A 56422-nucleotide genomic window follows, 5' to 3' on the forward strand; every position below is an offset into this window, starting at 1 on the left:
AGGTAAGTACTGCTCGTCTTTGTAGGTGCGCGGCAGAATGTAGAAATCAACCACCGCAGCCCCCACAAACAACAGTACGCCAACAGCGGAAATGGCAATTTCTAAAAACTGAGGCGTTTGGCCACCGAATACCGCGAAGATGAGCTGCCCCACTAGCACCACGATCAGGGCAATCATCCCTAAGCCAATCGTTTTGGTGAGGGCTATACCATCTTCATCAGACAGGTTTGAGCCAATTTGGCGAGCCGCAATAAAGGTGACACCGCAGCCTAAAGCAGCCATGCCAATACCCGACATGCCAACCCCAGAGGTACTCAGAGCCACATAAACCAAACCACTCAGGGTATAGCCAGAAAGCAGGCTATAGGTCGCCAGTAACGGCAAAGCTGTGGTGTTGTTTCCTTTCTCGGCTACGTTACGCGCCACAAAAAACAAAACCAGTTCTGCCACCAGCGCGACCCAAAACGTAGGCATAAAAAGCCCAGGATTGGTTGCTAGCACCTGAATGCCCCCGAAAGTACCTAGGGCAGTCAAGATGAGTCCACCCCCTACATAGGGCAATGCTTTGGCAATAACGTTAGGCCCAACGAGCGACCGACCGTTGGCTTGCCGAAAGGCTTCGCGTAAATTGCTGGTATTACTCATAAGCTTTCCTCAAGTTGACGCAGTGACTTTGTAAAGCAGTTTATTAGTCTTGTCTTTTGATTCTATCCAAAACCAACCGCTTCAATCAGACGCCAATACCGAATTGACGGTAATGGAACGCTCTGCTACTGCTTTTAACGCGTCCCTAAACCGCAACTCTGTAGAAATCAGTAAACCCAAAACAGGAAAACGCACTACACAGCCTTTAGCAAGTTTCCGGAAAAACTGGGTTCAGTATTTCCACGGATTCATCAGCAATAGGGGGTTGACAGTCCCGTAAAACAACGATGGTTCTGACAGCGCTGTCTATCGACAATAGAACCAACAAACGATGAACCCGCTCGATATAAGGTACTTCGCAGACATGGCTAGTCAGACCTCATCTCTTCGCTCCCGTGGTATGGAACTGCTGGTGGCTTACAAGCAAAATCCTTCTGTGCGCGTGCGCAACAAGCTTGTGCAGCTCAATGCAGGTTTAGTTCGTAAGATTGCCCATCGGGTGAGTCATCAGTGTTCAGAGCCTTACGAAGACCTAGAGCAAATTGGTTATCTGGGTTTGATTCGGGCTATCGAGCGTTTTGACCCTACCCAAGGTTGTGCTTTTAGCTCTTTTGCGGTTCCTTATATTCGCGGTGAGATGCTGCACTTTTTACGCGATCGCGGTACTGCTGTTAAGATTCCCCGCCGCTGGCAAGATCTACAAAAAGAGAGCCAAAAAAAGCAGGCTGAACTCATTCGTTTGCTAGGGCGTCAACCCAACGACCAGGAAATGGCAGAAGCCCTTTCTATTGCAGTGGAAGAATGGCGCGAGGTCAAATTGGCTAACAAAAACCGTTTGCCCCTGAGCCTAGATGCTACAGTTTGCCAGCAAATGGACTCTGCCATCACGCTGGGCGACACCTTACCCGACGCTCACTATCAGCTTCTGCAGACGTTAGAAGAGGACCGCCAACAGCTTCAACGAGCTTTGAATCAGTTAGAAGATAAAACCCGCTCTGCCATCGAATTTGTTTTCTTCAAAGGACTATCGCGCAAAGAAGTCGCAGAGCAAATTGGCGTTAGCCCCATGACAGTCACGCGTCGCATCCAGCGCGGCATTGAGCAAATGGTGGCCTACTTGCAACCTCAATTAGCGCAAAGCGATTCTTGAACTCATCCGTAGCAAATTTTTGCTAGCAAGTCTCCTCCCAACCGATGAATCCAGTAGACAGAGAGCCTAAAATCAGGCTCTCTTTTTTGTTTTTTTGCTAACTTCATTGGCTGATGAAGCCAGACGAGAATACGGTCTGCCCAGATCTGATAGGCTGGTTGATTAGGGTTCTCACTGACCAGGGCAAACGCGGGAGCGGAAATGAGCCAGAATAATTTTCCATCTGAGCCAGCCAGTTCAACTGACTTTCAAAAGCTACAGCAAAAATTGCGCGATCGCTGGCTGTCTACAGACTACTTTGATCCACAGCCTCGAGAAATTCTTGTTATTCCTTCTCTAAGCCTAGACCAACAAGAGTTACAAAAAATTGAAGGGGTTCATCACTACGAAGAACGACTTCTCTTTGCGCTCATTCGCTTGCGTAATCCGCGTACGCGTCTGATTTATGTTACCTCACAGCCCCTGCACCCCAGCGTTATCGATTACTATCTCGAACTGCTTCCTGGTATCCCTAGCTCTCATGCCCGCAATCGTCTCAAGCTGTTTGCCACCTACGATGCTTCCCAAAAGCCCCTGACGCAAAAAATTTTAGAGCGCCCCCGCTTAGTAGAGCGCATTCGCCAGACCTTAAACATCGAAAACGCCTACATGACTTGCTATAACTCCACCGAACTGGAGAAAAAGCTGTCATTAGAGTTGGAAATTCCTTTACTAGCCGTTGATCCGGATTTGCTGTACTGGGGTACTAAAAGCGGTAGCCGCCAAATCTTTGCCGGCTGCGGTTTACCTCATCCGGACGGTAGCCAACTTGTCCACAATCGCCACGATTTGGCAGAAGTCAGCGCTGAATTATGGGAGCGACAGCCTGATCTCAAGCGGATGGTCATTAAGCTCAATGAAGGATTTTCCGGAGAGGGCAATGCTTTATTGACGCTTGCCCCGTTAGCGGCGGTGGCACCTGGAAAAGCCAGCCACCAAGAGCGAACAGAGCGCTTCTACGAACATCTGTCAAAGTTGCGGTTTCAGTGTATGACGGAGCGTTGGGAAAATTTTGAACAAAAAATTCACGCTTTAGGGGCGATCGCAGAAGCTTTTGTCGAAGGGGACGAAAAGCGATCGCCAAGCGTTCAAGGCCGAGTAACCCCATTCGGTGACGTAGAAATGCTTTCAACTCACGACCAGGTTTTAGGCGGGCCGGATGGGCAAGTATTTTTAGGCTGCTCTTTTCCCGCTGATGCTGCCTATCGGCTAAAAATGCAGGAAATGGGACGTCGCGTCGGAGAGCAACTAGCAGCCAAGGGTGCCATAGAACGCTTCGGAGTAGACTTCATTGCGGTACGACAGGGAGCCTCTGACAACTGGGATTTACAGGCCATAGAAATTAATTTGCGTAAAGGGGGAACGACCCATCCCTTTATGGCTCTCAAGTTACTAACCGATGGCAAGTACGACCCAGGTGATGGCCTTTTCTACACACCTCAAGGACAAGTCAAATACTATCAAGCGTCTGACAACCTGCAAAAAGAAGCCTACCGGGGTCTTCTACCCAGCGACTTGATGGATATTATTGTGGCTAAGCGCTTGCACTTTAATTCCATTGCCGGAACAGGAGCCGCTTTCCATCTAATGGGTTGTTTGTCGGAGTATGGCAAGCTGGGCATGACTGCAATTGGCAATTCACTCAGCCAAGCTGAAGAAATTTACCAAAAAGTGACTCAAGCCCTCGATGAAGCCTGTGGAGAACGCGATCCGGTAGAAAGCTTCGACCCAGAGCCTGGGTAATGGAGCGCAGGCAGTCAAACATATAGCAAGGCAAAAGCATTTAAGAACGTTTGAGCGCTCGCTCAATCTCTCGCTTCTCCTGCTTTCGCTTGAGGCTCTCGCGTTTGTCATGCAACTTCTTACCCCGAGCAAGCCCAATCAGCACTTTTACCCGCCCTTCTTTCAAATACATTTTTAGCGGCACTAAGGTCAGTCCCTTTTGCTCTGTTTGGCCAATTAGCTTACGAATTTCTTGCTTATGCAACAGAAGCTTGCGATTGCGTCTAGGGTCATGATTATAGGTTTGGTTGGTCATTGAATGAGGCGAGATGTGAACATTGAGCAACCAAGCCTCTTCATTACGAATCAAGCCGTAACCATCGCGTAAGTTGACCTTGCCTTCTCGAATCGACTTAACTTCAGTTCCTACAAGCTCAATACCAGCCTCGTAGGTTTCCAAAATTTCGTAAAGATAGCGAGCTTGTCGGTTGTCACTAACGACTTTGTAGCCGCCACTAGTATCTTTTGCCATGCCTGCTCCTTATGCTTACTCGACAACAACGCACCATTGATGCAGCTCATACTCCACACAACCATTGGTAATCAGCGGATCTTGCTGCACTATCTGGTTCGCTTGCTCTAAGGAGTCAGCCTGAAATAAAAGCATGCCACCCCCTCGCTCTAACCAGTACCCTGTTCGAGCTTCGTGGCCTTGATTAATCAGCTTACGGACATACTCAATATGGGCAGGCACATGTCGATCGAAAGTGGCTTTATCAACGATGCCTTTTTCTATTTTGACAAACCAAGCCATGAGCAGACTGACCTTATCTGACTAAGGAAGTAGACTAAATGTGGAGCTGGTGACTCAGTCTACCAAGCCCATTGTATGACGTATGAAAAACAACCCAAAGTCAGCACGCTTTTTTGTTGCCTTGCTGCCTACCCAGGAAATCTGCGATTATGCCAATGAGGTTAAACAGTACTTCAGCGATCGCTATGATAGTCGGGCAGCTCAAAAATCACCGCCCCATGTGACGTTACAGCCTCCCTTTGACTGGCAGCTGTCAGAAATCAGCCACTTGCAGAGCGTTTTGACCCAGTTTGCTCGTCAGCAATCCTCATTTAATGTTGAGCTAACTGGTTTTGGGGCTTTTCCACCCCGTGTTATCTACATCAATGTGCAGCGAACCCCTGCTCTTATGGCTTTGCAAGCTAACCTGTCAGACTACTTAGAGCAGCGGCTAGCGCTCGTCAATGAGCGGCTCAAAAGCCGTCCTTTCAATCCCCATCTAACCATTGCTTTTCGGGATTTGAAGCCTACAGCTTTTCAGCAGGCGTGGTCAGAATTTGAACACAAATCTGTGAGTTTTGCGTTTGAGGCTCAACAGGTGACGCTGCTAATTCATGACAACCAAGGCTGGAAAGTCCATAGCCAATTTCAGCTTAGCCAAACATAAAACAACGGTAGAGAAGGCATAACCCTCTCTACCGCCCAACACTCTAGCCAATTAGCTTGTTAGAGATGGTGGCTCAGCTTAGCTCATGGTTGCATGGCTACGCTCATAAGTCGCCCAAAAACTGGGGTGGACTTTGCCTTGAATGTGGTTCCAGTAGCGAGAAGCCGTCTCAGGTAGACCAACTTCTGCCGCTAAACGACCTAACATTGCCTGTTGCCGACGCTTAACAACGCCATGACGATTCATCATTGCTAACCGAGCTTTGTCTGCGATCGCAGGAGTAGCCACTGCTACAGGCTGAGTTGCTGCCGCTGCGGCTGCAGGTTGCTCAGACGCTTTACCAGTTTGATAAGCTACGCCCCGGTAGATCAAGTCCAAAGTAGGTTGATGAACTGCGTTCTTGGCTGGGTTGCGGAACCGAATATCAACCCCCCGATATTTGCCTGACTCAGGCGTATCTTGAGCCTTAACAACAGGTGGATTGTAGTCGTAAGTTGCGCCGCGATAAGTTAATTTCATGGTGTCGCCTCCATATCAGCGTATGTTCTCACTGTGTCAATGAGAGGCGCGTTCCTTCAGGGCTTTTCCCTTACTTCCGTCTCTCGATCGCTGGTTTAAAGCCCTTAGCGAACAAGAGATGAACGATTTCTCTTTTCTTTCTGTATCATATGTTACGGTTTTGGGTTTTGTCAAGCTAAATTTGTTCGGTTTTCCTACCTTGAACCCATTGATTAGCCTCCAATGCCAAAAAGTGGATGGAGGCCAGATCAACCAGCAGATTCAATCAGTTGCTTCTGTAGAAAGCCGTCGAAAAGAACTATGAATTAACCGTTGCCGTTTGACCAACGTGGGTAGGATAGCGTAGGACAGCCGCTAGTGCCCCATCAACAGGCATTTTGTCGGCGTCAATTAGGTAAACTTCTCCGCCTTGCAAAAAGGTGCAGACAGCGGCTAAATCCAACAGATCGGTGGCTTCAGGGATTTGATCGTCTACTAAAGTAACCGTATTGGTATTAGCTTCAAAAGCCCCCCATTGTTGATGTCCAATTTGCACGAAGAGGGCACCGACCTGACCATAATAAGCGGCGGGAATCACTTCTTGAAGCTGGGTGACAGCTTGCCCAGTTCCAGCAAGTTCGCCAAAGGCAGCCAGTGCTTTTGCTTCAGCTTGGTGGAAATGGGGCTGGACTATCTGCCATGCCTGATGATGGAGAGCTTGCGCGGCAATAGAGTCAGGGTTGCCTTCAAGGCCAGTCTCTAAAATGTGGGGATAGTCGCTAATCTCCCGATACATAGACTGTATGCGTTCAACGCCAGCCAAAACTACGGGTGCTTGAGCTTCATAGAAAAAATCTTGTAGGCCATTGTTTACCTGCTGCAAATAGCGGCGAACATTTTTCTTGTCATCTGTTGTACCCACACCCTGGCCGTGATAAACAGGGGCGCTGCCGCTAGCACGGGTGCTATGAAACTGCAGTTGCTTTTCAGGATCGTCGTATTGTAGGGCTTCTGCCAAGCTGTCAGGGACTTCGTTTAACATGACCTCAGCCATTTCATGCTGAGTCGCTTGAAATAGCCGCAACTGGTTTTCACTGAGCGACAGAATAAAAAAGGTACCGTCATTCACAAATAAGGGCATGAGCGGTTTGAGATAGAAGCGATCGCCAATGACGGTTTGCTCCTCAAACGCAATCGGCAAACGATAATAGCGGAAAAAATTAGGAGCCACAAACAGCGCTAGTCCCTGGCTTTGGTTTTGCCAAAAACGGCTGGTTTCATTCATTTCAAAAGCATAAGACTGCACTGGTTCAAGCAGGGCTTGAACATCAGCATCTCGCATGCCCAACTGCTCAAGCTTTTCTGCCGCTTGCCGGAGTTGGTTTTTGAGCCTGATAGGATCTTGACGAATTTCCTGACTAGCTACGTGGGTAGGTATGTAAATAGACACTGAGGGTGACTCAGCCCTTTCGAGCATCGATTTCAGGTCAAATTTGGTAAGTAAACTCATAACGTTTAGCGTTTTGACAACAAAGCTATTTCCGGGCGAACCAACAGAGCGATCGCCAGAGAAGGCTCAGCCCTTGAGCTGAGATTTGAAATGATCAGCAACCCGCAATGCGTTCGCCACAAGGGTTAGGGTCGGGTTCATCGCTCCCATTGACGGGAAAAAACTGGCATCGACCACATAAAGATTATCGAGATCGTGAGCGCGGCAATTCAGATCCAAAACACTGTTAGAAGGGTCTTCGCCTAAGACACAAGTGCCAATCTGGTGCCAGACGACTGCTGACTTCATGGTTTTTCGCCAGAACAGAAAAAAGCCAAGGTCGCGAAGGTGGTCTTCAAGCAGGTGAATTAGATCAGCATGAGGCTGAGTATTGTTGGGCTGGTGATGAACCGTGATTTTTCCTTGGCGATCGACGGTTACCTGATTTTCAAGCCGTGGCAAATCTTCAGTAGTGACCCACCAGTCTACAGAATGAGCGGACAAATACCGTAGCGTAGCTTCGGGCATTTCCACCGGAGCCATGTGCTGTAGTCTTTGCCACTTAGCCTTACCCGTCAACTGAATTTGGCCCAGTGGATAGTCTTGCGTTGGGCCTTTGAAGTAATAATCGTGAATGCCCAAGGTTTTTTGAAAAACAGTGGGATTGGGTTCATCGGCAACGGCAATGAGCGCCGAATGGTTGTGAAACATCAGATTGCGACCGACCAACCCAGAGGAGTTGGCAAGTCCATTGGGATGTTTGTCATTGCCAGATTGCAACAACAATTTGGCAGAATTGATTGCGCCACAAGAGACCACCACAATTTCTGCACTAAAAGTTTGCAGTTGTCCGTTTAACTGGACTTCCACTTGTTCAATGCGTTTACCAGAAGCATCGGTGTCGAGGCGAGTGACCAAAGCATGGGTGAGGAGTTGCACATTTTCGTATTGCCGCGCCGGATCAACGCAGGCGATTTGAGCGTCACACTTAGCATCAACCAGACAGGGATAGGGGTCGCATGTATCACAGCGGATACAAGGGCGTTTTTCAGGATGGGCTTCGTCTCGATTGAGGGCTAAAGTCAAGTGCACCGGATGCAAGCCGCGATCGCTGAGCTGATCGGCTATTTGCTGAATTCGCGGTTCGTGGGCCAAGGGGCCGTAGGGATAATCAGCCGACATAGGCGGTTCGGTTGGATCTTCGCCGCGCTGACCATGAATTTTGAATAGACTTTCAGCCTGCGTGTAGTAGGGTTCAAAGTCTGCGTAGCTTAATGGCCATGCTGGAGAAATCCCGTCGTAGTGTTGCAAAGCGCCAAAGTCTTCTTGCCGCATTCGCTGTAAGGCAGCTCCGTAGACTTTGGTGTTTCCCCCGACAAAGTAGTGAACTTCAGGACTAAAAGGCGTGCCATCAGGCTGGTACCACTGCTCATCGGTTCGGTAACGCTGTTCTAGAAAAACAGCATCTGGATCCCAATTACTCTTTTCGCGCGGTAAGTACCCCCCTCGCTCTAAAAGCAGGATGCGTTTGCCTGTCGGTGCCAATGCATAGGCGAGCGTACCACCACCTGCCCCCGCCCCAATAATTAAAATGTCGTAATGATTATGCATGATATGCATGAAAAAGTTTTGATCGCGCAAACGACACAGGTTACAAGCTCTCAAAGACCAACGTTTTACGGGGAAAATTGCCCCACCCAGTCATACTCACCTTGGCGCAGCGTCTCCACAGACGGCATCTTTTGCAATCTCATTAGCTCACTAATAGCGGCAATTTCGCGATCGCGGTTGATGCCTGCTACAGCGCGGACTTTTTCGTCCTCGACATAAAACGCTAAGAACTCAGGTTTGTCTAAGTCGCCGTGATAAAGAACTTCATCCCAACCTTCGGCGTGACCTACATAGCGTAGCTTGAGGTCAAATTGTCCAGTCCAGAAGAAGGGGACGCTAGCAAAAGGAACTTGTTTGCCTAGCATGTTTTTGGCAGCGATACGACCTTGCTGCTGGGCTAAACGCCAGTGTTCAATACGGGTCAACTGCCCCGTGTTGCTACTGGGAAACCGGGCGATATCACCAGCTGCGTAAAGTCCGTCTGTCGCTTGCAGATGAGCGTCAACTGGCACACTGCGATCGCTCTGATGCAAGTCGACGCCCGTTAGCATGTCCGTCGCTAACTCAATGCCGACACCAATAATGACCAAGTCAGCAGATAAACGTTCGCCATTATCCAAAATTACCGCTTCAACTGCGCGATCGCCCTCAATCCGCTCAATTTTGTGGCCCAACTTAAACGTGACGCCTTTTTCAGCATGAACGTGCTGAAACAACTGTCCCACAGGTTTACCCAGCACTGCCTCAAAGGGGGTTTCACTACGGGAGACAACGGTCACTTTCAGTCCTTGCTGAGTCAGACTTGCGGCTACTTCCATGCCAATAAAGCTAGAACCCAACACAACTGCTGTTTGCGCCTGCTGGGCGGCTGCTAGCAAAGCACTGGCCTCACCCGCCTGATGCAGGGTAAAAACATTTTTTAGTTCGGCTCCCGGTAAGTTCAGCTTTCTCGCCTTTCCGCCCGTAGCAACCAAAAGGGCATCGTAGCTAAGACTTTGGCCGTCGCTAAAGGTCAGCGTTTTAGCTTGAGCATCCACCTGGGTAACTGAGCGATCGCTCCACAACTCAATATTATGTTGTTTGTAAAACGCTTCAGTTCTCAATGGTGGCGGTGCCGAAGATGAGTCGCTCTGCAAATACTTTTTGCTTAATGTTGTGCGATCGTAAGGCAGCTTTGCTTCAGCCGTAATCAGCACCACGCGGCCTTTAAACCCTTCTTGCCGAAGGGTTTCAGCCGCAATATTACCCGCAGCGCCTGCCCCTAAAATCACAAAAACACGCTGATCGGCTTCAGGTTTGTAAGCAGCCATAGCGGGCGTTTGCTGTTGCGCAACAGATTCAGGCAAATCGACCCACACCATGCCAGCTTCTATAGAAGTTTCAAAACAGGGCAGATCGTCCAAAGCAGGAGGTTCTAAATATTCGCCTGTCGTCGCCTTGAAGCAAGCATTATGCCAAGGACAGACTACGCGATCGCCGCTTAAAACCCCTTGATCTAAGGGAGCGCCCAAGTGAGTACAATGAGCAGCGATCGCGTAGACAGCATCTCCTTTTCGCGTCAGCAAAAGAGGCGTATCTTGTACCTCAATCCGCTGCATTGTCTCTGCAGATAGCTGATCCAGTTCACAAACTTTGTACTTTGGCATGCTGACAGTTAAGGGCGTGAGTGCAAGTAAAAGCGTTAAAAAGGCAGATTAATATTTGCCCTAAAAAATTTACGAACCACTTTTAGCAAGTTGCTCAGGTGTAGAACACAAGAACCGTCAAAAGCTAAAATAGGGGCTACGCTTGATAAAAAAGAATGCGAATGAGCGCTGAGCTATGACCTGATCAACTCTCTGTTGCCAAAAAACAGTAGGCACAACGAGTTGGTCAGATGACATATCCGCCCAATCGAACATCAATAAAAACTAGTTAGTCAAAAGTATTTCAACAGCGTGAAATACGTATCTTAAAGATTAAATAATTTTAGAGAAGCCTGATTCCCTCTTAAGTTATAGTTGTCGGTTTGACTTTTGCCCTCACCCACAGAGACAACTCCGACCTGACGGCAACCAAACTATCCAAAACTCAAATAGCGCAATCAGAACAAACTGCCCAAAACATTAGTTTTTGCTGGCTAATGCAATTGCTGCTGTTTTCTTAGCCCTTAGCCAATCAGCTTCTTAACCCATTCAAGTTTGCCCGCATAAGGTGGGTAGCGGATGGGTAAGTCTAGCCAAAACGGTTTCCGGAAAACGCTCTTGTAGTGGCTAAAAGTATCGAAACTGGCCTTGCCATGATAAGCGCCCAGTCCACTTTGGCCAACACCGCCAAACGGCAACCCCGAAACCGCGAAGTGAGTAATGGTTTCGTTGAAGCAAAGACCACCCGAAGACGTTTCTTGCTGTAGTCGTTGGCGATCGCGGCTGTTCTTGCTAAAAAAATAAAGCGCTAGGGGTTTGGGTCGGCTATTGACAAAGGCGATCGCTTCATCCAGCGTTTCATAGGCCAGCACTGGCAAAATGGGGCCAAAAATTTCTGCCTGCATAGCCGGATGATCAGAGCTAACCTGAGCAATCACCGTCGGTGCAATATAGCGAGTAGCTGCCTCGTACTGGCCACCAATAGCCACATGTCCAGTAATCAGTCGTTGCAATCGCTGAAACTGTTTGTCATCTACAATGCGGCCAAAGTCCTGACTGGTTTTAGGATCTTCACCGTAAAACGCCTTTAGAGCCACCTCAAAAGCTGCTATCAAATCAGCTTCGATCGTTCGATTGACTAAAACATAATCTGGCGCAACACACGTTTGGCCAGCATTCATGAACTTACCCCAAATAATTCGCTTTGCCGTGACTTCAAGGTCAATGTCAGCGTCTACTATGCAAGGGCTTTTGCCGCCTAGCTCTAGAGTAACAGGGGTTAAATGCTGAGCTGCCGCCGCCATAACGACTTTGCCGACGCGAGCACTACCTGTAAAAAAGATATGGTCAAAAGGCTGAGTCAAAAGTGACTGGCTAGTTTCGATGCCACCCTCAACAGCAGCAATGTACTTAGCATCGAACGTTTGATCAACTAACTCAGCGATCGCAGCAGAAGTCTTCGGCGCAATTTCAGAAGGCTTGATGATGGCACAGTTGCCAGCCGCGATCGCTCCAATCAGAGGTATCAAAGCGAGCTGAAACGGATAGTTCCAAGCACTTATGATCAGAACAACACCGAGTGGTTCAGGATAGATCGCCGCTGATGCTGGCCAAAAAGGCACAGGAACCCCCACCGATCGAGGCTTCATCCAGCGTTTGAGTCGCCGCAACATGTAGGCAATTTCTCCGGTTGCACTTAACTCACTGGTGTAGGCTTCAAAAGCGGGTTTGCTTAAATCATCTGCTAGCGCCTTGAAGACAGTCGTCTGAGCAGCCCGAATCGCTTGCTCAAGACGCTGCAGTTGCTCAAACCGAAATTCCTGTGACCTGGTTTGACCTGAGGCAAAAAACTGTTGCTGTTTTGAAAGCAAATCAGCAATAGCAGTCGCTGTTAGCTGAGTCATAGGCCGAAAAAATGAAAGCAGAACACAACCCGCTCATAATAACCAGCGCTAACCCGCTATTTCCTCCAAGGACTGCTAACAAGACAGCCTAGATTTTCCCTAGACGCCACACTGACAAAGTCTGTTCGTATCATCTATGGGGTCTTGGTTTTTCCGGTCGCTTTTGCTTGGCTCAGCAGCTAGACACCTGAGCCAGCCAAGCTTTCAGAAAGCGCTTGCTTGAGTAAAGCCGCTTTATCTGTTTTTTCCCAAGGCAAATCTAGGTCGGTACGACCTAGATGACCGTAAACCGCTACCTCTTGATAAAAGCGTCCCCCTCGTTGAGCAGGTAAATTTTGCAAATCAAAAGCTTGAATAATGCCTGCAGGCCGTAATTCAAAGTGAGATTGAATCAGTTCCAACAACTTTTCTTCAGAAACTTTTCCGGTGCCAAAAGTTTCTACAAAAATGCTCACAGGGCGAGCCACACCAATGGCATAGCTTAGCTGAACTTCACACTTTTCTGCTAACCCAGCGGCGACGATGTTTTTAGCTACATAGCGGCAGGCATAAGCAGCGCTGCGATCAACTTTTGTGGGGTCTTTACCTGAAAAAGCTCCGCCACCATGACGCGAATAGCCACCGTAGGTATCTACAATAATTTTTCGCCCTGTTAATCCAGAATCCCCCTGCGGCCCACCGATTACAAACTTACCCGTTGGGTTCACCAAAAAGCGGGTCGAGTTATCCGGCTTAACGTCAATATCTTCAAAAACAGGCATCACGACATAAGACCACAGATCCTTTTTGATCCGCTGTTGAATAGCCGCTTCGTCGGTAATGTCGTCAATAGTAGCGGTATGCTGAGTTGAAATTAAAACGGTATCAATGCCGACTGGCTTGCCATCTTCATACACAACCGTTACCTGAGTCTTCCCATCCGGACGTAGATAAGGCAAATCGCCCATTTTACGGACAGCAGCCAACCGTCGCGAAATACGATGGGCTAGGCTAATGGGCAGCGGCATTAGCTCAGGCGTTTCGTCACAGGCAAAGCCAAACATAATCCCCTGATCTCCCGCCCCAATCGCGTCTAAAGCTTCGTCGCTGGATTGTTCGCGAGTTTCATGAGCTTGATCAACCCCTTGGGCAATATCTTTAGATTGCTCATCTAATGCCACCATGACCGAGCAGCTATCTGCCGAAAATCCATTGTTGGTCGGGTCGGTATAGCCAATTTCGACAATTTTTTGGCGAACTAGATTTGCATAGTTGACCTGAGCATTGGATGAAATTTCACCCGTAATTAGTACTAGGCCCGTGTTGACAACCACCTCTGCAGCCACACGACTGTTGGAGTCTTGGGTTAATAACGCATCCAAAATCGCGTCAGAGATCTGATCACAAATCTTGTCAGGGTGTCCTTCAGTGACTGACTCGGAGGTGAATAAGTAACGACGAGACAAGGGCGTATCCTCTCTTTACAGGGGTTGATTAGTCGATAATCGACCTACTTATCAGGTTAGATGGGTTTTCTAGCTTAACATCAGACATCAGTCAGTATATTCGCAAACTGTTTCAACGCATAGTTTATTGGTCGTAGACTTGCTGTTAAGCGCTGACTTGAAGTTGCTCTGGCTGATCAATCAGGCTGTCAGCTCCGGTTAAGCGCACAGGCTGACTCCATCCCCACCGGACGCCCACAAACCCTGCCGCTTTTGCCTGACGAGCCATTTGCAGATCGCTGGTGGCATCGCCAATAGACAGCGCGTGTTGCGGACGTACCCCAAGCTGATGACAAGCAACTTGAAAAAAGCGGGGGTCAGGCTTTTTACAGTCAGGGCGATCGCTGCCTAACGTTAACTGGAAAACCTCACTAAACTGGTAGCGAGCGACAAAAGCTTGAATGTTAGCAGTTGTATCCGCAGAAAGAATACCCAACTTTAAGCCCGCACTTGCTAATCGTTCGAGACAATTACTGATTCCTGCAAAAGGTGGGGTGTAGTCAGCCTTTGAAAGCAGATAACTGTCTGCTTCTACAAAGGCCGACCGGGCTACTTCTAGCGACTCAATCCAGTCTTTTCCGGTTTCAGCGATGTATGCCGCTGCCGCAGTTTCGTTTTCCTGTCGATTGCCCACAGCCATCAATCCAGCCGGATTCAGGCGATCGCCGTCCACACCAAAAGCCAGCAGCAACGGTTCTTGCACACCCGGAACTTGAGCATCAATCAAGCGCGATCGCTTTTGAGCTAAACTTCGCAAAAATTCTTCCGAATTTGCTAAGGTACCGTCTTTGTCAAATAGAACGGCCTCAATGTTATGAAACTGGTGACCTGAACACTCAACTGTAACCACAATAATTTTTTGGTTTCTTAAAATCGGTGATGACTGGTCGTTCCCTTTTGTCGCTAAAGGTAGAAGGCTGAGAGCAGACGGCAAGCTTCTCTGTCGAGGGCTTGCAGCTATTTAAGGTCTCAATATTTATAGCTCTTGTAGCTACAGCTATAGCAACGCTGAGATCAGCGATCGCCACTTACAAAACCACTTACAAAAATCTAGGAGGAAAAACTAACTTCCCTCCCAGATTCAGCTCAAAATCTAATTCAATTGCACAAACTAGTCAGTTGCTAAGACAGCTTCCTCTTCGTAGGCGACTTCGTCGCTAGACTCTACCCCAGCTTCTTGCTGAGCTTGCTGCTGCCTCATCTGCTCCCGATACTTTTCAGCCATTTCTTCAGCGCGATCGTAAACCACGTCTGGGTTCTTAACCATATCGCCCGGTTCTGGCTCTAGCTGCTTCGTCGAAAGTGAAATTCGACCCCGCTCAGCATCTAGATCAATAATCATGACCTTGATTTCATCATTGACATTGAACACACTGTGGGGCGTGTCAATGTGGTCATGGGAAATTTCAGAAATGTGGAGCAAGCCGCTGACACCGCCAATATCGATAAAGGCTCCATAAGGCTTTAAGCCTCGAACGGTTCCAATGACAACCTCACCAACCTCAAGGCGGTTCATCTTACGCTCTACCAAAGCCCGACGATGACTAAGCACCAGTCGATTGCGCTCTTCGTCTACTTCCAAAAATTTCAAAGGCAGTTCTTCACCGACTAAGTCTTCTTTGGGCTTACGGGTGCTAATGTGCGAACCCGGAATAAAGCCTCGCAGCCCTTCAATTCGAACTAGAGCACCTCCTCGGTTGGTCGCAAAGACATCGGAGCGAACAGTGGCATCTTCAGTCTGAAGCTGGCGCACCCGATCCCACGCTCGCATGTATTCGATGCGACGGATGGAAAGAGTTAGCTGACCATCTTCATTTTCGTCGGTGAGAATGAAAAATTCCCGCGTTTCATTCGCCTTTAAAACTTCTTCAGCATCATCTACCCGGTTGATAGACATTTCCTGAATGGGAATAAATGCTGCCGTTTTCGCACCAATGTCAATCAGAGCACCTCTCGGCTCGATGCTGAAGACGGTTCCCGGCACAATATCGCCAGGGCTGAAGTGGTAATCGTACTGGTCTAACAGTGCCGCAAAGTCTTCGTGTGTAAAGCCGATCTCAATATCTTTCGTTTCCTGATTGACCATGCTAATTTTTTCCTACTGTTCTCTCCGTGACTGAGGTCTCCTTCCGATGCATTTACCTTTCGATAAATGCGCAGCCTATACCTAACACAAATCCTAGCCTAGGAATTAAGAGTTGTGCTGAGGCGTTTACGTTCCCACAAGATTTTTCATTATAGCTGAATTCTTGGATGAGTCTTCGCAGGTTTGAAGAATTTACTGTTTTTTGGAAAAATCTGTCAGACGATAGCTTCAAAATGGGTTAAAGCTAAGCAAAATCAAAGGGTTGCTTAGCTTTGGGTTACCTTATCACTCCCATGAATATCCAAACTGCTTATACTCGCCTCTTGGTTCGGGATCTTGAAGCTTGCTTTCAATTCTATCGAGACGTTATGGGGTTTGAGGTTGTGATGGATGATGTGCGCGATGGCTATGCTGAATTTCAAGTCGCTAATATGCGTTTAGCGCTATTTCGGCGCGAAGAGATGGCAGAAATCATTCACACTTCTGAAAAGCCGCCTGAAGTCGAAAGCCAAGACCGGGTTGTTTTAGTTTTCACGGTACCTGATTTGGATGAGGTCTGCGATAAGCTCAAGCACAACGGTATTGTCTTTGCTTCACAGCCGATGAAAAATGCCAATTTCAACTTAAAGATTGCTTATATCCGCGACCCTGGTGGCAACTTAATTGGTCTATTTCAAAGCTTGGCCTAGCTTTTGTGCTGCCTTGCCTGGGGTTTACGCTTGGGTATGATAGCTCAGCAATAACAATGAAGCTAGCTTAACTTTAAGAACTTCTCAAGAGCCATAACCATAGCGGGGGGCCAGCGTCGCGTTTGAGCTACCCAAGCTAAGTCACTGTAGCGTTTATCTAAGCCGACAGCGGCTACCCAATGACTTTCCGCTTCTCCTCGCTGACCTGTGACCCACAAAATAGCTGTCAACGCGGCTCTAGCATCAGCCAACTGCGGATATTTGCGAACCAGACTCCGAAGTTGATGTAGGGCTTCTGAGGAGTTGCCTGTTTGGTAGAGAGCAAGAGCATAGTTAGCTCGCGCAAATGCAAACTGCGGCGCTAGTTCAGTAGCGGTTTGATAATCAGCGATCGCTTTATCCCATTGACCCAAACCCGCTTCAGCATTAGCCCGGTTGTTGTAAGCAGCCGCATCATTGGCATCAAGGCTCAAGAGGGTGTTGTAATCGGCGATCGCTTTGCTCCATTCGCCCAAGCCTTCATAAGCGGCTCCTCTATTGAGATAAGGATCAGACGAATGAGGAGCCAGTTCAATGGCTCGATCAAAGTCAGCGATCGCGGCTTCTAATTGGTTTTGGCTAACCTTGATATTGCCTCGGTTACTCCAAATTGCCGCATTTTCAGGCAAGAACGCTAATAGCTGAGTCCAGTACAGTTCGGCGGCGACAAAATCACCCGACTCGGTTGCTTCAAAGGCTTGCTGCCGCAGTTGGGTAATTGTGTCTATCTGCTCAGCCGAAAGTTGATCCAGGTGAGGTGAGGGGTAAGCTTCAGCTAAAGCTGGCGTTGATTGAACTGACGTTAGTTGCACCAGCAGCAACATTAAACCCAGCGTAATTGCAACCCAAAAGCGCATAACAGCGATCGCCCAACGTTTATCTTCAGCTTAGCGTTAATTATTTAGCCAGTAGAGGGTAAAACAGCCAAACACAAATCGCTTAATCTTGTTCAGCCGGAGGCAGTTCAACCGCCTCAACATTGACTTCGACCGCCTCAATATCAATCGTGCCTTCTGAAGTCGCTCGCTTGAATGTATCATTTTCTGCTTTAAGCTGCGTACCACAATTGAGGCAGGTCGCTTGCATGCCATTGATACCTGAAACTTCAGCCTGACAAACTGGGCACTGGGCTGAAACAAGATTACGACGTAGCCACCAGCGAAATCCCAAAAAGGCAACGACAGGAGCCAGGATGAGCAAAACCATCAAGACAAGAAACGACTTGATCAACCATCCCAGCCCCAGCGCCCCTAGTAGCCAAACGAAGGCAAAAAGCGTTAGCCAACAGCCCAACCCGGAGAAATTTAGCTGTCTGAAGTCATTCTGATTCACGACGAGATCCTGACGAAAGGTAAGCTAGCGAACAAATTTGTTCAGTTTCTTCAGGATAAAACAGTCTACCAACTTCAAGACAGTCGTGAATTACCTACCTTCACACAGTCGCTTTTAGGCTAATGACCTACGATGGCTAAACTGCCAACAGCGTTTGCAATCGCTCAACTAGGGCTGTTTGGCTAAACTTAGCTAAGGTTTCTTGCCGCAACCAAGTACCATCACAGCGGCGATCGTTGCCTTTAAGGATTTCGATACAAGCCGTAGCTACTGCAGCTTCGTCCCGATGAGGTACTCGCCAGCCTAAACGACCATCCTGTAGTGGATCAGCCGATCCATCGCTGTCTCCGGACAAGGTAGGCACACCACAAGCCATAGCCTCTAGGTAAACAATGCCAAAGCCCTCCTGGGACGGCATAACATAAACGTCGGCTAGGCGATAGTGATCTACAAGCGCTTCGGTAGGCACAAATCCAGCAAATACAACCCGATCGGCAACCCCTAGCTCTGTCGCTAAACGGGCTAGACGGGGCTGATCGTCTCCACGACCAATAACCAAGTATTTTACAGTTGGAAACGCTTGGGCAATTTTGGGCAGTGCCCGTATCGTAATGTCCACCCCTTTATAAATATCACCAGACCACAAACGGGCAACCGTCATCAAGACACGATGGCCTGTAAGCTGATACTTTTCTAGCAGCTCAGATGATTTAGAGCCTGGCGTAAAAGTCTGACCATTAACTACGCAAGGCAGCATATCTACCCGCGTCGGATCTAGCTGATTGGCCTGACAAGCCATATCTCGGCTATAACGGCTAATCGTCCAAATACGATCTGCGGCTTGCAGGGCTTGCTGATCAGGGGGAGGGAGTGAAGACCAAACCTCTTTGCCATAGGTAAGCACTGTGTAGGGAATGTTGAGTCGCTGGCAGAGCCAACCCACCAAGGGAGCCAAACGGATATGGCCGCAAAACACACGTTGAGGCCGCTGCCACAACAGATAAAGCGCCAATGCTATCGCCAGTCGCACCCTACCAAGGACAGCAGGAAAAGTTTTCAGGTAGCGAAAGTCTAGCTTACTATGGCTAAAAGGGTTGGGGCAGTTTGGCCCATCTCGCAACAAAAAGACAGTTGCTGCAGGCATCTGGGGCAATGCCAGATAGGCGCTAAGAATATCTTGAATATAAGATTGAATGCCTCCCTCGCATTCAAAGATCTCTAGGAAGGCAAAGACATAGTGAGGACTCGATGGCGAAACTGAAGAGTTTGGCACTTGAATTATTAATCGTCGTAAATTGACAAGCAACTAAGCAAGTTTTTCAAACGGCTGTAAACTCAATGAACCAGTTTGCAAGCGATCTAAGTCAGCTTGAACCATTTTCTCTAATAAAGCTTCAAAACTCACTTGGGGTTGCCACCCTAACACTTGCTTCGCCTTGGTCGGGTTAGCCACTAACTGAAAGTGTTCATCTGCTCTCAGCAAAGCTGGATCGATCTCAACGTACTTTTGCCAATCCAGATCGACACTGGCAAAGGCCGTGGCAATCAAATCACGAACGGTATGCAGGTTTCCTGTACCAATGACATAGTCTTCGGGATGTTCTGACTGCAGCATTCGCCACATCGCTTCTACATAGTCGCCTGCGTAACCCCAATCGCGCTTGGCGTCTAGATTGCCCATTTTGAGGCGATCGCTCAAACCCAGCTTAATTGAAGCAGCCGCTAGCGCCACTTTGCGCGTGACAAATTGAGGCGGGCGACGCGGAGATTCATGGTTGTATAGAATGCCACTACAGGCAAAAAGACCATAGCGATCGCGATGATGTACCATCGTCCAGTGGGCATGAAGTTTCGCGGCACCGTAAGGATTTTTGGGTCGAAATGGCGTATTTTCTGACTGGGGCGCTTCCTGAACTTGGCCTAAAATTTCAGAACTGCTAGCCTGATAAAACCGGGTTTCTAGTCCTACCTCACGAATAGCCGTCAATAAACGGGTAGCTGTTCCTGTAATTAGATCCAGCGTTCCTAGGGGATCTCGCCAAGAGTCAGGCACAAAGCTAGGCGCGGCTAAGTTGTAAATTTCGTGAGGTTGTAGCTGTTGTACCGCTGTTTTTAGAGCTTCGCTGTTAGTTAACGCTACTGAATAGATTTCTACCTGATTAGCTAACTCATCTAGCTTAGCTACACTACCTTGACGCTCAGGTGGCACCAAGCCAACTACCCGATACCCTTTGCTGAGCAACAATTTGCTCAAATAGTAACCATCTTGGCCAGTAATTCCCGTGATGAGTGCAGTTCGAGTCATATTTTTGTAGTTAGGCAAGTGGAGTCGCGAAAGCAAGTTACGGCAATTGGGGGGGCAAGCAGGCAAGCGTCAGACAAGGGAGTGAGGGCAACCTTAGGCATTGCCTCAACCATCTTCAAGCAGTCTAGGGCGAGAAAATAACCAGAAAAAGAAAATTATTCACAAAAAACAACTGCCTGCTTAGAATTCCCAAGGGCTAAGCCCATTCATCAGGTGTCTAAGCAGACAGCAAATCCTCTTCAATTGTTCTCAGGCAAAACCTTACTTCAAAAAAGCCCTAAGGTTAAAGACTCATCAATGGGAAAGGTAGCGCCAATGCCTAGCCACAAGGTAACTGCAGTGCCAAAAAGGAAAACAGCCGTAGCAACCGGACGACGGAAAGGGTTCTGAAACTTATTGATATTTTCGATGAAAGGTACCAATATCAAACCCAACGGGATAGCGGTCATAGCAGCAATCCCCAGCAGCTTGTTAGGGAGAATCCGCAGAATTTGGAAGGTGGGATAGAGATACCACTCTGGCAAAATTTCAAGCGGAGTTGCAAAAGGATTTGCGGGTTCACCCACCATCGCAGGATCTAGTACAGCTAGCGCTACACAGCAGGCGATCGTCCCTAGAATCACGACAGGGAAAATATAGAGAAGATCGTTAGGCCAAGCAGGTTCACCATAATAGTTGTGACCCATACCCTTCTTCAGCTTCTCTCTAAGCTGAGGATCGCTAAGATCAGGCTTCTTAATCGTTGCCATATTCTTAAAGTCTTGTCTCCTTCACAGTTGAACAGATGAGAGCGGCTAAAGGCCAGTCCACTGCTCTTATCTAAACTATAGACTGGCCAAAATCCAACAGCTCTTGCACTTATAAAGGCCCTGAGATTCCTTGCTTACGAATCATCAAGAAGTGCAGCAGCATGAAGACTGCAATTAACCAAGGCAAAACAAACGTATGCAAGCTATAAAAACGAGTTAAGGTAGCCTGACCAACGCTGGCTCCTCCCCGCATTAGCTCAACGATTGAAGCGCCTACAACTGGAATTGCTCCAGGAACGCCCGAAACAATCTTTACAGCCCAGTATCCCACCTGATCCCAAGGCAGAGAGTATCCGGTCACACCAAATGTAACCGTGATAACCGCTAAGATCACGCCTGTAATCCAAGTTAGTTCACGCGGTTTTTTAAAACCACCCGTTAAGTAAACTCGGAAGACATGAAGAATCATCATCAGCACCATCATGCTGGCAGACCAGCGGTGAATGGAACGAATGAGCCAGCCGAAGTTGACCTCTGTCATTAAGTACTGAACTGAAGTAAAAGCCTCAGCTACAGTAGGCTTGTAATAAAAGGTCATGGCGAATCCAGTTGCGAACTGGATGATGAAGCAGGTAAGGGTAATACCGCCTAGGCAGTAAAAAATGTTGACGTGAGGCGGAACGTACTTGCTGGAAATATCATCAGCGATCGCTTGAATTTCCAGCCGCTCATTAAACCACTTATAAGCCGTTGAATCGGTGACTTGCTTAGTAAACATGAAGCGGGCGCGTATAGATATTTATGCCGTCAATAGCAAATGTAACATAGCACAAAGTAAACATGAGCCTAGGCAGACGGGCAATCCTAGCGAGAAGAGCGGCTTAATTTCCGTGGAAAAAGCTTAATTAAGCTAGGCTCAACGTTTACAGCGCTACAGCCTGTAACTGAGAAGAGCTAGATAAGCTAAGATTGAAGAATTAGATTATGTTTCAAAGCTTTACAAAAGCCTACCGTCTCTGCTGACATGGCGGCTGCGCAGCGTTAGACAATAAGTAAGGTCTAGCGGCTGGCTGAGGAACTTGAGAGAAAGCCCCTAGCGTAGCAGCTAAGGGGATCTGCCTATCTATAGTTCCAGGCACCAGCGACTGTTATAGAAAGGATTCACCTTTCTGCAGAAGCGCCAGAATAGCCAGCAGGGTATATACAGTAGTAAATTTCGCATCCTGCTTTAAGCTTTTTTCAGCTTCAGAGCCGTCGATGGTGGCAGCCTTGAATGGAACTTGAGCCGCTTACCGCGATTTCGCCTCAGCCAATTTGAAATCGCTGGTGTATTTGTTTTAGATATGAGAAATTCTTTTTTAAAATCTTTACTGGGTCTGCTGTTGGTGCTAGTGCTCTGGTTGGGGCTTCAGCCCTCAACAGCTTTGGCCGTTAGTAGCGAACAGCGCTTTGTCTCTGAAGTTTGGCGGATTGTTAGCCGGGCTTATTTAGATGAAACTTTCAATCACCAAAACTGGTGGCTAACCCGACAACGCTTTCTAAAGCAGCCAATGCCCGATCGAGCAGCCGCCTACCAGGCCGCTCAAGAGATGCTGGCTTCCTTAGAAGATCCTTATACTCGTTTGCTGCAGCCAGACCAGTATCGCAGCTTGCAAACCAGTACTTCAGGAGAGCTAACAGGCGTAGGGTTGCAAATTACGCGGGATGCTGAGCAAAAGTTCTTAAAAGTGATTGCGCCCATTGAAGGCTCACCTGCCGCTAAAGCGGACGTGCAGCCACGCGATCGCATTTTAGCCATCAACGGCATCTCTACCGATACGTTTACGCTGGATGAAGCCGCTAGCCAGATGCGAGGGCCAATCGGTAGTCAGGTTAATTTGCGTATTGGCCGAGAAGAGCGCGAATTTGACATTACCTTGGTGCGCGATCGCATTACCCTCAACCCAGTTTATGCAGATTTACGGATTCAACCCGACGGCAAACGTATTGGGTACCTTCGGCTGAGCCAATTCAACGCTAATGCTGCCGACGAAATTCGAGAAGCTATTCTTCTACTAGAAGAACAGAATGCCGCCGGGTACATCCTTGATTTAAGAAATAATCCGGGTGGCCTTTTGCAGGCAGGCATTGAAATTACTCGCCTCTGGCTTGATCAAGGCACCATCGTTTACACCGTCAACCGTCAGGGCATTTTAGACAGTATCACCGCTCATGGCCCCGCTTTAACCGATGATCCCCTAGTGGTTTTAGTCAATCAGGGAACAGCCAGTGCCAGCGAAATTTTGGCGGGTGCTCTCAAGGACAATGGCAGAGCCGTTTTAATCGGCGATGTCACGTTTGGTAAAGGTTTAATTCAGTCTCTTTTTGATTTATCCGATGGCTCAGGTCTAGCCGTGACGGTAGCTAAGTACGAAACACCCAACCACTCTGACATCAACAAACTGGGTATTCAGCCCAACTATAAGGTGCCCCTAGAACCGATTGCTAGAGAGCAAGTCGCGACTGCTGCAGATACTCAGTACCAGGCAGCGATCGATATTTTGTGTGCTTCAAATACTGTGCTAGCGGAGGCTCCATAACGTTGTGCGCACTTATCACGATCCGCTACATGGAGCCATTACGCTGGATCGCGCCGATGCTGTAGAAAATCTCTTAATTCAGCTCATTGATACGCCTGCTTTTCAACGGCTGCGCCGAATTCGTCAGTTAGGGCCTGCAAGCCTGACTTTTCATGGGGCGGAGAGTTCTCGCTTTACCCACTCTTTGGGTGTGATGGCGATCGCCCGTCAGGCTTTTGATCGCTTAGCCCAACGTTATGCCGAATTACGACCCTACCGCGCTACTGTGCTTTGCGCTGCCCTTTTACACGACTTAGGACACGGCCCTTTTAGCCATACGGCTGAGGAAATTTTTGGCAACCCTCACGAAGTCTGGACTTGCCGAATCTTACGAGATTATCAACCCATTGCCGATTTGCTCCATCAGTTTGCTCCTGATTTAAGCTGGCAGATAGAACAGGTCTATAGTCACCAACACCCAGTTCCTTTTGTCTGGCAGTTGATCTCCAGTCAGCTAGACTGCGATCGCCTTGACTATCTGCTACGAGATAGCTACTTTACTGGTGCCAGCTATGGTCAACTCGATCTGGAGCGAATTTTGCTGGCTATTGATTACGATCCGCTGAGTCAGCAGCTAGTGGTGGCTCGTAAAGGATTAGCCGCGATCGAGCATTACTTGGTCGTGCGGTATTTTATGTACGCCCAGGTTTATAACCATGCCAAAAACCTAGCAGCCACCTGGCTGTTAGAACAGGCGTTTGGGCGAGCCAGAGAACTTTTAGCACAAGGGTCATTGACGGCAGACGAAACCGTCCAGGCTTGGCTACAGCAGAAGGCAAAGGGATTATCCCTCGCCCACTATCTAGCGGGTGATGACATTGTCTTTATGTATCACTTACAGCGTTGGCAACTCAGTTCTGATCGTTTGCTGGCTGACCTCTGTCGTCGCTTTCTTGATCGCGACTTGCCCAAAGCGATCGAAGTTACAGACCTTGCCCCTAGTCAGCAACATCAGCTATTACAGCAGCTAGCAGCAAATCTCAGCCGGCAGTCGCTAGATCCCAAGCGCTACAGCGGTTTTCGCAAAGTATGGAATCGAGGCTATACGCTGTATCAACGAGGCATCAAACTTAAATCAGAAACGGGCTTGCAAGAAATTAGCCAGCTTTCTCCTCTGGTCAAAACTTTGGTAAAACCTGTACAACGCGTTTGGCTGATTTATCCCGCCGAAGCAGAACCGCAGTTACTACAGTTAAAAGCCTCTTTAGAGCAGCACTTGAGTTTCTCGGAGACGGTTTAGATCCAGCTTCTGCAACTGCTGGTAAGCGGGCTTGACCGAACCTGCCCCTCGCAAAAATCCGGTATTTGCTCCCGGACAAACATGCTGGAGTGTTTCTGGGCTAAAGTCAGCAAGAATTTGCTCCAAACTCGAAAGCTGACGCGGCCAGTGAAAAGTTTTGGCAAAACGCAGAGGCTGTAGTTGACCTGTGGGGGTAGGCAAAAGATGGCGTCCGGAAAACAAGATGCCGCCATAGCGTTGGTGATAGAGACACGCAGACCCCGGTGAATAGCCCGGTGTCCAAAAAACACGACTTTGTGGACTTAAAATATCTGTCTGGTGAAAGGTTCGAGGCGCAAGATTGGGCAATAGATAGGCTTCTTGCTCTTGAATTATCACCTGGCAAGAAAGGGTTTGCAGCATCTTTTTAACCTGGGCGATCGCCCCGCGATGCGTTAAAAACAGCCAGCGCACGCCCCCTTGATCTGCCAGAAAAGCTTGAGTGGTGTCTGTCCAGGCAGGACAATCCACTAAAATATTGGCTGCTTGATCTGAGGAGTCATTTTCTACAATGAAGTAAGCGGTACCCCCCATTGTTTCGCGATTGGGAGGAAACGCAAACACACCATCCAGAATCAAGCGGGGTGCTTTAGTTGATTTGTCAGGGTTAGAAGCAGTCATTCGTCTTTAGATTCTTTCTCAAGCAATTTTCGAGGCTGGAATTGTCTCTGCTGCCAAGGCTGTCTAAAGTAACTCATTTTGGCAGGAATTGCGTTGAAAAGTCTCAAGAGTCGATTGATGCGATCGCTATTTTTTGCTGTTTGGGGCTGGATTTGGCAAACTGAGCTTAGAGACTTGGATTTCGACACTGCGTCAGATCCGCTCATTGCTTAAGCTTGTAAAACCACTGAAGCCGCAGCTTAGCATAGTAAACTTCAGTTTCGAGAACGCTTGAGTGAAACCAGCCCATGCTGCTTTTTTGGTTACTGTTACTAGGGGTCTTCACCTACTTTGTGGTTCAGCGTAGCGTTATGAACATTACGCGTACGCCAACCTGGATTCTTTGGCTAGTGATGATGACGCCTGCTTTTGTTTTAACGGCGTGGAGTTTAGTTCAGGGACAAGATGAGCCATTTCCTTCAGGTTTGTTGCTGAGCTTATTTGTCGTCTGCCCTGTAATTTACTGGCTGCTGATTCAATGGGGCCGACAGCCTAAGCCTAAGCCTGAGCGGGATACCCCACCAGCAGCGAGCGACAGTGAAAGCCGCCCATCAGAAGCCCGTCCGGCGCTGCGTCCGATTAACAAAGAAGAAGAAGCCAGCCTGCAACACTGCTTTCCCTGGTCGGTTTTTTATCTACAAAATATTGAGTATCGGCCTCAGGCAATGATCTGCCGAGGACAGCTACGATCGTCTCCCCATATCGCCTATAAAACAGTTCAGGAAAACGTAGAATCTCGCTTTGGTAATCGGTTTTTAGTCCTGTTTCAAGAGGGGCTAAATGGCAAACCCTTTTTTGCCCTGGTTCCTAATCCTCAAGCTAAATCAGCGGACAAAAAAGACAATGAACCACTGACGCGCCCTGGTCTGGCGATCGCCCTGTTTGCCATCACGTTACTCACAACAACTTCTGTAGGGGCTTTAATCATTGCTGGTGTGCCTGAAGCTGAGCTACAGAGCGACCCTACCCGCTTTTTAGCAGGGCTTCCCTATGCGCTTACCCTTATGGGTATTTTGGGTATTCATGAGTTGGGCCACTATTTGACCGCTCGGCGCTATCAAATTCGCGCGACGCTACCGTATTTCATTCCGGTTCCGTTCTTTTTGGGTACCTTTGGTGCTTTTATTCAACTGCGATCGCCAGTTCCTAACCGCAAAGCGCTCTTTGATGTCGGCATCGCTGGGCCATTGTCAGGCTTTATCGTGACGTTACCTTTACTAATCTGGGGGTTGAGTCAATCAGAATTGGTAGCCATGCCAGAAGATGCTAGCTTGCTTAACTTCAAAGCGCTGGATCCAGGAGCATCTATCTTACTGGCATTGCTGACTAAGCTAGCCTTAGGGGCTCGTTTAGGAGCCGACCAGGCGATTGAATTACATCCTGTAGCCGTGGCTGGCTGCTTGGGTTTAGTGGTAACAGCCCTTAACCTGATGCCCATTGGTCAGTTAGATGGGGGTCATATTGTTCATGCTATGTTTGGGCAACGAACTGGTGCTGTGATTGGTCAAGTCGCTCGCTTACTGGTATTGGGTCTGGCGCTGATTCATCGAGAGTTTATGCTGTGGGCTATCTTGCTGTTTTTTATTCCGGCTGTTGATGAACCCGCTTTAAACGACGTGAGCGAACTGAATGATCAGCGTGACTTTTGGGGATTGTTTGCTCTAACGCTATTGGTGCTAATTGTCTTGCCTGCGCCTGAAATGCTAGTGCGCTTTTTGTTTTAGCAAACTAGCGAGTTTTAGAGTTGACAAATTTAGCCCTGTGTTGTTTTGTTGCAGTTAAAGATTAATTTTCTGGCATGACAGGCAATGTAACCCAGTGGCTGACTGAAATTAGAAACTTGCAGCGGCAGCTAGCAGATACGCTAAAGGAGCGAGATGCAGCTTACAAAAGTGCCGCTAACTGGCGGCAGCTTTACGAAACTGAAGCGCAGCAGCGTCGTAGCGCCGTTCAGCAACTGCAGGAAAAAAACAAAGCTTTACAGCAAGAACTCCTGCGCCTGCAGCAACAACCTGATTGGTCTCAGCCGCAAAATGCTGCTGAGATTGAGCAACAGGTAAGTCAAATTGCAGATGCGGCCAAGCTCCGTCAGCAACTTATCGCCGCTTTAGCCCAGTGCGATCGCCTTAAGCAAGCGCTGCAAACTGAAAAAACCGAACATACTCAAACTCGACAAAGTCTAACGATGGCTTTGGGGGACACCATCGATATGCTGGCTAGGGAGTCTGCCGCATCCCCTACACCAGCCAGTGCCGCCGGAGAAAACGGCGATTAAAAGCCCATAGCAGCAGCTAGGCTGGCTAAATTTGGCTCAATGCCTTGATGTACCTGATTGTGGCTGTGCTTGATAGCGGCGTCTGGATCTTTTAAGCCGTTACCCGTCAAAACACAAACAACGGTAGCGCCTGCTGGTACTTGATCTTTTACTTTAAGCAAACCCGCTACAGATGCCGCACTAGCAGGTTCACAAAAGATGCCTTCTTCAGCAGCCAGCAGACGGTAAGCCGTTAAAATTTCTTCGTCAGTGACGGCGTTAAAAGCACCTTGGCTAGCTGCCTGTACCGCCAACGCGCGATCGCGATTAGCAGGATTACCGATGCGAATAGCCGTAGCCAATGTTTCAGGATGGGGACAGGGTTCTCCAGTCACCATTGGAGCCGCCCCCGCTGCCTGAAACCCCATCATGCGCGGTAAGCGATCGCACAGTCCTTGAGCGTGATACTCACAAAATCCCATCCAATAGGCCGTAATATTGCCAGCATTACCCACCGGAATACACAACCAGTCGGGTGCCTGCCCCAAAGCATCAACCACTTCAAAAGCTGCCGTTTTTTGCCCCTCTAGCCGATAAGGATTTAGCGAATTGACCAACGTTACCGGATATCGCTCAGCACTTTGGCGTACCATCGCTAAAGCTTGGTCAAAATTTCCGCGAATAGCTAGCACCTGAGCACCATAGAGCAAAGCCTGAGCCAGCTTACCAAGAGCCACGTAGCCATCTGGGATGACGACAAAAGCTCGCAACCCGCCTCGAAGCGCATAAGCCGCCGCCGCCGCTGAGGTGTTCCCTGTGCTGGCACAAATCACGGCTTCGGCTCCAGCTTCTTTAGCCTTAGAAATGGCCATAGTCATGCCCCGGTCTTTAAAGCTGCCGGTTGGATTCAAGCCGTCGTATTTGACAAAAACCTGTACAGACTTGCCAATACGAGCAGCAATTGTAGGAACCGGAATCAACGGCGTGTTTCCTTCTAACAGGGTGACGACGGGGGTTTGCTCGCTAACGGGCAAATAAGACCGATAAGCCTGAATCAAACCTGGCCAGCGATTAAGCGCAATCGGAGGCTGTTGAGGCGAAAGGTTGTTATCCAGTAGCTGATTAGGATTGAGACTGAGAGTCACGGGTACTTCGGGGTTGAATCAATAAAGAATTTGGATCACTGCGGTAAACTTGGAGTCCTCAGTTTTTTAGGGGGACGAGTATCTCCTCAGCCTGAACGCCAGAACAGAATCCAACAGTCAGAATACAAGATTGTTAGCCTCTAGCTGTTATGTTCTCATTTCACACGCTGCTGGTCTGAAAAATTGCTGAAACGCCCTTAGCGAAAAATCTGTCCTTTAAGTCTACCGTGTCCTTGATCTAAGCGAATCAGCCACTGCTGCTGTAGCCGATTCGGAAGCTGGCATAGCCAGTCTAAGGTGAGGGTTGACTGCTGTTACGATTTTTGTATAAAGCGTAGTGTAAAATAGGTTGACGCTCTCACTAGGTAGAAATTCCTAGCTGTCTCTAAGATGAATGTATCTAAAACTGCCCCCCAATCTTCTGATTTAGAGGTCAAGTCTCCTGTTCAGGAAGATGAGCGAATCTGCTGGATTGAGGTCAAGCAATATCCGTTTCAAGCCGATCATCAAGTAGAACTGCTGCACTTACTGGCCGAGGCAGATGCGCTGCTATTACAGCTACAAACCTCAAGCTCTGAAAAGCTGTCCTGCCCCAGCAAACCTAATGCGGCTCTTGGCGATCGCTAAAATTTGGCGTTTTTTTAAGTCCTCACCTGTCTTTTCTCAAACTCAGTGATCTGATCGCTCTAGAATTGGCTATCCTGTTTGAGAATTGTGGGGATTAGCTTATGAAGAAACTATCGACTAGGACAACCTGGCTAGCTGCCGCGATCGCGGTGGCTATCAGTGTAGGCAGTGTGGCAGGCTACTGGCAGCGATCGCAGCAGCAATCTGCCAGCAAATCGGCTAATCTATCTACGACTCCTGCTCGGCTAAAGCCGCTACCCAACAATTTTGCTCAGAAAAGTGTCGGGCGATCGCCCCAGTTTTTTGCTACAGCTAAGACCACTCTTTTAAAGGCTACGCCTGTCGCCGAGCGACTACCTACGATTTCAACTGGCCGCAGCGATCCCTTCATTTCTCCGTTTATTCCATCACGGCCTCTGGTAACGCCCTCCCCAACTCAAAATATCTCAACCCCAGTCCCCCCTTCACCCGGCATAACAACTGCCACCCAGCCCGCTCAAGTTCCGCAGCCCGTCCAACCTCCTACCCCCGTAGCCACTCAACCGTTGCCGACTCCCCCCAATCGTACTCCCCTAGCCTCATTGCCCCTCCCGCCTGAATTACCCACGCTATCGATCGCCAACATTCCCCTTGGCGTCCCCATCACAACCGCTACCAACGCTACAGCAGCAGCAGCCATTCAAATTTCAGGTGTAATGCAGTTAGCTGATCAAGTCAGCATCTTGGTACAAGAACCACAAGCAGAAACAGGACGCTATGTTCAAGTAGGCGACTATCTAGCAAATGGTCAGGTACGCATTAGTCGGGTGGAGTGGACAGCAGGCCAAGATCCAATAGTCATTTTGGAACAAGCTGGCCGTGAATACGTTAAAACAGTGGGAGGAGCCACATTAGCTCAGGCTCGTTAGGCATTCTCTCAGGCCAAAACTCTCGCAGACGATAGGGTCTATGAGTTCATCTGCACCTTTAGACAAGAGCGAACAACAGATGCAGGCGGCTTCAGGAGCGTCTATTTTGAGCCTGAAGGGTCGCTATCTTTGCCCCGTTTGTCGGCACGGCCATATTGAGGCGCTAACGCTGATGGACGCCTTTGCCTGCGACTTTTGCCGCCATATTTTTACGGTTAATCTGCAAAACCAGACGGTACAGGTGGTTGATAGCGCTCAGCCAATGAGCTGGCGTTGGAAAGGCCACACCTGGCGAGGCGTCAATCAAGATAATTGGAATCTGACTTTAATCATCTGGATTGTGGGATTGGCTTTGATTGGATTTCCCACCGGATTGGTCTGGTTGTCTTCTCACCTTTTTCCACCCCTGCCCGGTACGCCAGCCGCTCAGCTACCAGCTATTTGGGCGGGTTTGACCCTCTTGTGCCATCTACTGCTTGTGATGTGGTTAATTTCGGAGCACTATCAGTTGCCGCTGTATGTGTCGGCTAAAGTTCGGCTACAGCAGCTAGGTCAGCGCTGATACAAGCCCTGACGCTAACGGCAGGCAACCGCCTGCCCGGTCGCCAACCAGCGTTAAGGGATTTGTCGGTTTCTGCCGCAGCCGCTCAGATGACGGCTATACTGCATGGATTAAGGTCGCTAGCATCCCCAAAGGGATTGAGCTATGGAATATTGGGAGTTTCTACTGCAGAAAGAGGGCGATCGCACCTGGTTACCACTAGAATCTGCTGAAGTTGAAATTTTAGAAGGCCGCTATCGTCTGATGGCTCATGGTAGTCAGGCAAACGCTACGGTCGAAGTTCGGATTAGCCAACTGCTGTTAGAAGAAATTCCGCCCAAGCGTCGAGTTCTTAAACGGCAAGGCAAAACCAATCAAGACGGCTTGATGGTTGTGATGCCTTTTACCCAACTTCATGCCGGCACCTGGGAAATTCGCTGTATGGGTGGCGATCCGTTAAATGACCTCATGGGTGATAGCTGGCAGCACAACATCCAATTTCAGGTTCTACCGCCTAGCAGTGATGAAATAGACGATTGGGAAGCTGACTGGTCACCTGTCGCAAATCAGGAAACGGTTGCTGCCGACAAGGTGATTGCTAGCTCAGAACCGCTGGCGCTTACAGACATGCTTGCAGCTCACGCAGCAACTGAAGCTAGCTTTGATCTGGTTGTTACAGCGAGTTCAGACAATTCATCAATGGCTGAGCAAGCAGCCCAGGCAGCAGATACGCTGACAACAAGCTCTGCAACCGATATCTCCGACTTAGAAAAAATGGCTGAGCAGCTAATGGGAGATGTCTTCAGCGATATGCTGACTCCGGCTGAGCCACCTGAGACGCCTCAGCCAATCGCTCCTCTGGCTTCCCCATCAGCCAATCATCCCCTGCCTTTTCAAATTAGCCTTGACCAGCCGACTTACCTGGTACGTGCCCGTCAGCCCTTGACTTTACAGATTTGCATCCAAGCAAGTCAAACAGACGCCTTTTCTGAGTTGCCGCCAAGTGAGCTAAAACTGGTTTTGCGCAATCCTCAGACTTCGGCAGTGCTAGACACAATTCAGCGATCGCTGTCGGTTCAGCCTTTACCCACTGATTTGACCGTTGAAGTCAAGTTGTCTGCGGCTCTCAAAACCCATCTCATTTTGGCGGAGTTGACGCTGCAAGCTGCTGAGGGGTCAATCATTTTGGCGAACCAGGCTTTTACCATTGCCGCCATGCTAGATAACCTGTTAGAAACAGTCGCCGACCAGGGGGAATATCTGCAAGATCCCGACCAGTGGCACCTACCGCTAGAAACTCCTCTCTCAGCAGCCCAGGAAACAGCCCCAGACGAGACTTCAGTAGCAGAACCCCAAAAGGTCAAGGCTCCGGTACGCCTACCCAGTGCAGTGACCAAAAACAGCAAACCTCTCTTTTTGCCTGCGATGGGGATGTTTTTACCGCCTCAAATTTATGATCCGCTGGTAGAAGATCCAGAGACAGCTATCAGCCACTCGCCGGTATTACCCTCTCTTCCACTGATTGCGCCTCAAGGGGAACTAGCTGTGTCTTCAGAAGTTGCCCCCAGCGTGGAGCCACTTATAGACACGGTTGACCAGTCAATTTCCACGGTTGAGTTTGAGCCAGCAGTCAGTTCAGCCCTAGACAGCACAGTTCCCGATGCAGATCTACCTGAGGCAGATTTAGCGGCAGCCCCCTCAGAACAGATGGAAACTGTGACTGTCGATGAAGCCGATGCCGATGCCGATTTGATTGCCGAGGCTGAGCAAATTGAGTTTGCAGCGGAAGCGAGTTTAGATTTAGCCATCGAGGACGAGAGTTCAGAATCAGAATCCTCTCTAGTGGATGTGGCCTTTCAGTCTTTAAACTTGCAAGATCGATTTTGGTCGCGGCTCAGTGCTTTCGCGCTAGACGGCCACAAAGCAGCTCAAGAAGTTCAATCTGCTATTGAGGCCACAGAGGCAGCCTTAGCCACGGACGATGAAGCTGTTCCACCCCCCGTTGAGGCGGAGCCTATTAGCTTCTCTCTGGAAACAGGTTCCCCGCACGAATTTGTGGTTTACGACGCTGCTGAACCTGCTGCCCCTTCATCTGAACGTTCACTAGGGGCAGATCACAGATCAGAGGCTAGCAAACTAGCTGAGCTACCCCCCGTTCCCGTTCCCCGCCTAAAAGTACCGACAGGTCACTTGATTGCAGGTGAACTTGTTTCGATTGAAGTCACGCTTCCCGTTACCCCTGAGCGCCTGTGTGTTAAGTTTTGGACGAGCGATTTGCAGACACGCGCCTTGGTGGATAACCCCCGATGGCTGATGTCTTTTGATCCGGATGGGCAGGGTTATATGTCTACAACGCTGCGCCTGCCAGCTCCCCAAGGATGCCTAGAAGCTCGCTTTGCAGCGATCGCAGTAGACGTTGTGAGCCAGCGAGAAAGTGAGCGAGTAACGGTAGATCGCTCGATTTTACCAGCCAACCTGATTGACACTTCGCTAGACGAGTTTGACGTTTAGACAGGTCAGTCCAGCGATCGCTGCCATTACTGCCGAGCGAGTGCGATCGCCCAGCATTGCGCAAAGTTTGTAGAAGAATTTAAGCATTCTGAGCCAATTCGCAGTAATCTGATGACGTAATAATTTGTGTTGAGATAGGAAATCTGTATGGCAGCTTCTTTTCTTCCTTCCGTTCTGGTTCCTATAGTCGGCATCGTCTTTCCGGCTGTGGCAATGGCATTTTTGTTTCTCTATATTGAGCAAGAAGATGCCGCTTAACCGCTAAAGCCAGTTTTAAGCAACTGTCGTTTTTAGCGGCTCAACTCAATCAGGAGGCCACACTAAAAAGCACCGCTGAATCAGCGGTGCTTTTTGTTGATCAAAAGAGACTGGCTTAAAAAACTCAGGTTGCTACATCGCCGAACCTACGCCAGCGTAAGCACCATAAAAGAAAAGACCCACCACAACGAGTACACCAGTCCCAGCAACTGTAGCTACGATCCACAGAGGAATTCTTCCACTTTGACCCACCGCACACCTCCAAAAGATTAATTAAACTAAATGGCTATCAAAAATGACATTCTCTAGTTAAAGAAGTAGCTAGAGAACAGCAATCCGAGAACAAACACGAGCAGCAACCCAAGATAAAGCGAGGTTCGGTTCAACTCTACAGGCTGCTTGTTAGGGTTTTGATTGCGATCCACGAAGTTCTCCTATCTTTGAATAAACTGCATTGCCGCAATAGCTCCCAGAAAGAAAACGCTGGGAACTGCAAGCGCGTGTACTGACAACCATCTAACGGTAAAGATGGGATAAGTAACTGGCTCGTTAGAAGTATTGCTATTCATTTGAGAAACCTAATCTACTAAACGAAAAAAACAAAGCTATTGGTTCTGAAAACGTTGAATTTCTTGATTGGCATCGTAGCGATCATCGACGATGGGTAGTTCCATGCGATTGTTGGGATAATACTCGTTAGGACGCGGCGTTCCAAACACGTCGTAAGCCAAACCAGTGCTTACAAATAGCCAGCCTGCAATGAAAAGTGCAGGAATGGTAATGCTGTGAATTACCCAGTAACGAATGCTGGTAATAATATCTGAAAATGGTCGTTCTCCAGTTGTACCTGCCATCGAATGATCTCCTCTAACAGCAATTTATCTATTTACTATTCCATCATACGGAACAGCTTCTATCCCTACAAGAATCCGATTAAACGTACGCTTACTCAACAGCTTATGCTGTCTCTGCCGCGTTACCGTACTTTAGCAAAATACCACGCTGACCCAGAACAAATCCCCGGTTATCCGACAAAAAGATAATCCGATAAAAATTAGAGGGAACGTTTTCTAATTGCCGATCTTTGAGCCAGGTTTTACCCCCGTCTTGGCTGCACAAGAGGTTGCCGCCACCGCCAGCAACCCAAATCTCGTTGCCAGTGCGATAAGCCAGATCTAAAAGCCCCCAGCTTGTAGAAAATTCTGGATTAATGGGGTCTTGCCAGTCTTCTACATCCTCGGAAGCTGAAAACTGTAGCTGGCCGCCCCGAGCAATTAACCACAAATCACTTTGCTTGCCAAACCCCATATTTTGCAGGCGTCTAGAGTTTTCGCGGTTGTGAAGCTGCCAGGTGCGCTGCCCAGGCTGCCAGGTGGAGTAGAAATTACCGCGAGATGAAACGGCAATGTAGCGGCCATCTTGAGAACGAGACATATTGCGGACAACGCCAACAGCCCCTTCAACCAGAGCCTTCCAGTTACGACCGCCATTTTCGGTAACGTAAATAGCGCCAATATCAGTTGCCATCTCAGCGGCATCGGTTCCCAACGCAGTAATCAAAAAGGGACTACCGGGTAATTTTTCACTCAGTGGAATCCTCGACCAGGTATTGCCTTCATCTTCAGTGTGCAGCAGCAGATTGGGCTGGCCTGTAATCCAACCTTCTCTACCGTCAAAGCTGACCGAGGTGAAAGTATAGCGTTTGTCATCGAGATCAAGCTGACGTGGCTCCCACGTTTCGCCCCCATCGCGACTTTCTAGCAGCGTCGAGTAGTTGCCCACTAGCCAGCCGTGGCTACCATCACCCGTGAAGGCAATATCAGAAAAGGTGGCTTCGGTAGAAAGCTGAAGTACCTGCCAAGGATTTTTTTCCAAAGAGGGTAAAAAGTATCCAGAGCAGCTAGCAGTCATTAAAGCGATCGCTATGACGACAACCAGCTTTTTGAAAGACCCCAGAGTGAACTGCATTGCCATGAATATGAAATAAGTGAACTATGTCGAGGATTTGGAGAAATCGATGCTATTGAGAAGAAGGTGACGGCTGGAGCTGAAAGCTCTAGCGCAAGCCATAAAGGCTGAGAAAAAATAAAAAAGCTAACCCTAAAGCGCCAAAAATAAGCAGGCTTTTTTGTCCAGGCGTTAACGTATTGACCCCTAGGCCATAGCCTAAGTTTTCTTCAAAACCAGAGGGCTTGCCGACAGGCCCAATGTTTTCAAACTGAGGCTTACGCGCTCCGCATACAGGGCAGCGCCAGTTAGAAGGCAGTTCTGCAAAGGGTGTACCACCTGCAATCTCGGCTTTGTTGTCTCCTTTAGCAGGTTCATAAACGTAACCGCAGGCACGACATTCATAGCGATCTGACGGCTTTGGCCCTGGCGCTTGCACGGTGCTAGCCTGATCCGGCTGAGGATCAGACGGCGCAGCACTGACGTTGACTTCCGGCTCGGTGCTCATGAATCCTTTCCTAAATACGCTCTAAACGCAGATTTTTCTGCCCAAGGCTAGAGATGAGCTAGCAGTAACTCATCTAAATATGAGAACAACTGTTAAAGATTATGACATATCGAGGGTTTTCTTCTCGGTGTTCTAAGGCAAACTTTTGAGGGCACCTGAAATTGGCTGCGATCGCCATTAGCCCGCGCTTCAAGTTGCCAGTATTTCATACCCTCGGCTCAGTATTCGAGGAAAATGCACTATAGAATGGTAAAGGCGAGTAACATTACCTATTGATCTGTTCAGAGAGCATGGCACCGTGTTTGTTCTAACCGGTTACGAGTACTTTCTAGGATTTCTGATTATTTGTGGGTTAATCCCTGTCTTGGCATTAACCGCCTCTAAGCTACTGCGGCCTGCTAGTCGTGGTCCCGTTCGTCGAACCACCTATGAGTCTGGAATGGAGCCAATTGGGGGTGCTTGGATTCAGTTCAACATTCGTTATTACATGTTTGCCCTGGTGTTTGTCATTTTTGACGTAGAAACTGTTTTCCTTTATCCCTGGGCAGTTGCCTTCAGCCGATTGGGGTTGCTAGCCTTTGTAGAGGCTCTCATCTTCATCGCAATCCTGGTTATTGGCTTGGTCTATGCATGGCGTAAAGGAGCTTTAGAATGGTCATGAATTCAAATACACTTTCCTCCAATCCGCTACTCAAACCAGATGAGCGGTTGATGAACCCGGCAGGTCAACCTGCTGTCACGCAAGATCTCTCTGAAAATGTGATCTTGACCACATTAGACGACCTTTACAACTGGACACGATTGTCTAGTTTATTTCCGCTACTCTATGGCACAGCTTGCTGCTTTATTGAATTTGCTGCCTTAATTGGGTCGCGGTTTGACTTTGACCGCTTTGGGCTTTTGCCACGCTCTAGTCCGCGTCAGGCAGATTTGATTATCACAGCAGGAACCATCACCATGAAAATGGCTCCTGCTTTAGTCAGACTTTATGAGCAAATGCCTGATCCCAAGTACGTCATCGCTATGGGAGCCTGTACGATTACGGGTGGCATGTTTAGCACCGATTCTCCCAGTGCGGTGCGTGGGGTTGATAAGCTAATCCCGGTAGATGTTTATATTCCTGGGTGCCCGCCCCGGCCAGAAGCGATTATTGACGCCATTATCAAACTACGCAAAAAGGTGGCCAACGAATCGATTCAAGAGCGGGGCTATACGCAGCAAACCCATCGGTATTACACCACCACCCATAATCTAAAGCCTGTAGATCCCATTTTGACAGGCCAGTATCTGCGCGCTGGCACTCGACAAGCGCCGCCGCAGGAACTGATGGAAGCGATCGGTGCCCCGGTTGAGGATTTAGCTGAAATGCAGGCAGAAAAGGAACCTAGCGCTCATGAGTGAAGCAGAAAAGCAAGTTGCTGACGCCCCAGGCGAACTAGTTGAAGCGGGCAAAGTTTCTAAGTGGCTAACGGAGCAAGGCTTTGACCATGAAATTCTAGAACCTGATCACCTCGGCATCGAGATGATTAAGGTTGATCCAGAGTTTTTAATTCCGTTTTCGACGGCACTCTATGCCTATGGGTTTAACTATCTACAGTGCCAAGGCGCTTATGATATTGGCCCAGGGGAAGAGTTGGTCAGCTTTTATCATCTCATCAAGCTAGAAGATAATGGCGATCGCCCAGAAGAGGTGCGCATCAAAGTTTTCTTACCGCGTGACAATCCTAAAGTGCCGTCAGTCTACTGGATTTGGAAATCTGCCGACTGGCAAGAGCGCGAAAGCTATGATATGTACGGCATTATCTATGAAGGCCATCCCAATTTAAAGCGGCTACTCATGCCCGAAGATTGGATAGGTTGGCCGCTGCGTAAGGATTACATCTCGCCTGACTTTTATGAGCTTCAAGATGCTTACTAAAAGCAGCTTGATTCAGCAAATTTGCTCGTTTAGCCAAAAGCGCACTCCTAGTTGAGTGCGCTTTTGGTTTGGAGGTTTGTTAGGCTTTAAGGCTGAAGCTTGCACTCGGCCTATTAGCTATCTGACGAACCTTTGAGTTGTTCAATTTCTTGGCGAATAACTTCTAGCTCTTGTGTCAGCATTTCAAGCTCTGACTGCAAACCCACCTCTACCTTAGGCATGTTAACGGTGCTAACCGTGGTTGAGGGGTGAGGCGAAGCGGTAGGCGAATTGAAAGGGCTGGGCACTTGTGCCATCATGCTATCGACTAGCCGACGAGCTTCTTGCTCAGCAACGGTACCTTTAGTTTCTAAATCTTCGCTCAGGCGATTCCAGTCACCGTTGATTTCAGAAAATTTTTCGCTTTGTTTGGCTGGATCTTGGACAGCTTCAACCAGAGTGGCTGTTGCCCCCAAAGCAATACGAAAACTTTTTTGCAGCAGTTCGGTAAAGCTATCAGAGTTCATAAAGTGGATATGCTCAAAAACAACACTGTTTCTTTAGTCGAAGACGGGTCGCAAAGTTGAACCAGCCCTCAAACAGGCTAATGAACCGTTGCCTTGATTGTATATTGGTTCTTTCAGAGTTGCTTGGCCTTAGGCCGTTTGCTCCAGATACTGGTTGAGATCTTCCAAAATTCGGGTGAGTTCAGCTTCTGTGGTCAAACGAATGCGATCGTCTCGGAGCGTTACCAGTAGCTTGGCAGCAAAAGGTGTGGGCCAAATATTGGGGTTGCAAAAGACCTCTAAAAAAACGTCCCCTGTATGCTGATATTCAAGGGGCTGCTCTGGCTTGGGTTTGTTGCCTGCACCGGACTTAGCCGTTGCGATCGCTTTGAGACTAACCATCAGTTCAGCCAAGGCAGCTTTGAGCGTTTGAGCGGCTTCTGGCGAAAAGTTAAACCGAACTGAGCCTTCTAATAAGTTCAAAGTGATTTGTGTGGTCATGCGTCCAGTTCAGTAAAGCGTTGGCTAATATTGTGCCATTGATCGCTCTGCTTAAACGGATTCTTACCAGTCAAAACGCAGTCCCTGGCTTTGGAGATGAGCCTGTAATTCAGCTATACGATTTTGAGCAACAATATCAGCCGCCTTTAGATCGGATTCCCCTGTACTCACCAGCCAGCCCGCTGTGGCGCCCGCTGCCGCGCCCGCACTCCACTCGCCGTAATGAACACGGGTCACCGCATTGACGATATGGCTGACAGCGATCGCTTTGCCGCCTATTAGCAAATTATCAACCCCCTGCGGAATCAAACTCTCTAGCGGTAGCTGTACCGGACGGACAACAAATTCTTTGACACTAGCACCAGCCGCTTCTCCTGTTTCTTCTTGATTGCGATAGCGACAGCCATGTATATCAACGTCGTAGTGGGTGAGCGCGATCGCCGTTGGTTCAAAATTGCGACCCACCGATAGATCCTCGCGAATATCTGACTCCAGCATCATAAACATCGGTTGCTGGTAGGCAGTTCGACCCAAAATGCGCCGTCCCTCGCGAATATAGGGATACATGCTCAGACCCGAATATGTACCCAGCGGAGAATCTGGCCCTGCCAGATGAGCAAGCGGCAGGTTTCTCGCAGACTGCTGCTTAATCAACCATTCTGAAAACAGCAAAGCGTGATTTTCTCCCTCGCGGAGAGAATCTAAATCTAAGCCTCCCAACCAGTTTTGCCGTTGCCCGGAAGCATCAATTTTTTCATCTGTGAGGATTAACGGTGGATCCATCCAAACCCAGTCATTGCCCCGGTTCCAGTTGATAAGGCTAATATCACCGGGCGAAGAAGGCCCCTTCATCGGGTCGCTATAAGAGGTGCTGACGATGCGGCGATAGTTAAATAAACTACCGCGATCAAACATGGGAAAGCCTTCCATCGCAAACCAACGCTGATGTTCTTCGCGGGAATAGCCAGGTTGCACTCGCTCCAGCAGCTTTAGGCTACCGCCACCATCATTGAAAATGGCCAGCGCAAACGGAAAGGTATATCCCTGCGTACAGTAAGGGTTGCCTTGCTCAGGCGCGTTGATCTCTTTGGTTAGAGAGCGAGCGTCTGACCCCGTCGCATGGGGAATTTTAGCCCACCCCACCAGTTCCCCCGTATCGGTGGCATCAATCACAATAAGTTCTTTACCGGGCGGCGCTTGTAGCCGAATAGGCACCTTTTCAAAGGTTTCATCCGGCGACCAAGAATACCAGCTCACCAGTTCTCGCGAGAGGCGGCCATGGGGCACATAATCTAGCGCTTTCGGAATACGTTTGACGGCATAAACAGCCGTGATATTTCGTCCGGTAATGTCAAAAGCAGCCCCTTTGAAGGCAATAGAAGTTCCCCAACGGCTACCGGGAGCTTTAGAAGCCTTAGTTTGCAGCCAGCTTTGAGCAGCCGCAGCCCCCGCCTTGGGAGGGAAACAAAGCTCTCCGACCCAGCAGCTATTAAGTTCGCTGACGCGGGCTGGTGCCAGACGCGTCCAGGTAGGTAAATCTACAACCTGCTGTAAAATCAAGTCTTTAAAGGCATTCCAACTGGCTGAAAAGTTACGCCGCGCCCGCATGGAACGAGATTCATCGATCGCAGAGACGCCTTGCGAACTAATTTGCCCCCCCAGCCAGGGGGTTAGCTCAATTAAGCAAGTCCGTGCGCCTGAGTTCATAGCATGACTGGCAGCCGCCACGCCCCCTAGCGAGCCACCCACCACCACGACTTCGCATTCCCAAACTTCTTGGGCAATTGGCAAAGGCGAAAGCTGGGGTCGTCCGTTGGCTCCAATGAGTTCTGAGACTTTGGAGCCAACTTCTTGATCCCGCAGCGTCTTCTGAAATTGAGGTTGTAGCAACAGGGAAGACTCCGGCTGGCTGCGGGCAGCACTAAACGCTTCTAACAGAGAAGTGGCGATCGCCAGCAGCAGCACACCAGAAATAGAAAACCGTCCCCACCGCTTCATTTGAGACAGACGTCTCTGTCGTCGTAGATGCGCTCGCCGACGACGCGCTAGCCTTCGCTGAGAGGGGCTAAGAGGAGACTGCTGATGCATTTAGGGTTCCGTAAGAAGTGCTGTGAGCCAGCCTATCAATGGCAGTTTAGGTGCATTGCTCACGCCGCTAGCCTGAGATGCTAAAAAACTGTCGATATAGGAATTTGCCCATTAGTTGTATCAAAATCTGGTAGTCTTGCCCATGCTTTTAGCAAACTCCATAAAAAAGAGGCGCTGAAAAGCACCTCTAATCAGTTAATGTGTCAGCGGTTTGATCGCGAACCAAGCCGGAGTTAGGGTCACCCAACCGCAAACTGAATTGGCGAGGCGTCTAACTAGAGAATATAGAGCAGGAGAAAGAGAATAATCCAGACGACATCGACAAAGTGCCAGTAAAGTTCGGCAGCTTCAATGCCAAAATATTCTTCGCTGGAATAATGACCTGCCCGACGCGATCGCCACAGCACCGCAATCATCAGCAGCAAGCCCACAAAAACGTGCAAACCGTGAAAGCCTGTCAGCGCATAAAACGTGCTGGCGAAAAGATTGGTTGTCAAACCAAATTCTAGATGGCTGTATTCATAAAGCTGACCTACCAAGAAAATCGCGCCCATCGCAGCAGTAATGCCAAACCAACGCTGCATACCAGCGACGTCATTTTTTTTGATTGCAGTATCGGCTTGGTGAATGACAAAACTGCTAGAAATCAGAATTAAGGTGTTGACCCCTGGCAACAATAGCTCGAGTTCAGGCGTGCCTGCTGGCGGCCATTCTGGGGCTACCACCCGAAACGCCAAATAAGCCGAAAACAAACCCAGAAAAATCATGCTCTCAGCCGCAAGAAAAAGAATGAGGCCAAAAATACGATGATCAGGATGTTCTTCATGATGGGCGGCGCTTTCTTGAGCGACGCCCACAACAGCATCGGAGGTATTAACAGCTGAACCTTGCATAAGCAAATCTACGAACGTGAGGGACTCAAAATCAGAAAAGATGGAGGAGACAGAGTAGACCTTGCGTTCCTAAGCAGGCACTTCGTCACCATAGAGTTCGGGTGGATCGCGGTCGGGAATATAGCCTAAACCGTAGTCATAAGGGCCAGTTTTTAAGACTGGTAGCTCCTCAAAATTCTCGATCATCGGAGGTGAAGTGGTTTGCCATTCGAGGGTTAGCGCCCGCCAGGGGTTAGCAGGTGCTTTTGGCCCAAAAGCCCAACTCCAAACCGCATTAATAATGAAGGGAATGGTGGAGACAGCCAAAATATAAGAACCGATCGTAGCCACCATATTAAGATCCGTAAACTGAGGATCATACAGGGCAATTCGACGATTCATCCCCCGCATACCTAGTTCGTGCATGGGCATAAACGTCAGATTCATGCCAATAAAGGTGAGAACGAAATGTACCCGTCCCCAGAATTCGTTCATCATTCGTCCCGTCATTTTGGGGAACCAATGATAAACCGCCATGTAAACGCCAAACACGGCTCCGCCAAATAGCACGTAGTGGAAGTGAGCCACGACAAAGTACGTATCATGAACGTGAATGTCGAAGGGCACTGCTGCCAACATGACGCCACTAATACCGCCAATTAAAAAGGTGGCAATAAATCCCATCGCAAACAACATAGCGCTGGTGTAATCAATTTTGCCGCGCCACAGGGTTGCCACCCAGCCAAAAACTTTAATCCCGGTTGGCACCGCAATCACCATAGTGGTGATCATGAAAAACATGCGCATCCAGGGGGGCGTGCCGCTGGTAAACATGTGGTGCGCCCAGACAATCAAACCTAAAAAGCTAATGGCCAAACTAGAATAAGCGATCGCCCGGTAGCCAAAAATGGGCTTGCGGGCATGGACTGGAATCACGTCTGAAATAGCCCCAAACAACGGCAGCACAAAAATGTAGACCGCTGGGTGAGAGTAAAACCAGAACATATGTTGGTAGACAATCGGATTGCCGCCACCCGTTGGATTGAAAAAGTTAGTGCCTGCCAAAAGGTCAAAGGCCAGTAAAATCAAAGCCCCAGCCAGCACGGGCGTACTGATTAAGATTAAAAACGAAGTCGCCAGCATCGCCCAGCAAAACAGCGGCATTTTGGTTAGCGGCATACTGGGCACTCGCATTTTGAGCATGGTGGTGAGGAAGTTGATCGCCCCCAAAATGGAAGCGGTGCCACCAACCAAAATACTCATAATCCAAATGCCTTCCCCAATTTGCCCAGTCGTGAGGCTCAGCGGCGGATAAGACGTCCACCCTGCTGAAGGCGGCTCAAAAAAGTAGCTGCTCAACAGCAAAATACCGGATGGAGGAATCATCCAAAAGGCGATCGCATTCAGCTTAGGAAAGGCCATATCTCTGGCCCCAATCATCAGCGGGATCAAATAGTTGGCCAGACCTGCCCCAGCAGGCACAATCCACAAAAACAGCATGACTGTGCCGTGTAGCGTCAGCAAGCCGTTATAAACATCGGGTGTGACAAAATCTGGATCGGGGGTTGCTAGCTCAGTGCGCATAGCCGTCGCAAAGACGCCGCCGATGAGATAAAAAACAAAGGCTGTCACCAGGTATTGAATACCAATCACCTTGTGATCAGTACAAAAGGTGAAGTAGTCCGTCCACTTGCGCGTTTCTTCATGACTATGAGGAGACGGTAGCGGTGCTTGCGTATCTTTTAGTTCTGTCTGTGTCATAGACGGTTTGAAAGGATATTTTCTATTGGCGGACTGCTAAAACGTATCAGCAGCGACGCTGGCTAAGGCGTGATGGTGAGATAGGTGAGACAACGCAGCCGTGTCTACCTTGAGGTCGTGGGGAGTTGCTAGCGTTTCAAGGTAGGCCGTATCGCTGCGGTCGCTTGTTGGCAGTGACGCGATCGCGTCACTACCCTGACTCTGGGCAACCTGAGACTGAACCCAAGCCCCATAGTCTTCAGCCGACTGCACAATTAGCTGCGTTTTCATAGCTCCGTGATAAGGGCCGCACAACTCAGCACAAATGACGGGATAGGTACCAACCCGCGTGGGCGTGAAAGCCAGTTCAGTCTCAGTTCCTGGAATCACGTCTTGCTTAATTCTGAGTTCCGGTAGCCAAAAAGCATGGAGAACATCTTGGGCTTGGAGATTGAGTCTGACCGAATTATTGACAGGTACATGCAATTCTCCTGAAACCACACCGCTATCGGGATAGGTAAAGACAAAAGCATACTGAACTGCCATCACATTGACGGAAACATCCGGTGCGCGGCCCTGGAGTTCAGGACTAGAGCCAATGCCTAAATTAGAGGCTAGCTGAGCAGCCTTTTGCGGCACGCCTAGCATCGGCAGGCTAGCATCATCGCCCGCATAAGCCACTTCAATCGTCTGCTCAGTGCCCTCAACCATAGGCGTTAGACCCCCCAAGCGGGTGTAGACATCAAAGCTGTAAACTGAGATGCCAAAAACGATCACAGCGGGGATCGCCGTCCACAGAATTTCTAAGGGAATGTTACCTTCAATGTGCTCACCGTCCCCCTCATCCCCTTTACGGCGGCGGAAGCGAATCGCAGCAAAGATTAGCGCCCCTTCAACCAAGAGGAACAACCCCACTGAAATCGTCATCATTGTATTGAATAGACCATCCACCAGCTCTGCTTCTGCTGAGGCTGCCACAGGAAGCAGACCGTGGTTTTGACCGTACCAGAGGCTAGCAAGCGTTAAAAAAATGCCCGCCAGCATCGTGAGAATTGAGCTTGGAATCTTCACGGTTGTTAACTAAAACCCCTTGAGCGTTAAGAATCTAATGGAAGTATCGGTACGGCTAGCTATCGTCATACATTGCAGGCTACCTAGAGCCACTCAAAAGCTTTTCAGCCACCTCACCTTGCCAGCCCTGTAGAGTAAAGTTTCTAAGCAAGAAACCTGCTGGCGCTTCTATAAAGAGAAAACTGATACAGGCTAGACTCAGACGAGAAATACCTCACTTCTAATTGATGTCTTGCTTTTCTCTTACTACGTTAAAACAGCGATTCAAAATAGGCAGAAATTGCAGATAGATATAAGGTTATTTTTGTTTTTTCTTAAGAAAGTTTCGCTATCTGGCTAGCCCAAAACCAGGATTTCGTGGCTTGACCTTTACTTTTCTTAATCAAATAAGCAAATAGGTTGGATTCTAGACGGCTGTATGCCAGACTGGCTAACTTTTGCCTCCCAAAACAAGCATTACAAAGGCTAAATCCGACCCACACATCTGGCTTTTCCTGATTAGAGTGGGAGAGGGACGGAATTTACTCTGGCAAAGAGTAAATAGTCTGAGCGCTGTAGAGTGTAACAAATGCTGCACTTTTAAGTCGAAATCGAAAACGTTTCTGTGGATTTTTAGGCTTTTAAAGTTTTTGACTCTAAATCTGAAGTAGCGCACTCAGTCATCTGGCAGTATTGCTGCAAAAGTGGCTTGTCAAAAGCACTCCATCCCTAGCGGCACAGTGTTCTCTTGAAATCCACTGAATTTTTAACCATTGCTAATTTTTTGTTGCCCCCTAAAACGAGGCATTCATGACTAACTTGACAACAAACGTTGGATTTTCCACCGCTCACTCAATTAAAAAAACTGCACCACAAAACCAGCCTCAAATCTGGATTCGGCGTCTTATTTGGAAAATGGCGATCGCGACTTTGGCGCTCATGGCTGTCGGCAGCGCCACGCGGGTGATGAATGCCGGACTCGCCTGTCCAGACTGGCCGCTGTGCTACGGGCAACTCATTCCCCAGCAACAGATGAACTTACAGGTTTTTTTAGAATGGTTTCACCGTTTAGATGCGGCTTTAATTGGGTTGATGGCGATCGCCTTATGCGGCCTTTGCCTGTGGTTTCGACAGCAACTCCCTGGCTGGTTGCCCTGGGGGGCTAGCGCAGCTCTCTTGCTAATTGTGTTTCAAGGTGTTTTAGGTGGGTTGACCGTGACCCAACTGCTGCGGTTTGACATTGTCACCGCTCATTTGGGCACAGCCTTGCTATTTTTTATGACGCTGCTGGTTATGGGCACTGCCTTGTTGCCCTATCGAGGCACTGGTACGGTAGGCAAACTGCCGTGGATCAGCCTTACAGCGGCGGTTCTGGTATACCTGCAAAGTCTGCTTGGGGGCTTGGTGGCTTCTCGGTGGGCTGCGCATCAGTGCTTTGGTGCCAACCAGCTTTGCAGCGTGATGAACAGCCACATTATTGGGGTTGTTCCGCCTACGGTCGTGACGGTGTTACTAGTAGGGCTAGCTTGGCGCACACCCGCCCTTAATCACTGGCTACGACAACTGGCTAATATCGCAGGGGCGTTAGTCGGCTTGCAAGTTTTGCTCGGCATCGCTACTTTTCGGCTGCATTTACAGGTTGAACCCTTGACAGTTGCCCATCAAGCAATGGGAGCCGTTTTGCTGGGTACGCTGGTGTGCTTTACGGTATTGGCTTGGCGCGATCGCGCGATCGCCCTTCAGTTCAACGCTTCTGAAGCTGAAGTCACAGCAGCCTCGTAGGCTTATCTAACCCTGTGTGCCGATAACAGCAGCCTGCACCTGCAACGATCAACAACAGCTTTTCGCTGAATGAACTTAGGTAGGAATGATTTCATGCAAGATTTGACAACTTGGACAAATGCCATCCGCCACGACAATCTAGGGCAAGTCCTTAAAAGCTACTGGCAATTAACCAAACCAAGAATTATTCCACTACTGCTGATTGAAACAGCCGCCAGTATGTGGGTAGCGGCTCACGGACAGGTTGATCCGTTTTTGTTGCTGATTACCCTGCTCAGTGGAGCTTTAGCCGCCGCCTCAGCCCAGGTGATCAACTGCATCTATGACCAAGATATTGATTACGACATGGAGCGTACCCGCCATCGACCCATGCCATCAGGGCGAGTGCAGGCTCGCGACGCGCTGCTGTTCGCCATTGTTTTAGCGGTGCTATCCTTCACGCTGCTAACCACCTTTGCCAATTTGCTCAGTGCTTGTCTGGCGCTGTCAGGCATCGTGGTTTATGTGTTGGTCTATACCCACTGGTTGAAGCGATCGTCTTCACTCAATATCGTCATTGGGGGTGCGGCGGGGGCAATTCCTCCTTTGGTAGGCTGGGCCGCCGTGACGGGGAGTTTGAGCTGGGCGGCTTGGGTCATTTTTGCCATTGTTTTTGTCTGGACACCGCCGCATTTTTGGGGATTGGCTATGGTGATTCGAGACGATTATGCCAAAGTTGGTATTCCCATGCTGCCCGTGGTGGTGGGCAATGAAGCCACTGCCAAACAAATCTGGATTTACACGTTGCTATTGGTTCCTACGACCTTGCTACTGGTTTATCCGTTAGGCGTTGCAGGGGCTTTGTACGGTGCGCTGGCGCTGGGGCTAGGGAGTTTGTTTCTCAAAAAAGCTTGGCAGCTCTTGCAAACGCCTGAAGATTTGACACGGGCGCGATCGCTGTTTAAGTTTTCCATTTTTTACATGATGCTGCTTTCGGCCAGCTTAGTGATTGACAGTTTGCCCATCACCCATCAGCTAATTGCTTTAGGACAGGCACAAATCAACGCTTTGGCCACCGCCTTCGCTTGCCTCTAAGCCAGATTGACCCACCAGGATCGCTGTCACTGACGCCCTAAATCCGGCATGACTTCGATAGTATTAAGTTAATAAAAGCTGCGATTTAATCTACGGCGTCTGCTATGTCTCCTGCGGTTGAAATTCAAGGTTTACAAAAGCGATACGGCACTGTCGAAGCCGTCAAACAAGTCTCTTTGTCCATTCAGCCCGGAGAAATCTTCGGGCTATTGGGGCCAAATGGAGCGGGTAAAACGACCACAATTCGTTGCCTCTGCACACTGACCAAGCCGGATGCAGGCATTCTAAAAGTCAACGGGGTATCAGTTTTAGAGCGACCTCGTTTGGCACGTCAGTATTTGGGCTATATCGCCCAAGAGGTGGCTTTAGACAAAGTGCTAACCGGGCGAGAACTGCTCCAGCTCCAAGCAGCGCTTTATCACATCCCAGCCAAAGTCGCCAAAGCTCGCATCGATCAAATGCTGGCGCTGTTGGATATTGCAGCCTATGGCGACCAAAAAACAGGTACTTACTCAGGGGGGCTGCGTAAACGCTTAGATTTAGCGGCTGGCTTGCTACATCAACCCGATGTGCTGGTGCTGGATGAACCCACGGTCGGTCTAGACATTGAAAGTCGAGCAGCCATCTGGCAATTTCTGCGACAGCTCAAAGCCGCAGGCACCACGGTATTAATTACCAGCCACTATTTAGAGGAAATTGATGCCCTAGCCGATCGCGTTGCTATTATCGATCGCGGTGAAGTCATTGCTACCGGAACCCCTAGCGATCTCAAAGATAAAGTGGGGGGCGATCGTATTACCCTGCGTATTCGCGAGTTTACGTCTGGCGATGAAGCTGAAAGTGCCAGACAGCTCCTCGAACCTTTGGACTTTGTTCAAGAAGTAATTGTCAATCCGGCTCAGGGCAATTCTCTCAACCTTGTGGTTGACCCACAATCAGACGCGCTACTCAACGTACAGCAAGCGCTTAAGCAATCTGGCCTACCCGTTTTTGGCATTTCTCAGGCTCGCCCTAGTTTAGACGATGTTTACTTAGCGGCAACCGGACGCACCTTGATCGACGCCGAACTGGCGGCTGTGGGGAGCCGCGATCTCAAAGCCGAGCGCAAGCAACAGATGAAAGGCGTTTCCTAAAACAGCTCCCATTCATTGAACCTTTGTATCAACCCTTAGTTGCCCCAAAAAGCTTATGAGTAGCACCATCACCCCTAGCAAAAATCGCGATGACGCCAGTGCTGAAGCACTTTCAATCGCTAATGCTGAACTACAACAATGGAAAACATCAGCGATCGCGGCTGAACAGTCTTTACCGGGTGTGTTTTCGGCTGAATTCCTTCAAGAAACGCTAGCGCTCACCCGGCGGTTATTTATTCAGCTACAGCGCCGCCCGTCTACCCTGATTGCTGGGGTGATTCAACCGTTGATGTGGCTGATTTTGTTTGGTGCCCTGTTCCAAAATATTCCAGCAGGGCTGTTTGGCGAAAGTCAAAACTACGGGCAGTTTTTAGGGGCGGGAATTATTGTCTTTACCGCCTTTGCTGGAGCACTCAACGCTGGGTTGCCCGTCATGTTCGATCGCGAGTTTGGCTTTCTCAACCGTTTGCTAGTTGCGCCGCTGGCGTCTCGCTTTTCAATTGTGGTTGCCTCAGCTTTATTTATCGCTGCTATGAGTTTTGTGCAAACGGCGGCGATTGTTATCGCCAGCGCTTTTTTAGGGGCGGGTTTACCCTCTGCTGCCGGACTAATGCTAATGGCACTGATCGTATTTACATTAGTGTTGGGGGTTACTGCGCTGAGCCTGGGTTTGGCATTTGCCCTACCCGGCCACATTGAACTGATCGCGGTTATTTTCGTGACTAACCTGCCGCTGCTGTTTTCTAGCACAGCTCTGGTGCCGATTACGTTTATGCCCCGTTGGTTGCAGGTAGTGGCTAGTCTTAATCCTTTAAGCTATGCGATCGAACCCATTCGCTACCTTTATTTGCACGAAAGCTGGAGTTTCGCCAGCCCAGTCTTACAAGCCCCTTGGGGTAGCGTTAGTTTAGGAATGTCTCTGGTGATTTTAGTTGGCTTTAGTGCGATCGCCCTGACGCTCATTCAGCCTTTGCTACGCCGTCGCATTGCTTAGAATCACCACTGTTGGCGGGAGCAATTTTCGCTTGAGCAACGTCACCTCTTCTGAAAACATCGTCCCCATTGGGGTTTATCGTCGAATATTTTCCACATTGAAGGAGAGCTTAACCATGTCACGTTTTCGGTCATACCTTGCTTTGGCACTAACAGGAGGGTTAACCAGCTTGGGGATGGCCGCGCTGGCACCCAAAGCAGTCGCCCAAGACATAGAAACAACGGTCGATCCGCTAGAAGATTTTCGCACCCGTGACGACGGCAACGACCCGTTTTCTGATTCGTCTTTGAGTCCACTGGATATTATTCATCGCATCAATCTGAGTGGCGACCTGAACACGGCGGAGTATCGCCAGCGCCAGCAAGAAAGCATCAGCAGCGAAGCGCTCAACTTTCGGCAGCAGCAGCTTGAGGCGCTTGGTGAGCAACCTTTAAGACTTCAGTTTGAGCCGACTCCGGCAGCAGCCCCCAGCGAACCTTAGTTTTCGGGTTGGTTTACTCTAAGTTCAATGGGTCAATTCGTCTGCATACAGACGGGGGGCGATCGCCTGCCGTTTATTTCATGCTTGGGTAGTTGAAACCTATCTATGTAATATGGCTGCTATGGCTCAAGGTAGAAAGCTGGGGGCAAAGAGCAGAAAGAAAGCTTTCTGTCAGCGGTTTGCAGCCATTGAAATGTCTCAACGCTGGTGGCTACCGTCATAGAAAAGAGTAACTGTTGCAGGCTGTTACCAATTACGTGCAGTTACGGGCTAAACGCGTATGATAAAAAACCTAAGTCTAATTAGGGGTTGAGCAGCGCTGGCTAGAGTCTTGAACATCACTGGGTTGCTGGACTGAGCAAACCCCCGTCAACAAGGGAGTCAAGCCATGAGCTATGAACTAAATTACGAATGGATTGGCATTGCTGTTGCCTTTGCACTGCTGCTTTTTTTGCGCATTCGTCGCGATCGCCGCCACCGTCTCCAAGCTGCCCAAGAAGCAGAACAGCAGCAGGCGTTACAGTCCCAAGTTGCCGCCCTCAACCAGGACAATCAAAACTTAAAGGAAGCGCTGGAGCTAGCTAAAACAACGGTTGAGTCGCTACAGTCGCAAATAGCAGACCTGACTCAAACCGGAGAGACGCTTAGTCAAACGCTGCAACAGGCTAACGCAGAAGCGGTTGAACTCAAAACTCAGATTGCTAACCTAGAAAGCCAAAAGCAAACGTTAGAAACCGACCTGACTCAGCAGCGCCAACTTACTCAGCAAGAACAGCAAAAATTAGATTCAATCACTCAGGCCAAAGTCCAGCTAGAACAAGCCCAGCAAGATAACCAAACAGCGATCGCAGCGCTACAGCAACAGGTTACCAATGCCCAGCAACAGCAGCAACGCTTAGCAGAGCTTGAAGCCGAACTTCAGCAAGCCCAAGCCGCCGCCAATGATCTACAGCGGCAGATCGACGCATTAACCCAAGAAAACTCTACGCTGCAAGCGACTGCCCAAACCCAAACAGACGCTTTCAACCAGATGCAGCAGCAAGCCGCGATCGCTCAGCAAGCGCAGCAGCAGCAGCTAGAAAGCCTGGAAAATCAGTTGAACCAGCACCAAGCAACTGCCACTACCCTACAGCAACAGATCGACCACTTAAGCCAGGAAAACTCTAGCTTACAGCAGTCCACACAGCAAAACGAGACTGCCTTCACTGAGCTACAGCAGCAGCAGCAAACGCTTACCACCCAGCGAGACCAGCTACAACAGGATCTGCACAGCGCCCAGGCCGCTGCGGCTGAGCAAATTGAGCAGATACAAACCCTCACTCACACGCAAAAGCAGTTGCAAGCTGATCTGGCAGCGGCTGAATCCAGGCTTAGCGAATCTCAAACTCAAATTCAAGCCCTAGAGCAGCAACGCCATCAGCTTACCCAGGCTTTAGAAGCCGATGGCGCTGCTTCTGCCTCACTCAGTCAACAAATTCAGGCGCTCAGCCAAGAACGCGATCGCCTCGCCCAAGCGAGTCAAGCCGCTCAAGCAGAGGCAGCAACCTGGCAACAGCAGCAAACCGAACTTGAACAGCAAAATGCAGCCCTCAGTGAAGCCAAACAACAAGCCACTCAACAAATTGAACAGCTAGAAACCCAGCTCGTTCAGTGGCGCGATCGCGCCGAGCAAGAAGCCCAAACGGCTAAAGCCGCGATCGCCACTTTGCAAACCCAAGCCGACCAGTTGGCGCAAGAAAACCAATCGCTCACCCAAGCCCTTGAGCAAGCAGAAGCCGCCGCCACTCAGCAGCAGCAGCAACTTGCCACCTTGAGCGCGACCCAGGCAACGCTGACTCAGCAAATTGAAACATCCGATCAGGCCAGCCAAACCCTACAGCAGCAGTTAGCGGCTCTCAACCATGACAAAGCCGCTTTAGAAGAAGCCCTCAAACTCGGACAAGCTGTTGTCGCCTCTTTGGAAGCCCAAGTACAAACCCTTACCCAAGAGAATCAGCGGCTAGCCGATCAAGTGCAGCTCACGTCTACCCAGGTTAGCCCTGAAGCCGATGAAGCAACGGCTGCAACTGAAGCAGAAGACTCTTCTGAGAGGAGCGACACAGCAGCAGACCGCCCAGAGCCGCCCCCGCCAGAACCGAGCACAGCCGAGGAAACTGAAGCCGCCAGCCAATCGGCGATCGCCGACGACGACAGCATGGCCACCCCTGAAGCGATCGAACAGCCAACTCCGGCACCAAAGCCAACTGCCGCCAAAGCCGCCATTGCAGATAAAAGTTTCGTTCTCACCGGAACCCTGACCCTCTTAGGGTATGAGCAAGTCAGCGAACTGATTCAAAAGGCAGGTGGCCGCATCAACAAAATGCCAAGTGCGAAGACCGACTATATCGTGGTCGGGCAAAACCCTGGTGGCAAGCTTAAAAAAGCGGAAAAACACAACATTACCCAGCTAACAGAAGAGCAGTTGCTAGCGCTATTAGATATTGATGCTGATTAACATCGCCCAGGTACTTTGTCTGGCGGGCAGGCTCCGATCATGAACCGCTAGGCGACTTAGCCCACCAAGCGGCTAGCTTTTTGTTAGCTAGGGAGCCTGCTAGCAAAGCTGCCATAAAGATCACCGGATTCCAACTGCCCAACACCAGTGCCACGATACCAGGGCCAGGACAGTAGCCAGCAATGCCCCAACCAACGCCAAACAAAGCGGCTCCGCTCACCAACGACCAGTCCACATCAAGGCGGGTTGGTAAGTGAAATTTTTCCGCTAGCAGGGGATGGGGCAACTGCAACACAAAGCGAAAAGCAACCACCGTCACAGCTACCGCCCCGACTAGCACCAACAGCAGGGTTGGATCCCAGGTGCCAGTAATATCTAAGAAATTCAACACGCGATCGCGATCAATCATCTGCGACCAGCCCAACCCCAAACCAAAGATCATGCCAGAAACGAAAGCCAGTAAATTTTGTTTCATCGTCAGCTTACTTCTTACTTCACCTCAGGCTTTTGCCAGTCAATTCACCCAGGGATGACATGGCGCGTTAAAAACACCGTGATCAGGCCAGTCGTCAAAAAAACCAAAACTGCCACTAGCGATCGCCCTGAAAGCCGTCCTAACCCACAGACCCCGTGTCCGCTGGTGCAACCACTGCCCAAGCGGGTACCAAAACCGACCAAAAACCCACCGATAATCATGGCGCTAGGGGAAAAGGTAGAAGTCGGTGTCGGCTGGGTCGCCAATCCATATTCGTAGAGCGCTCCTCCGAGCAACAGACCAGCGATAAAAAACCAGCGCCAAATTTCTGAACGGGTAAACGCGATCGCGCCATTGACAATGCCGCTAATTCCGGCAATACGACCGTTAAAGGCTAGAAGCAAGGTTGCACTAAGGCCAATCAAAGCCCCCCCGGTCAACGCTGTCATCCAGTTAAACGCCACCATAACCCCTTCCTACCCTTCAATCTCCATTAACTTTAGAGCCAGCACCGAGCCAAACTTGTTGGTTATTCCTTACCAGTGTGCCCTCTCATTTTATTTTATCGCCATTTAGTTATATAGCCTGAAAAGAGGATAACGAAAAAGAATATTGGCAGTGCAAACCGCGATCGCCCCAATATGCCTGCCCGTTCAATATTAAGCAGTCGAAACAAAAACAAAGCTTTTGGCAACAGTTGTGTAATTTCGTTAGCAAACCTGAGAGGGTCACGATATCGTGAAATTAAAAGCGTCAACACTGTAGCTCTGACTACAGAATTTGTATGTCTAAAGAAAGTGTTTTTAACTTTTTCCAACGGGCTGCTAAAAATGAGCAGGTTAAAGGCAAATTGCAAAACGTCACCAGCCCCGAAGAGCTAGTCGAACTGGGCAACCAAGAAGGTTTTGAGTTTTCAACTCAGCATGTTGATGAAGCGCTCAGTGATTTGCAAGAAAAACCCGGCTTCTTCAAAGCTTTAGCAGAAGCGTTTATTGAAATTTTTAGTCCCGCGCAGGACGACTATCCGGCCAGTGGCGTGCAGCCTTTTAGCGGTGAAATTAACCGCCGCTCCCATTCGTAGTCTAGATTAAACAGGCCAACTCACCCTCAGCGGCTAACCACTGGGCAGGCAGTAGTCATCAACTACTGTTCAGTAATATAATGGAAGCATTGCTACACGCGTAGTCTCTTAGCTGCTAATGGTTGGCCAAACAACTCCGAAAAAATCGCATCTCTCTTCAACGTTGTTAGACGACTGCAAAGTTTCCAAGCTTTCTCCGGCTGCTTTGGGGCTGATGGCGGAATTTTTCAAAGTTTTATCTGAAGCCAGTCGCTTGCAAATTTTGTGTGCGTTAAAAGCCGGATCCAAAAATGTGACAGAGATCATTGAAGTCACCGGCTTAGGGCAAGCCAATGTGTCTAAGCATCTTAAGATGCTGGCGCAAGCGGGCATTGTCTCTCGCCGCCAGCAGGGGGTCTGCGTTTATTATCAAATTGCCAATCCCTTTATTTTTGAACTTTGCGAACTGGTTTGCGACGCCCTTTCTATTCAGCTTGAACAGCAAAACCGTCAGTTTGAGCAGTTAGATGTCATGCGCCAAGGTCGGTAACGCCGCCGTTAGCTTCAAAGTCTGGCTCAACTTCCCGGCATCTTCTCGATTCGACCAGTAAGCTAAGGGCAAAGCCGCCAGAACTGGAAATTGCCATGCGGGTACTGCTGATCGAAGATGACGAGATTTTAAGTGAAGTGCTGTTGCAAACGCTCAGCGAACACCGTTATGCGGTCGATCATGCCGACGACGGCCCGTTCGGTTTAGAGTATGCCCTGGGAGGCACCTACGATCTGATTTTGCTGGACGTCGGCCTTCCTCGGCTCGATGGCATTTCGGTGTGTCAAGCTTTGCGCAATGAAGGCTACACTACGCCGATCTTGCTGATGACCGCCCAAGAAGAAACTGAAGAGCGCATTCGCGGCTTAGATGCAGGCGCTGACGACTATTTGATCAAGCCTTTTGATTTGGGCGAACTGCAAGCCAGGGTCAGAGCGTTGCTGCGTCGAGGCAGCGTCACGCCGTCAACTATTTTAGAGATAGACGATCTGCGGCTTGACCCTATTTGTTGCCAGGTCACTTATCAGCAAACCCCACTTAAGCTCACCCCCAAAGAATATAGTCTGCTAGAGCTGTTTATGCGCAATCCGCAACGGGTCTTTAGCCGGGGGCAAATTGTTGAACATCTGTGGACATTTGACGATCCCCCTTTGGAAGATAGCGTCAAAGCGCACGTTAAAGGACTGCGGCGCAAACTGAAGCAAGCAGGAGCCGCCGACTGGATTGAAAATGTCTACGGGTTGGGTTATAAACTCACGCCGCAAACTGCGATCGCTTCAACCCGTCAAAACTCAGCGCCAGCCCGTCCGACAGAGCCTCCCCTAACTGGACAAACTGATTTTAATCAGGCAATGGCGGCTCTATGGCAGCAATATGCGGGACTGATGCAAACTCGCATGGCTGCGATCGCCGCTGCCGCTAGCGCCCTAGAACAAAATCAGCTTACCGACGACTTGAAAACTGCTGCTAGCACCGCAGCCCACAAGCTAGCAGGGGTTTTAGGGATGTTTGATCGCGCCGATGGCACCCAGCTTGCAAGAGCCTTAGAACACCAGTTTGCTGCCCTGGCTCAGCCTGACCCGGCTGAGGTTTTGCCGCGAGTACAACAGCTAGAAGCCTTACTAAAGCTGAACCAATCAGCTACCGCAGCCACCGCCCAACCAGAGCCGTCTTTATGGTTAATCAGCAACAACAATCAGCTACTAGAGCCGCTACAGTCTCTCAGCCAAACGGCTGACCTCCTCTGGCAGCAAATAACGACCACTGAAGCCGCTCGGCAACTTTTGCGATCGCGATCGCCAGAACTGGTTGTGCTGGATGTAGAAAATTCCCAGCAGCTACAGGCAGACTTGCCCTTACTGGCTGACTTAGCCGCGCGATCGCCTGCTGTTCCTACCCTGGTTTTAGCTCAAGCTGCGGCCTTAGGCGATCGCATCCAAATTGCCACCGTAGGCAGCCAGGGGCTTTTATCCAAACCCGTCACCGCCTCCCAGATTTGGGAACTGGCTAGCCAGTCGCTGCGCCAAAGCCGCTCACAAACTGCCACAGTGCTAGCCGTCGATGACGATCCAATTTTGCTCGCTTCACTGCGCCCTATGCTAGAACCTTGGGGGCTGCGAGTGGTTACGCTAAGTGAACCAAC

General features: G+C 49.4%; 58 protein-coding genes and 1 riboswitch (2 of these 59 cut by a window edge). Of the genes, 25 read left to right on the top strand and 33 right to left on the bottom strand.

Features of this window, described 5'->3' with window-relative positions:
• Positions 1–645, bottom strand: the 5' portion of a protein-coding gene (locus tag ACTS3T_RS18005) for a Bax inhibitor-1/YccA family protein (RefSeq protein WP_377966325.1). It extends 81 nt beyond the left edge of the window; only the first 645 of its 726 coding nucleotides appear in the window; it begins with the start codon at positions 643–645; the stop codon falls past the left edge of the window.
• 364 nt (positions 646–1009) lie between these two features.
• Here ACTS3T_RS18005 and ACTS3T_RS18010 point away from each other — a divergent pair, with 364 nt between their 5' ends.
• Complete coding sequence (locus ACTS3T_RS18010) at positions 1010–1795, top strand: RNA polymerase sigma factor SigF (RefSeq protein WP_377966327.1); 786 nt, start codon at positions 1010–1012, stop codon at positions 1793–1795.
• Between the two features lie 201 nt (positions 1796–1996).
• Positions 1997–3577 carry a peptide ligase PGM1-related protein gene (locus ACTS3T_RS18015; protein WP_377966329.1) on the top strand — a complete coding sequence of 527 codons (1581 nt, stop codon included), beginning with the start codon at positions 1997–1999 and terminating at the stop codon, positions 3575–3577.
• 40 nt (positions 3578–3617) lie between these two features.
• On the opposite strand, the gene smpB is transcribed toward ACTS3T_RS18015, so the two are convergent.
• Positions 3618–4088, bottom strand: coding sequence for an SsrA-binding protein SmpB (gene smpB / locus ACTS3T_RS18020; RefSeq protein WP_377966331.1), 471 nt, complete (start codon positions 4086–4088; stop codon positions 3618–3620).
• Between the two features lie 15 nt (positions 4089–4103).
• Complete coding sequence (locus tag ACTS3T_RS18025; RefSeq protein ID WP_377966333.1) at positions 4104–4370, bottom strand: YciI family protein; 267 nt, start codon at positions 4368–4370, stop codon at positions 4104–4106.
• Positions 4371–4452: 82 nt separating this feature from the next.
• Here ACTS3T_RS18025 and ACTS3T_RS18030 point away from each other — a divergent pair, with 82 nt between their 5' ends.
• Positions 4453–5016 carry a 2'-5' RNA ligase family protein gene (locus tag ACTS3T_RS18030; protein WP_377966335.1) on the top strand — a complete coding sequence of 188 codons (564 nt, stop codon included), beginning with the start codon at positions 4453–4455 and terminating at the stop codon, positions 5014–5016.
• A 78-nt stretch (positions 5017–5094) separates the two neighbouring features.
• Here ACTS3T_RS18030 and gifA read toward each other — a convergent pair whose 3' ends face one another.
• The 8 genes from gifA to ACTS3T_RS18070 form a co-directional block, all read right to left on the bottom strand.
• On the bottom strand, positions 5095–5535 hold the full coding sequence (gene gifA, locus ACTS3T_RS18035; RefSeq protein WP_377966337.1) for a glutamine synthetase inactivation factor IF7A: 441 nt from the start codon (positions 5533–5535) through the stop codon (positions 5095–5097).
• 45 nt (positions 5536–5580) lie between these two features.
• Positions 5581–5662, bottom strand: a riboswitch (Glutamine riboswitch).
• Between the two features lie 171 nt (positions 5663–5833).
• Complete coding sequence (locus ACTS3T_RS18040; RefSeq protein ID WP_377966339.1) at positions 5834–6964, bottom strand: baeRF7 domain-containing protein; 1131 nt, start codon at positions 6962–6964, stop codon at positions 5834–5836.
• 126 nt (positions 6965–7090) lie between these two features.
• The gene (locus ACTS3T_RS18045; RefSeq protein WP_377966341.1) at positions 7091–8614 is read right to left on the bottom strand and encodes a GMC oxidoreductase; all 1524 of its coding nucleotides are present in this window, start codon (positions 8612–8614) and stop codon (positions 7091–7093) included.
• Between the two features lie 65 nt (positions 8615–8679).
• Positions 8680–10260 (bottom strand): FAD-dependent oxidoreductase, encoded by a 1581-nt coding sequence (locus ACTS3T_RS18050; RefSeq protein WP_462935307.1) that lies wholly within the window; start codon positions 10258–10260, stop codon positions 8680–8682.
• 503 nt (positions 10261–10763) lie between these two features.
• Positions 10764–12143, bottom strand: a complete 1380-nt coding sequence (locus tag ACTS3T_RS18055) for an aldehyde dehydrogenase (RefSeq protein ID WP_377966345.1) — start codon at positions 12141–12143, stop codon at positions 10764–10766.
• Positions 12144–12322: 179 nt separating this feature from the next.
• The gene (gene metK / locus ACTS3T_RS18060; RefSeq protein WP_377966347.1) at positions 12323–13588 is read right to left on the bottom strand and encodes a methionine adenosyltransferase; all 1266 of its coding nucleotides are present in this window, start codon (positions 13586–13588) and stop codon (positions 12323–12325) included.
• Positions 13589–13733: 145 nt separating this feature from the next.
• Positions 13734–14477, bottom strand: coding sequence for an HAD family hydrolase (locus ACTS3T_RS18065; RefSeq protein ID WP_377966349.1), 744 nt, complete (start codon positions 14475–14477; stop codon positions 13734–13736).
• A gap of 261 nt (positions 14478–14738) precedes the next feature.
• On the bottom strand, positions 14739–15713 hold the full coding sequence (locus ACTS3T_RS18070; RefSeq protein WP_377966351.1) for a 30S ribosomal protein S1: 975 nt from the start codon (positions 15711–15713) through the stop codon (positions 14739–14741).
• A gap of 293 nt (positions 15714–16006) precedes the next feature.
• Between ACTS3T_RS18070 and ACTS3T_RS18075 the strand changes: the two genes are divergently transcribed.
• Entirely contained in the window at positions 16007–16402 is a 396-nt protein-coding gene (locus ACTS3T_RS18075) for a VOC family protein (protein ID WP_377966353.1), read from the top strand.
• A 62-nt stretch (positions 16403–16464) separates the two neighbouring features.
• On the opposite strand, the gene ACTS3T_RS18080 is transcribed toward ACTS3T_RS18075, so the two are convergent.
• From ACTS3T_RS18080 to petB, 6 genes are all read right to left on the bottom strand, one after another.
• Complete coding sequence (locus ACTS3T_RS18080; RefSeq protein ID WP_377966355.1) at positions 16465–17298, bottom strand: tetratricopeptide repeat protein; 834 nt, start codon at positions 17296–17298, stop codon at positions 16465–16467.
• Between the two features lie 82 nt (positions 17299–17380).
• A complete protein-coding gene (locus ACTS3T_RS18085) occupies positions 17381–17773 on the bottom strand; it encodes a hypothetical protein (protein WP_377966357.1) in 393 nt (130 codons plus the stop codon).
• Positions 17774–17909: 136 nt separating this feature from the next.
• Positions 17910–19046: a glycosyltransferase family 4 protein gene (locus tag ACTS3T_RS18090; RefSeq protein WP_377966359.1), complete on the bottom strand. Its 1137-nt coding sequence runs from the start codon at positions 19044–19046 to the stop codon at positions 17910–17912.
• Between the two features lie 33 nt (positions 19047–19079).
• Entirely contained in the window at positions 19080–20078 is a 999-nt protein-coding gene (locus ACTS3T_RS18095) for a GDP-mannose 4,6-dehydratase (RefSeq protein WP_377966361.1), read from the bottom strand.
• A gap of 266 nt (positions 20079–20344) precedes the next feature.
• Positions 20345–20827 carry a cytochrome b6-f complex subunit IV gene (gene petD, locus ACTS3T_RS18100; RefSeq protein WP_377966363.1) on the bottom strand — a complete coding sequence of 161 codons (483 nt, stop codon included), beginning with the start codon at positions 20825–20827 and terminating at the stop codon, positions 20345–20347.
• Positions 20828–20936: 109 nt separating this feature from the next.
• Positions 20937–21605 carry a cytochrome b6 gene (gene petB, locus ACTS3T_RS18105; protein ID WP_377966365.1) on the bottom strand — a complete coding sequence of 223 codons (669 nt, stop codon included), beginning with the start codon at positions 21603–21605 and terminating at the stop codon, positions 20937–20939.
• A gap of 565 nt (positions 21606–22170) precedes the next feature.
• Here petB and ctpA point away from each other — a divergent pair.
• Complete coding sequence (gene ctpA, locus ACTS3T_RS18110) at positions 22171–23406, top strand: carboxyl-terminal processing protease CtpA (RefSeq protein WP_377966367.1); 1236 nt, start codon at positions 22171–22173, stop codon at positions 23404–23406.
• 4 nt (positions 23407–23410) lie between these two features.
• Positions 23411–24685 (top strand): HD domain-containing protein, encoded by a 1275-nt coding sequence (locus tag ACTS3T_RS18115; protein ID WP_377966369.1) that lies wholly within the window; start codon positions 23411–23413, stop codon positions 24683–24685.
• On the opposite strand, the gene ACTS3T_RS18120 is transcribed toward ACTS3T_RS18115, so the two are convergent.
• Positions 24650–25345, bottom strand: coding sequence for an MBL fold metallo-hydrolase (locus ACTS3T_RS18120; RefSeq protein ID WP_377966371.1), 696 nt, complete (start codon positions 25343–25345; stop codon positions 24650–24652). The genes ACTS3T_RS18115 and ACTS3T_RS18120 overlap by 36 nt on opposite strands.
• A gap of 287 nt (positions 25346–25632) precedes the next feature.
• Here ACTS3T_RS18120 and ACTS3T_RS18125 point away from each other — a divergent pair, with 287 nt between their 5' ends.
• Complete coding sequence (locus ACTS3T_RS18125; RefSeq protein ID WP_462935308.1) at positions 25633–27108, top strand: site-2 protease family protein; 1476 nt, start codon at positions 25633–25635, stop codon at positions 27106–27108.
• A gap of 74 nt (positions 27109–27182) precedes the next feature.
• Positions 27183–27659 carry a hypothetical protein gene (locus ACTS3T_RS18130; RefSeq protein WP_462935309.1) on the top strand — a complete coding sequence of 159 codons (477 nt, stop codon included), beginning with the start codon at positions 27183–27185 and terminating at the stop codon, positions 27657–27659.
• Here the strand turns inward: ACTS3T_RS18130 and thrC are convergent.
• Positions 27656–28753, bottom strand: a complete 1098-nt coding sequence (thrC, locus tag ACTS3T_RS18135; RefSeq protein WP_462935323.1) for a threonine synthase — start codon at positions 28751–28753, stop codon at positions 27656–27658. The genes ACTS3T_RS18130 and thrC overlap by 4 nt on opposite strands.
• A 420-nt stretch (positions 28754–29173) precedes the next feature.
• On the opposite strand from thrC, the gene ACTS3T_RS18140 reads away from it, so the two are divergent.
• The 5 genes from ACTS3T_RS18140 to psaI all read left to right on the top strand — a co-directional run bounded on the left by ACTS3T_RS18140 (position 29174) and on the right by psaI (position 33628).
• Positions 29174–29410, top strand: coding sequence for a hypothetical protein (locus ACTS3T_RS18140; RefSeq protein WP_462935310.1), 237 nt, complete (start codon positions 29174–29176; stop codon positions 29408–29410).
• A 101-nt stretch (positions 29411–29511) separates the two neighbouring features.
• Positions 29512–30318, top strand: a complete 807-nt coding sequence (locus ACTS3T_RS18145; RefSeq protein WP_462935311.1) for a hypothetical protein — start codon at positions 29512–29514, stop codon at positions 30316–30318.
• A gap of 40 nt (positions 30319–30358) precedes the next feature.
• Entirely contained in the window at positions 30359–30880 is a 522-nt protein-coding gene (locus ACTS3T_RS18150) for a hypothetical protein (RefSeq protein ID WP_462935312.1), read from the top strand.
• A 144-nt stretch (positions 30881–31024) separates the two neighbouring features.
• Complete coding sequence (locus ACTS3T_RS18155; protein ID WP_462935313.1) at positions 31025–33370, top strand: hypothetical protein; 2346 nt, start codon at positions 31025–31027, stop codon at positions 33368–33370.
• Positions 33371–33517: 147 nt separating this feature from the next.
• Entirely contained in the window at positions 33518–33628 is a 111-nt protein-coding gene (psaI, locus tag ACTS3T_RS18160) for a photosystem I reaction center subunit VIII (protein WP_462935314.1), read from the top strand.
• A gap of 132 nt (positions 33629–33760) precedes the next feature.
• On the opposite strand, the gene ACTS3T_RS18165 is transcribed toward psaI, so the two are convergent.
• The 6 genes from ACTS3T_RS18165 to ACTS3T_RS18190 form a co-directional block, all read right to left on the bottom strand.
• Positions 33761–33880 (bottom strand): photosystem II reaction center protein J, encoded by a 120-nt coding sequence (locus ACTS3T_RS18165; protein WP_462935315.1) that lies wholly within the window; start codon positions 33878–33880, stop codon positions 33761–33763.
• 53 nt (positions 33881–33933) lie between these two features.
• A complete protein-coding gene (locus ACTS3T_RS18170; protein ID WP_462935316.1) occupies positions 33934–34053 on the bottom strand; it encodes a photosystem II reaction center protein L in 120 nt (39 codons plus the stop codon).
• Between the two features lie 9 nt (positions 34054–34062).
• A complete protein-coding gene (psbF, locus tag ACTS3T_RS18175; protein ID WP_346289320.1) occupies positions 34063–34197 on the bottom strand; it encodes a cytochrome b559 subunit beta in 135 nt (44 codons plus the stop codon).
• 36 nt (positions 34198–34233) lie between these two features.
• A complete protein-coding gene (gene psbE, locus ACTS3T_RS18180) occupies positions 34234–34482 on the bottom strand; it encodes a cytochrome b559 subunit alpha (RefSeq protein WP_462935317.1) in 249 nt (82 codons plus the stop codon).
• A 103-nt stretch (positions 34483–34585) separates the two neighbouring features.
• Positions 34586–35602, bottom strand: a complete 1017-nt coding sequence (locus ACTS3T_RS18185) for a photosynthesis system II assembly factor Ycf48 (RefSeq protein ID WP_462935318.1) — start codon at positions 35600–35602, stop codon at positions 34586–34588.
• A gap of 82 nt (positions 35603–35684) precedes the next feature.
• The gene (locus ACTS3T_RS18190; RefSeq protein ID WP_462935319.1) at positions 35685–36083 is read right to left on the bottom strand and encodes a rubredoxin; all 399 of its coding nucleotides are present in this window, start codon (positions 36081–36083) and stop codon (positions 35685–35687) included.
• A 298-nt stretch (positions 36084–36381) separates the two neighbouring features.
• Here ACTS3T_RS18190 and ndhC point away from each other — a divergent pair, with 298 nt between their 5' ends.
• From ndhC to ACTS3T_RS18205, 3 genes are read left to right on the top strand one after another with little or no spacing between them, the layout of a single operon-like run.
• On the top strand, positions 36382–36744 hold the full coding sequence (gene ndhC, locus ACTS3T_RS18195; protein WP_462935320.1) for a photosynthetic/respiratory NAD(P)H-quinone oxidoreductase subunit C: 363 nt from the start codon (positions 36382–36384) through the stop codon (positions 36742–36744).
• Positions 36741–37484: a photosynthetic/respiratory NAD(P)H-quinone oxidoreductase subunit K gene (gene ndhK, locus ACTS3T_RS18200; RefSeq protein ID WP_462935321.1), complete on the top strand. Its 744-nt coding sequence runs from the start codon at positions 36741–36743 to the stop codon at positions 37482–37484. Before ndhC ends, ndhK begins: the two co-directional genes overlap by 4 nt.
• Positions 37477–38001, top strand: a complete 525-nt coding sequence (locus ACTS3T_RS18205; RefSeq protein ID WP_377963451.1) for an NAD(P)H-quinone oxidoreductase subunit J — start codon at positions 37477–37479, stop codon at positions 37999–38001. The genes ndhK and ACTS3T_RS18205 overlap by 8 nt, the downstream gene beginning before the upstream one ends.
• Before the next feature lie 113 nt (positions 38002–38114).
• Here the strand turns inward: ACTS3T_RS18205 and ACTS3T_RS18210 are convergent, their stop codons facing one another.
• The 6 genes from ACTS3T_RS18210 to ACTS3T_RS18235 all read right to left on the bottom strand — a co-directional run bounded on the left by ACTS3T_RS18210 (position 38115) and on the right by ACTS3T_RS18235 (position 44758).
• Positions 38115–38507, bottom strand: coding sequence for a hypothetical protein (locus ACTS3T_RS18210; RefSeq protein ID WP_377963449.1), 393 nt, complete (start codon positions 38505–38507; stop codon positions 38115–38117).
• 129 nt (positions 38508–38636) lie between these two features.
• A complete protein-coding gene (locus ACTS3T_RS18215) occupies positions 38637–38987 on the bottom strand; it encodes a hypothetical protein (protein ID WP_377963447.1) in 351 nt (116 codons plus the stop codon).
• Positions 38988–39050: 63 nt separating this feature from the next.
• Positions 39051–41075 (bottom strand): FAD-dependent oxidoreductase, encoded by a 2025-nt coding sequence (locus ACTS3T_RS18220; protein ID WP_377963445.1) that lies wholly within the window; start codon positions 41073–41075, stop codon positions 39051–39053.
• A gap of 275 nt (positions 41076–41350) precedes the next feature.
• On the bottom strand, positions 41351–41968 hold the full coding sequence (locus ACTS3T_RS18225) for a cytochrome c oxidase subunit 3 (protein WP_377963443.1): 618 nt from the start codon (positions 41966–41968) through the stop codon (positions 41351–41353).
• A 69-nt stretch (positions 41969–42037) separates the two neighbouring features.
• Positions 42038–43708 (bottom strand): cytochrome c oxidase subunit I, encoded by a 1671-nt coding sequence (gene ctaD / locus ACTS3T_RS18230; protein WP_377963441.1) that lies wholly within the window; start codon positions 43706–43708, stop codon positions 42038–42040.
• A gap of 36 nt (positions 43709–43744) precedes the next feature.
• The gene (locus ACTS3T_RS18235; RefSeq protein WP_377963439.1) at positions 43745–44758 is read right to left on the bottom strand and encodes a cytochrome c oxidase subunit II; all 1014 of its coding nucleotides are present in this window, start codon (positions 44756–44758) and stop codon (positions 43745–43747) included.
• Between the two features lie 789 nt (positions 44759–45547).
• Between ACTS3T_RS18235 and ACTS3T_RS18240 the strand changes: the two genes are divergently transcribed.
• From ACTS3T_RS18240 to ACTS3T_RS18265, 6 genes are all read left to right on the top strand, one after another.
• A complete protein-coding gene (locus tag ACTS3T_RS18240; protein WP_377963437.1) occupies positions 45548–46519 on the top strand; it encodes a COX15/CtaA family protein in 972 nt (323 codons plus the stop codon).
• 93 nt (positions 46520–46612) lie between these two features.
• A complete protein-coding gene (locus ACTS3T_RS18245) occupies positions 46613–47593 on the top strand; it encodes a heme o synthase (protein ID WP_377963435.1) in 981 nt (326 codons plus the stop codon).
• A gap of 104 nt (positions 47594–47697) precedes the next feature.
• The gene (locus tag ACTS3T_RS18250; protein ID WP_377963433.1) at positions 47698–48726 is read left to right on the top strand and encodes an ABC transporter ATP-binding protein; all 1029 of its coding nucleotides are present in this window, start codon (positions 47698–47700) and stop codon (positions 48724–48726) included.
• 55 nt (positions 48727–48781) lie between these two features.
• Entirely contained in the window at positions 48782–49720 is a 939-nt protein-coding gene (locus ACTS3T_RS18255) for an ABC transporter permease (RefSeq protein WP_377963431.1), read from the top strand.
• Positions 49721–49835: 115 nt separating this feature from the next.
• Positions 49836–50201: a hypothetical protein gene (locus ACTS3T_RS18260; protein ID WP_377963429.1), complete on the top strand. Its 366-nt coding sequence runs from the start codon at positions 49836–49838 to the stop codon at positions 50199–50201.
• Between the two features lie 388 nt (positions 50202–50589).
• Complete coding sequence (locus ACTS3T_RS18265; RefSeq protein WP_377963427.1) at positions 50590–52695, top strand: BRCT domain-containing protein; 2106 nt, start codon at positions 50590–50592, stop codon at positions 52693–52695.
• A 37-nt stretch (positions 52696–52732) separates the two neighbouring features.
• Here the strand turns inward: ACTS3T_RS18265 and ACTS3T_RS18270 are convergent, their stop codons facing one another.
• A complete protein-coding gene (locus ACTS3T_RS18270) occupies positions 52733–53170 on the bottom strand; it encodes a DUF6691 family protein (RefSeq protein ID WP_377963425.1) in 438 nt (145 codons plus the stop codon).
• 44 nt (positions 53171–53214) lie between these two features.
• The gene (locus ACTS3T_RS18275) at positions 53215–53637 is read right to left on the bottom strand and encodes a YeeE/YedE family protein (protein ID WP_377963423.1); all 423 of its coding nucleotides are present in this window, start codon (positions 53635–53637) and stop codon (positions 53215–53217) included.
• 317 nt (positions 53638–53954) lie between these two features.
• Here ACTS3T_RS18275 and ACTS3T_RS18280 point away from each other — a divergent pair, with 317 nt between their 5' ends.
• The 3 genes from ACTS3T_RS18280 to ACTS3T_RS18290 all read left to right on the top strand — a co-directional run.
• On the top strand, positions 53955–54251 hold the full coding sequence (locus tag ACTS3T_RS18280; RefSeq protein ID WP_377963421.1) for a Nif11-like leader peptide family natural product precursor: 297 nt from the start codon (positions 53955–53957) through the stop codon (positions 54249–54251).
• A gap of 118 nt (positions 54252–54369) precedes the next feature.
• Positions 54370–54780, top strand: a complete 411-nt coding sequence (locus ACTS3T_RS18285; RefSeq protein ID WP_377963419.1) for an ArsR/SmtB family transcription factor — start codon at positions 54370–54372, stop codon at positions 54778–54780.
• Positions 54781–54875: 95 nt separating this feature from the next.
• A protein-coding gene (locus tag ACTS3T_RS18290; protein WP_377963417.1) for a response regulator crosses the window boundary here: on the top strand, positions 54876–56422 show its 5' portion. 757 nt of this gene lie beyond the right edge of the window; the window shows 1547 of its 2304 coding nt (coding positions 1–1547); its start codon is at positions 54876–54878; the stop codon falls past the right edge of the window.

The sequence above is a fragment of the Almyronema sp. genome, from assembly GCF_052168255.1.
Lineage (GTDB): Bacteria > Cyanobacteriota > Cyanobacteriia > Phormidesmidales > Phormidesmidaceae > Sphaerothrix > Sphaerothrix epifaneia.

What these genes read in the sequence shown, in the direction of transcription:
- ctpA (WP_377966367.1), top strand. Translation starts at nt 22,171, where the DNA reads ATGAGAAATTCTTTTTTAAAATCTTTACTGGGTCTGCTGTTGGTGCTA.
- ACTS3T_RS18010 (WP_377966327.1), top strand. Translation starts at nt 1,010, where the DNA reads ATGGCTAGTCAGACCTCATCTCTTCGCTCCCGTGGTATGGAACTGCTG.
- ACTS3T_RS18255 (WP_377963431.1), top strand. Translation starts at nt 48,782, where the DNA reads ATGAGTAGCACCATCACCCCTAGCAAAAATCGCGATGACGCCAGTGCT.
- ndhK (WP_462935321.1), top strand. Translation starts at nt 36,741, where the DNA reads ATGAATTCAAATACACTTTCCTCCAATCCGCTACTCAAACCAGATGAG.
- ACTS3T_RS18190 (WP_462935319.1), bottom strand. Translation starts at nt 36,083, where the DNA reads ATGAGCACCGAGCCGGAAGTCAACGTCAGTGCTGCGCCGTCTGATCCT.
- ACTS3T_RS18205 (WP_377963451.1), top strand. Translation starts at nt 37,477, where the DNA reads ATGAGTGAAGCAGAAAAGCAAGTTGCTGACGCCCCAGGCGAACTAGTT.
- ACTS3T_RS18075 (WP_377966353.1), top strand. Translation starts at nt 16,007, where the DNA reads ATGAATATCCAAACTGCTTATACTCGCCTCTTGGTTCGGGATCTTGAA.
- ACTS3T_RS18145 (WP_462935311.1), top strand. Translation starts at nt 29,512, where the DNA reads ATGAAGAAACTATCGACTAGGACAACCTGGCTAGCTGCCGCGATCGCG.
- ACTS3T_RS18220 (WP_377963445.1), bottom strand. Translation starts at nt 41,075, where the DNA reads ATGCATCAGCAGTCTCCTCTTAGCCCCTCTCAGCGAAGGCTAGCGCGT.
- ACTS3T_RS18210 (WP_377963449.1), bottom strand. Translation starts at nt 38,507, where the DNA reads ATGAACTCTGATAGCTTTACCGAACTGCTGCAAAAAAGTTTTCGTATT.
- ACTS3T_RS18155 (WP_462935313.1), top strand. Translation starts at nt 31,025, where the DNA reads ATGGAATATTGGGAGTTTCTACTGCAGAAAGAGGGCGATCGCACCTGG.
- psbE (WP_462935317.1), bottom strand. Translation starts at nt 34,482, where the DNA reads ATGGCAGGTACAACTGGAGAACGACCATTTTCAGATATTATTACCAGC.
- ACTS3T_RS18130 (WP_462935309.1), top strand. Translation starts at nt 27,183, where the DNA reads ATGACAGGCAATGTAACCCAGTGGCTGACTGAAATTAGAAACTTGCAG.
- petB (WP_377966365.1), bottom strand. Translation starts at nt 21,605, where the DNA reads ATGTTTACTAAGCAAGTCACCGATTCAACGGCTTATAAGTGGTTTAAT.
- ACTS3T_RS18240 (WP_377963437.1), top strand. Translation starts at nt 45,548, where the DNA reads ATGACTAACTTGACAACAAACGTTGGATTTTCCACCGCTCACTCAATT.
- ACTS3T_RS18225 (WP_377963443.1), bottom strand. Translation starts at nt 41,968, where the DNA reads ATGCAAGGTTCAGCTGTTAATACCTCCGATGCTGTTGTGGGCGTCGCT.
- ACTS3T_RS18070 (WP_377966351.1), bottom strand. Translation starts at nt 15,713, where the DNA reads ATGGTCAATCAGGAAACGAAAGATATTGAGATCGGCTTTACACACGAA.
- ACTS3T_RS18185 (WP_462935318.1), bottom strand. Translation starts at nt 35,602, where the DNA reads ATGGCAATGCAGTTCACTCTGGGGTCTTTCAAAAAGCTGGTTGTCGTC.
- psaI (WP_462935314.1), top strand. Translation starts at nt 33,518, where the DNA reads ATGGCAGCTTCTTTTCTTCCTTCCGTTCTGGTTCCTATAGTCGGCATC.
- psbF (WP_346289320.1), bottom strand. Translation starts at nt 34,197, where the DNA reads ATGAATAGCAATACTTCTAACGAGCCAGTTACTTATCCCATCTTTACC.
- ACTS3T_RS18120 (WP_377966371.1), bottom strand. Translation starts at nt 25,345, where the DNA reads ATGACTGCTTCTAACCCTGACAAATCAACTAAAGCACCCCGCTTGATT.
- ACTS3T_RS18045 (WP_377966341.1), bottom strand. Translation starts at nt 8,614, where the DNA reads ATGCATAATCATTACGACATTTTAATTATTGGGGCGGGGGCAGGTGGT.
- ACTS3T_RS18245 (WP_377963435.1), top strand. Translation starts at nt 46,613, where the DNA reads ATGCAAGATTTGACAACTTGGACAAATGCCATCCGCCACGACAATCTA.
- ACTS3T_RS18030 (WP_377966335.1), top strand. Translation starts at nt 4,453, where the DNA reads ATGAAAAACAACCCAAAGTCAGCACGCTTTTTTGTTGCCTTGCTGCCT.
- gifA (WP_377966337.1), bottom strand. Translation starts at nt 5,535, where the DNA reads ATGAAATTAACTTATCGCGGCGCAACTTACGACTACAATCCACCTGTT.
- petD (WP_377966363.1), bottom strand. Translation starts at nt 20,827, where the DNA reads ATGGCAACGATTAAGAAGCCTGATCTTAGCGATCCTCAGCTTAGAGAG.
- ACTS3T_RS18025 (WP_377966333.1), bottom strand. Translation starts at nt 4,370, where the DNA reads ATGGCTTGGTTTGTCAAAATAGAAAAAGGCATCGTTGATAAAGCCACT.
- ACTS3T_RS18250 (WP_377963433.1), top strand. Translation starts at nt 47,698, where the DNA reads ATGTCTCCTGCGGTTGAAATTCAAGGTTTACAAAAGCGATACGGCACT.
- ctaD (WP_377963441.1), bottom strand. Translation starts at nt 43,708, where the DNA reads ATGACACAGACAGAACTAAAAGATACGCAAGCACCGCTACCGTCTCCT.
- smpB (WP_377966331.1), bottom strand. Translation starts at nt 4,088, where the DNA reads ATGGCAAAAGATACTAGTGGCGGCTACAAAGTCGTTAGTGACAACCGA.
- ACTS3T_RS18265 (WP_377963427.1), top strand. Translation starts at nt 50,590, where the DNA reads ATGAGCTATGAACTAAATTACGAATGGATTGGCATTGCTGTTGCCTTT.
- ACTS3T_RS18285 (WP_377963419.1), top strand. Translation starts at nt 54,370, where the DNA reads ATGGTTGGCCAAACAACTCCGAAAAAATCGCATCTCTCTTCAACGTTG.
- ACTS3T_RS18280 (WP_377963421.1), top strand. Translation starts at nt 53,955, where the DNA reads ATGTCTAAAGAAAGTGTTTTTAACTTTTTCCAACGGGCTGCTAAAAAT.
- ACTS3T_RS18080 (WP_377966355.1), bottom strand. Translation starts at nt 17,298, where the DNA reads ATGCGCTTTTGGGTTGCAATTACGCTGGGTTTAATGTTGCTGCTGGTG.
- ACTS3T_RS18260 (WP_377963429.1), top strand. Translation starts at nt 49,836, where the DNA reads ATGTCACGTTTTCGGTCATACCTTGCTTTGGCACTAACAGGAGGGTTA.
- ACTS3T_RS18140 (WP_462935310.1), top strand. Translation starts at nt 29,174, where the DNA reads ATGAATGTATCTAAAACTGCCCCCCAATCTTCTGATTTAGAGGTCAAG.
- ACTS3T_RS18215 (WP_377963447.1), bottom strand. Translation starts at nt 38,987, where the DNA reads ATGACCACACAAATCACTTTGAACTTATTAGAAGGCTCAGTTCGGTTT.
- ACTS3T_RS18050 (WP_462935307.1), bottom strand. Translation starts at nt 10,260, where the DNA reads ATGCCAAAGTACAAAGTTTGTGAACTGGATCAGCTATCTGCAGAGACA.
- ACTS3T_RS18125 (WP_462935308.1), top strand. Translation starts at nt 25,633, where the DNA reads ATGCTGCTTTTTTGGTTACTGTTACTAGGGGTCTTCACCTACTTTGTG.
- ACTS3T_RS18275 (WP_377963423.1), bottom strand. Translation starts at nt 53,637, where the DNA reads ATGGTGGCGTTTAACTGGATGACAGCGTTGACCGGGGGGGCTTTGATT.
- ACTS3T_RS18095 (WP_377966361.1), bottom strand. Translation starts at nt 20,078, where the DNA reads ATGACTCGAACTGCACTCATCACGGGAATTACTGGCCAAGATGGTTAC.
- ACTS3T_RS18055 (WP_377966345.1), bottom strand. Translation starts at nt 12,143, where the DNA reads ATGACTCAGCTAACAGCGACTGCTATTGCTGATTTGCTTTCAAAACAG.
- ACTS3T_RS18150 (WP_462935312.1), top strand. Translation starts at nt 30,359, where the DNA reads ATGAGTTCATCTGCACCTTTAGACAAGAGCGAACAACAGATGCAGGCG.
- ACTS3T_RS18270 (WP_377963425.1), bottom strand. Translation starts at nt 53,170, where the DNA reads ATGAAACAAAATTTACTGGCTTTCGTTTCTGGCATGATCTTTGGTTTG.
- ACTS3T_RS18015 (WP_377966329.1), top strand. Translation starts at nt 1,997, where the DNA reads ATGAGCCAGAATAATTTTCCATCTGAGCCAGCCAGTTCAACTGACTTT.